Origin of the sequence: Enterobacter sp. R-25, from assembly GCF_049913205.1 — a bacterium.
GTDB lineage: Bacteria > Pseudomonadota > Gammaproteobacteria > Enterobacterales > Enterobacteriaceae > Enterobacter > Enterobacter ludwigii.
This window is the reverse complement of record NZ_CP183982.1, coordinates 56,245-113,049: the sequence shown is the minus strand read 5'-3', so window position 1 is coordinate 113,049 and position 56,805 is coordinate 56,245. Positions and strand designations below refer to the sequence as shown.

Annotated in this window: 54 protein-coding genes, 1 tRNA gene and 2 pseudogenes (2 of these 57 cut by a window edge); 35 read left to right on the top strand and 22 right to left on the bottom strand. The window is 54.6% G+C overall.

Annotation, left to right across the window (positions count from 1 at the left end; translation table 11 throughout):
* From rfaQ to coaD, 7 genes are all read left to right on the top strand, one after another.
* A protein-coding gene (gene rfaQ, locus ACN9MQ_RS00565; protein WP_426021486.1) for a putative lipopolysaccharide heptosyltransferase III crosses the window boundary here: on the top strand, positions 1-840 show its 3' portion. Its footprint begins 228 nt before the window's first position; 840 of the gene's 1,068 nt are visible here — the last part of the coding sequence; the start codon falls outside the window, past its left edge; the stop codon is at positions 838-840.
* Positions 840-1,967, top strand: a complete 1,128-nt coding sequence (locus tag ACN9MQ_RS00560; protein ID WP_426021487.1) for a glycosyltransferase family 4 protein — start codon at positions 840-842, stop codon at positions 1,965-1,967. Before rfaQ ends, ACN9MQ_RS00560 begins: the two co-directional genes overlap by 1 nt.
* 2 nt (positions 1,968-1,969) lie before the next feature.
* Complete coding sequence (locus ACN9MQ_RS00555; protein ID WP_032679322.1) at positions 1,970-3,067, top strand: glycosyltransferase; 1,098 nt, start codon at positions 1,970-1,972, stop codon at positions 3,065-3,067.
* A gap of 14 nt (positions 3,068-3,081) precedes the next feature.
* A complete protein-coding gene (locus ACN9MQ_RS00550) occupies positions 3,082-4,071 on the top strand; it encodes a glycosyltransferase (protein WP_426021488.1) in 990 nt (329 codons plus the stop codon).
* A gap of 65 nt (positions 4,072-4,136) precedes the next feature.
* Positions 4,137-5,411: a lipid IV(A) 3-deoxy-D-manno-octulosonic acid transferase gene (gene waaA, locus ACN9MQ_RS00545; RefSeq protein ID WP_014168058.1), complete on the top strand. Its 1,275-nt coding sequence runs from the start codon at positions 4,137-4,139 to the stop codon at positions 5,409-5,411.
* On the top strand, positions 5,411-6,181 hold the full coding sequence (locus ACN9MQ_RS00540; protein ID WP_279260070.1) for a glycosyltransferase family 2 protein: 771 nt from the start codon (positions 5,411-5,413) through the stop codon (positions 6,179-6,181). The genes waaA and ACN9MQ_RS00540 overlap by 1 nt, the downstream gene beginning before the upstream one ends.
* A gap of 3 nt (positions 6,182-6,184) precedes the next feature.
* On the top strand, positions 6,185-6,664 hold the full coding sequence (coaD, locus tag ACN9MQ_RS00535; protein ID WP_014168056.1) for a pantetheine-phosphate adenylyltransferase: 480 nt from the start codon (positions 6,185-6,187) through the stop codon (positions 6,662-6,664).
* A 2-nt stretch (positions 6,665-6,666) separates the two neighbouring features.
* Here the strand turns inward: coaD and mutM are convergent, their stop codons facing one another.
* The 4 genes from mutM to radC form a co-directional block, all read right to left on the bottom strand.
* Complete coding sequence (mutM, locus tag ACN9MQ_RS00530; protein ID WP_426021489.1) at positions 6,667-7,476, bottom strand: bifunctional DNA-formamidopyrimidine glycosylase/DNA-(apurinic or apyrimidinic site) lyase; 810 nt, start codon at positions 7,474-7,476, stop codon at positions 6,667-6,669.
* 74 nt (positions 7,477-7,550) lie between these two features.
* Complete coding sequence (gene rpmG, locus ACN9MQ_RS00525) at positions 7,551-7,718, bottom strand: 50S ribosomal protein L33 (RefSeq protein WP_003024094.1); 168 nt, start codon at positions 7,716-7,718, stop codon at positions 7,551-7,553.
* Positions 7,719-7,740: 22 nt separating this feature from the next.
* Complete coding sequence (gene rpmB, locus ACN9MQ_RS00520) at positions 7,741-7,977, bottom strand: 50S ribosomal protein L28 (protein WP_002436699.1); 237 nt, start codon at positions 7,975-7,977, stop codon at positions 7,741-7,743.
* Between the two features lie 217 nt (positions 7,978-8,194).
* Positions 8,195-8,860 carry a RadC family protein gene (gene radC, locus ACN9MQ_RS00515; protein ID WP_020882690.1) on the bottom strand — a complete coding sequence of 222 codons (666 nt, stop codon included), beginning with the start codon at positions 8,858-8,860 and terminating at the stop codon, positions 8,195-8,197.
* Positions 8,861-9,032: 172 nt separating this feature from the next.
* Here radC and coaBC point away from each other — a divergent pair, with 172 nt between their 5' ends.
* From coaBC to slmA, 3 genes are all read left to right on the top strand, one after another.
* A complete protein-coding gene (gene coaBC, locus ACN9MQ_RS00510; protein WP_025206464.1) occupies positions 9,033-10,244 on the top strand; it encodes a bifunctional phosphopantothenoylcysteine decarboxylase/phosphopantothenate--cysteine ligase CoaBC in 1,212 nt (403 codons plus the stop codon).
* Positions 10,222-10,680 carry a dUTP diphosphatase gene (gene dut, locus ACN9MQ_RS00505; RefSeq protein WP_014168052.1) on the top strand — a complete coding sequence of 153 codons (459 nt, stop codon included), beginning with the start codon at positions 10,222-10,224 and terminating at the stop codon, positions 10,678-10,680. The genes coaBC and dut overlap by 23 nt, the downstream gene beginning before the upstream one ends.
* Before the next feature lie 120 nt (positions 10,681-10,800).
* Positions 10,801-11,397: a nucleoid occlusion factor SlmA gene (gene slmA, locus ACN9MQ_RS00500; protein WP_020882692.1), complete on the top strand. Its 597-nt coding sequence runs from the start codon at positions 10,801-10,803 to the stop codon at positions 11,395-11,397.
* A gap of 39 nt (positions 11,398-11,436) precedes the next feature.
* Here the strand turns inward: slmA and pyrE are convergent, their stop codons facing one another.
* Positions 11,437-12,078: an orotate phosphoribosyltransferase gene (gene pyrE, locus ACN9MQ_RS00495; RefSeq protein WP_014168048.1), complete on the bottom strand. Its 642-nt coding sequence runs from the start codon at positions 12,076-12,078 to the stop codon at positions 11,437-11,439.
* A 68-nt stretch (positions 12,079-12,146) separates the two neighbouring features.
* Positions 12,147-12,863: a ribonuclease PH gene (gene rph / locus ACN9MQ_RS00490; protein WP_013094888.1), complete on the bottom strand. Its 717-nt coding sequence runs from the start codon at positions 12,861-12,863 to the stop codon at positions 12,147-12,149.
* A 125-nt stretch (positions 12,864-12,988) separates the two neighbouring features.
* On the opposite strand from rph, the gene ACN9MQ_RS00485 reads away from it, so the two are divergent.
* Together ACN9MQ_RS00485 and ACN9MQ_RS00480 are read left to right on the top strand one after the other, a co-directional pair.
* A complete protein-coding gene (locus ACN9MQ_RS00485) occupies positions 12,989-13,852 on the top strand; it encodes a YicC/YloC family endoribonuclease (protein WP_020882693.1) in 864 nt (287 codons plus the stop codon).
* Between the two features lie 251 nt (positions 13,853-14,103).
* Positions 14,104-14,721, top strand: coding sequence for a trimeric intracellular cation channel family protein (locus ACN9MQ_RS00480; RefSeq protein ID WP_020882694.1), 618 nt, complete (start codon positions 14,104-14,106; stop codon positions 14,719-14,721).
* A gap of 68 nt (positions 14,722-14,789) precedes the next feature.
* Here the strand turns inward: ACN9MQ_RS00480 and ligB are convergent, their stop codons facing one another.
* Positions 14,790-16,460, bottom strand: a complete 1,671-nt coding sequence (ligB, locus tag ACN9MQ_RS00475) for an NAD-dependent DNA ligase LigB (protein ID WP_426021491.1) — start codon at positions 16,458-16,460, stop codon at positions 14,790-14,792.
* Between the two features lie 251 nt (positions 16,461-16,711).
* Here ligB and gmk point away from each other — a divergent pair, with 251 nt between their 5' ends.
* The 5 genes from gmk to recG are packed head-to-tail and all read left to right on the top strand — an operon-like array spanning position 16,712 to position 22,578.
* Complete coding sequence (gene gmk / locus ACN9MQ_RS00470; RefSeq protein ID WP_014168044.1) at positions 16,712-17,335, top strand: guanylate kinase; 624 nt, start codon at positions 16,712-16,714, stop codon at positions 17,333-17,335.
* Between the two features lie 54 nt (positions 17,336-17,389).
* Positions 17,390-17,665 (top strand): DNA-directed RNA polymerase subunit omega, encoded by a 276-nt coding sequence (gene rpoZ, locus ACN9MQ_RS00465; protein WP_000135058.1) that lies wholly within the window; start codon positions 17,390-17,392, stop codon positions 17,663-17,665.
* A gap of 19 nt (positions 17,666-17,684) precedes the next feature.
* On the top strand, positions 17,685-19,799 hold the full coding sequence (gene spoT / locus ACN9MQ_RS00460; protein WP_014168043.1) for a bifunctional GTP diphosphokinase/guanosine-3',5'-bis pyrophosphate 3'-pyrophosphohydrolase: 2,115 nt from the start codon (positions 17,685-17,687) through the stop codon (positions 19,797-19,799).
* 4 nt (positions 19,800-19,803) lie between these two features.
* The gene (trmH, locus tag ACN9MQ_RS00455) at positions 19,804-20,493 is read left to right on the top strand and encodes a tRNA (guanosine(18)-2'-O)-methyltransferase TrmH (RefSeq protein ID WP_014168042.1); all 690 of its coding nucleotides are present in this window, start codon (positions 19,804-19,806) and stop codon (positions 20,491-20,493) included.
* A gap of 3 nt (positions 20,494-20,496) precedes the next feature.
* Positions 20,497-22,578, top strand: coding sequence for an ATP-dependent DNA helicase RecG (gene recG / locus ACN9MQ_RS00450; RefSeq protein WP_426262673.1), 2,082 nt, complete (start codon positions 20,497-20,499; stop codon positions 22,576-22,578).
* A gap of 2 nt (positions 22,579-22,580) precedes the next feature.
* On the opposite strand, the gene gltS is transcribed toward recG, so the two are convergent.
* Complete coding sequence (gltS, locus tag ACN9MQ_RS00445) at positions 22,581-23,783, bottom strand: sodium/glutamate symporter (RefSeq protein WP_014168040.1); 1,203 nt, start codon at positions 23,781-23,783, stop codon at positions 22,581-22,583.
* 225 nt (positions 23,784-24,008) lie between these two features.
* On the opposite strand from gltS, the gene xanP reads away from it, so the two are divergent.
* Positions 24,009-25,400, top strand: a complete 1,392-nt coding sequence (gene xanP, locus ACN9MQ_RS00440) for a xanthine/proton symporter XanP (RefSeq protein WP_032679316.1) — start codon at positions 24,009-24,011, stop codon at positions 25,398-25,400.
* Positions 25,401-25,519: 119 nt separating this feature from the next.
* Positions 25,520-27,223 carry an AsmA family protein gene (locus tag ACN9MQ_RS00435; RefSeq protein WP_047355968.1) on the top strand — a complete coding sequence of 568 codons (1,704 nt, stop codon included), beginning with the start codon at positions 25,520-25,522 and terminating at the stop codon, positions 27,221-27,223.
* A 60-nt stretch (positions 27,224-27,283) separates the two neighbouring features.
* Here ACN9MQ_RS00435 and yicI read toward each other — a convergent pair whose 3' ends face one another.
* Complete coding sequence (gene yicI, locus ACN9MQ_RS00430; protein WP_426021493.1) at positions 27,284-29,602, bottom strand: alpha-xylosidase; 2,319 nt, start codon at positions 29,600-29,602, stop codon at positions 27,284-27,286.
* Positions 29,603-29,614: 12 nt separating this feature from the next.
* Complete coding sequence (locus ACN9MQ_RS00425) at positions 29,615-31,006, bottom strand: glycoside-pentoside-hexuronide family transporter (RefSeq protein WP_426021494.1); 1,392 nt, start codon at positions 31,004-31,006, stop codon at positions 29,615-29,617.
* Positions 31,007-31,293: 287 nt separating this feature from the next.
* Here ACN9MQ_RS00425 and ACN9MQ_RS00420 point away from each other — a divergent pair.
* Both ACN9MQ_RS00420 and ACN9MQ_RS00415 read left to right on the top strand, forming a co-directional pair.
* A tRNA-Sec gene (locus tag ACN9MQ_RS00420) sits at positions 31,294-31,388 on the top strand.
* A gap of 93 nt (positions 31,389-31,481) precedes the next feature.
* The gene (locus tag ACN9MQ_RS00415) at positions 31,482-33,281 is read left to right on the top strand and encodes a hypothetical protein (protein WP_426021495.1); all 1,800 of its coding nucleotides are present in this window, start codon (positions 31,482-31,484) and stop codon (positions 33,279-33,281) included.
* 17 nt (positions 33,282-33,298) lie between these two features.
* Here the strand turns inward: ACN9MQ_RS00415 and ACN9MQ_RS00410 are convergent, their stop codons facing one another.
* A complete protein-coding gene (locus ACN9MQ_RS00410; protein WP_040019068.1) occupies positions 33,299-33,490 on the bottom strand; it encodes a toxin-antitoxin system HicB family antitoxin in 192 nt (63 codons plus the stop codon).
* A gap of 125 nt (positions 33,491-33,615) precedes the next feature.
* Here ACN9MQ_RS00410 and ACN9MQ_RS00405 point away from each other — a divergent pair, with 125 nt between their 5' ends.
* Entirely contained in the window at positions 33,616-33,957 is a 342-nt protein-coding gene (locus ACN9MQ_RS00405; RefSeq protein WP_040018371.1) for a SymE family type I addiction module toxin, read from the top strand.
* 59 nt (positions 33,958-34,016) lie between these two features.
* Entirely contained in the window at positions 34,017-35,054 is a 1,038-nt protein-coding gene (locus ACN9MQ_RS00400) for a virulence RhuM family protein (RefSeq protein ID WP_333169827.1), read from the top strand.
* Here the strand turns inward: ACN9MQ_RS00400 and ACN9MQ_RS00395 are convergent.
* Positions 35,051-35,488, bottom strand: coding sequence for a GNAT family N-acetyltransferase (locus ACN9MQ_RS00395; RefSeq protein ID WP_426021496.1), 438 nt, complete (start codon positions 35,486-35,488; stop codon positions 35,051-35,053). The genes ACN9MQ_RS00400 and ACN9MQ_RS00395 overlap by 4 nt on opposite strands.
* Before the next feature lie 62 nt (positions 35,489-35,550).
* Between ACN9MQ_RS00395 and ACN9MQ_RS00390 the strand changes: the two genes are divergently transcribed.
* The gene (locus ACN9MQ_RS00390; RefSeq protein WP_154815906.1) at positions 35,551-35,706 is read left to right on the top strand and encodes a hypothetical protein; all 156 of its coding nucleotides are present in this window, start codon (positions 35,551-35,553) and stop codon (positions 35,704-35,706) included.
* Positions 35,707-35,781: 75 nt separating this feature from the next.
* Here ACN9MQ_RS00390 and ACN9MQ_RS00385 read toward each other — a convergent pair whose 3' ends face one another.
* Together ACN9MQ_RS00385 and ACN9MQ_RS00380 are read right to left on the bottom strand one after the other, a co-directional pair.
* Entirely contained in the window at positions 35,782-36,828 is a 1,047-nt protein-coding gene (locus tag ACN9MQ_RS00385) for a class I SAM-dependent methyltransferase (protein WP_040018368.1), read from the bottom strand.
* Positions 36,829-36,905: 77 nt separating this feature from the next.
* Positions 36,906-37,430 carry a lipocalin family protein gene (locus ACN9MQ_RS00380; protein ID WP_020882704.1) on the bottom strand — a complete coding sequence of 175 codons (525 nt, stop codon included), beginning with the start codon at positions 37,428-37,430 and terminating at the stop codon, positions 36,906-36,908.
* A 117-nt stretch (positions 37,431-37,547) separates the two neighbouring features.
* Between ACN9MQ_RS00380 and ACN9MQ_RS00375 the strand changes: the two genes are divergently transcribed.
* The 4 genes from ACN9MQ_RS00375 to ACN9MQ_RS00360 all read left to right on the top strand — a co-directional run bounded on the left by ACN9MQ_RS00375 (position 37,548) and on the right by ACN9MQ_RS00360 (position 41,085).
* The gene (locus tag ACN9MQ_RS00375; protein WP_014168030.1) at positions 37,548-38,273 is read left to right on the top strand and encodes a MerR family transcriptional regulator; all 726 of its coding nucleotides are present in this window, start codon (positions 37,548-37,550) and stop codon (positions 38,271-38,273) included.
* Between the two features lie 99 nt (positions 38,274-38,372).
* Complete coding sequence (uraH, locus tag ACN9MQ_RS00370) at positions 38,373-38,786, top strand: hydroxyisourate hydrolase (protein WP_121340342.1); 414 nt, start codon at positions 38,373-38,375, stop codon at positions 38,784-38,786.
* A 102-nt stretch (positions 38,787-38,888) separates the two neighbouring features.
* The gene (locus ACN9MQ_RS00365) at positions 38,889-39,848 is read left to right on the top strand and encodes a YbgA family protein (RefSeq protein ID WP_020882705.1); all 960 of its coding nucleotides are present in this window, start codon (positions 38,889-38,891) and stop codon (positions 39,846-39,848) included.
* 148 nt (positions 39,849-39,996) lie between these two features.
* Complete coding sequence (locus tag ACN9MQ_RS00360; RefSeq protein WP_426021497.1) at positions 39,997-41,085, top strand: AAA family ATPase; 1,089 nt, start codon at positions 39,997-39,999, stop codon at positions 41,083-41,085.
* A gap of 528 nt (positions 41,086-41,613) precedes the next feature.
* Here ACN9MQ_RS00360 and ACN9MQ_RS00355 read toward each other — a convergent pair.
* The 5 genes and pseudogenes from ACN9MQ_RS00355 to ACN9MQ_RS00335 all read right to left on the bottom strand — a co-directional run.
* Positions 41,614-42,481: pseudogene (locus ACN9MQ_RS00355) on the bottom strand (VENN motif pre-toxin domain-containing protein); the annotation flags it as partial.
* Positions 42,480-42,844, bottom strand: a pseudogene (locus ACN9MQ_RS00350) (hypothetical protein); the annotation flags it as partial. The pseudogenes ACN9MQ_RS00355 and ACN9MQ_RS00350, both read right to left, overlap by 2 nt.
* Positions 42,845-42,849: 5 nt before the next feature.
* The gene (locus ACN9MQ_RS00345; protein WP_426021498.1) at positions 42,850-43,803 is read right to left on the bottom strand and encodes a GlxA family transcriptional regulator; all 954 of its coding nucleotides are present in this window, start codon (positions 43,801-43,803) and stop codon (positions 42,850-42,852) included.
* Positions 43,804-43,829: 26 nt separating this feature from the next.
* Positions 43,830-44,609 carry an MBL fold metallo-hydrolase gene (locus tag ACN9MQ_RS00340; RefSeq protein ID WP_032679308.1) on the bottom strand — a complete coding sequence of 260 codons (780 nt, stop codon included), beginning with the start codon at positions 44,607-44,609 and terminating at the stop codon, positions 43,830-43,832.
* A gap of 94 nt (positions 44,610-44,703) precedes the next feature.
* Positions 44,704-45,591 carry a LysR family transcriptional regulator gene (locus ACN9MQ_RS00335; protein ID WP_020882709.1) on the bottom strand — a complete coding sequence of 296 codons (888 nt, stop codon included), beginning with the start codon at positions 45,589-45,591 and terminating at the stop codon, positions 44,704-44,706.
* A gap of 198 nt (positions 45,592-45,789) precedes the next feature.
* Between ACN9MQ_RS00335 and ACN9MQ_RS00330 the strand changes: the two genes are divergently transcribed.
* Together ACN9MQ_RS00330 and ACN9MQ_RS00325 are read left to right on the top strand one after the other, a co-directional pair.
* On the top strand, positions 45,790-46,986 hold the full coding sequence (locus tag ACN9MQ_RS00330) for an MFS transporter (protein WP_426021499.1): 1,197 nt from the start codon (positions 45,790-45,792) through the stop codon (positions 46,984-46,986).
* A 2-nt stretch (positions 46,987-46,988) separates the two neighbouring features.
* On the top strand, positions 46,989-48,017 hold the full coding sequence (locus ACN9MQ_RS00325; RefSeq protein WP_025206508.1) for an alpha/beta hydrolase: 1,029 nt from the start codon (positions 46,989-46,991) through the stop codon (positions 48,015-48,017).
* 43 nt (positions 48,018-48,060) lie between these two features.
* Here ACN9MQ_RS00325 and nlpA read toward each other — a convergent pair whose 3' ends face one another.
* Together nlpA and ACN9MQ_RS00315 are read right to left on the bottom strand one after the other, a co-directional pair.
* Positions 48,061-48,861: a lipoprotein NlpA gene (gene nlpA / locus ACN9MQ_RS00320; protein WP_020882712.1), complete on the bottom strand. Its 801-nt coding sequence runs from the start codon at positions 48,859-48,861 to the stop codon at positions 48,061-48,063.
* A 108-nt stretch (positions 48,862-48,969) separates the two neighbouring features.
* A complete protein-coding gene (locus tag ACN9MQ_RS00315) occupies positions 48,970-50,487 on the bottom strand; it encodes an MDR family MFS transporter (protein ID WP_032679305.1) in 1,518 nt (505 codons plus the stop codon).
* A gap of 78 nt (positions 50,488-50,565) precedes the next feature.
* On the opposite strand from ACN9MQ_RS00315, the gene ACN9MQ_RS00310 reads away from it, so the two are divergent.
* Positions 50,566-51,213, top strand: coding sequence for a TetR/AcrR family transcriptional regulator (locus ACN9MQ_RS00310; protein WP_025206509.1), 648 nt, complete (start codon positions 50,566-50,568; stop codon positions 51,211-51,213).
* Here the strand turns inward: ACN9MQ_RS00310 and ACN9MQ_RS00305 are convergent.
* Complete coding sequence (locus ACN9MQ_RS00305) at positions 51,210-51,629, bottom strand: GNAT family N-acetyltransferase (protein ID WP_426021500.1); 420 nt, start codon at positions 51,627-51,629, stop codon at positions 51,210-51,212. The two genes, ACN9MQ_RS00310 and ACN9MQ_RS00305, sit on opposite strands and share 4 nt — an antisense overlap.
* A gap of 186 nt (positions 51,630-51,815) precedes the next feature.
* On the opposite strand from ACN9MQ_RS00305, the gene ACN9MQ_RS00300 reads away from it, so the two are divergent.
* The 4 genes from ACN9MQ_RS00300 to ACN9MQ_RS00285 form a co-directional block, all read left to right on the top strand.
* Positions 51,816-52,385, top strand: a complete 570-nt coding sequence (locus ACN9MQ_RS00300) for a TetR/AcrR family transcriptional regulator (protein ID WP_014168015.1) — start codon at positions 51,816-51,818, stop codon at positions 52,383-52,385.
* A gap of 146 nt (positions 52,386-52,531) precedes the next feature.
* A complete protein-coding gene (locus ACN9MQ_RS00295) occupies positions 52,532-53,653 on the top strand; it encodes an efflux RND transporter periplasmic adaptor subunit (RefSeq protein ID WP_032679304.1) in 1,122 nt (373 codons plus the stop codon).
* Positions 53,653-56,763: an efflux RND transporter permease subunit gene (locus ACN9MQ_RS00290; protein ID WP_047954863.1), complete on the top strand. Its 3,111-nt coding sequence runs from the start codon at positions 53,653-53,655 to the stop codon at positions 56,761-56,763. The genes ACN9MQ_RS00295 and ACN9MQ_RS00290 overlap by 1 nt, the downstream gene beginning before the upstream one ends.
* Positions 56,763-56,805: the 5' portion of an efflux transporter outer membrane subunit gene (locus ACN9MQ_RS00285; protein WP_426021501.1), read on the top strand. Its footprint extends 1,322 nt past the window's final position; only the first 43 of its 1,365 coding nucleotides appear in the window; its start codon is at positions 56,763-56,765; the stop codon falls past the right edge of the window. Before ACN9MQ_RS00290 ends, ACN9MQ_RS00285 begins: the two co-directional genes overlap by 1 nt.

The following is a 56,805-nucleotide window of genomic DNA, read 5'->3' as shown; positions in this document are numbered from 1 at the left end:
ACCCTGAAACATCTGCAAAAAGAGTGGCAGTTACTCTGTGCCTTAAGAGCGCAGCGTTATCATCTGGTGATTAACCTTGCCGATCAGTGGCGCAGCGCCATTGTCACCCGTTTCACCGGCGCGCCAGTACGCCTCGGGTTCGCGTTTAACAAGCGAAAAAACGCGTTCTGGCGTTTTTGTCATACCGATTTGGTTTCCGTCGCCAATCACCCGTCTCTCCATACCGTTGAGCAAAATCTTTCTATTCTTTCACCGTTGCCCGTCCCGGCTCAGCCAGACGTCACTATGGCCTATCGCGCAGAGGACTGGGATCGCGCGCGCCAGCTACTGACACAACAGGGTGTGGCTGATAACTACGTGGTGATCCAGCCCACGTCACGCTGGTTCTTTAAATGCTGGGACGAAGGCAAAATGGCGCAAACCATCACGGCACTCCAGCAGGATGGCCACACTGTAGTTCTCACCGCAGGCCCGGATAAAAAAGAGCTGGCGATGATAGACCGCATTCTCGCCGCGGCGCCAAAAACGGGCGTAGTCTCACTGGCCGGTCAACTCACGTTGCGCCAGCTGGCATCACTTATCGATCATGCGCGCCTCTTTATTGGCGTCGATTCCGTTCCGATGCACATGGCCGCCGCGCTTCAGACGCCGTGCATTGCTCTCTTCGGCCCGTCAAAACGGGTATTCTGGTCGCCATGGCAGGTCAACGGTGAAGTCATCTGGGCTGGCGATTTTGGCCCACTTCCCGACCCGGACGCCATTGATACCAAAACAACTGAACGCTATCTCGACGCCATTCCCGTTAATGTCGTGGTCTCCGCCGCCAGGAGATACCTGTAATGAAACACCATCGTCTGGCGATTGTTCGCCAAAAATACCGTCCTGATGGCGGGGCGGAACGCTTCGTTTCCCGGGCACTTACTGCACTGAGCAACCAAAACCTGGAGCTCAACGTCATCACGCGTGAGTGGCAGGGGGAGAAGCAGGACGACTGGCATATCCATATTTGCGACCCACGTAAATGGGGCCGAATCAGTCGCGAACGTGGGTTTGCACATGCTGCGCGTGCACTGTGGGAACAGCAGCAGTTTGACATTGTGCAGAGCCACGAGCGTATTCCTGGCTGCGATATTTACCGCGCAGGGGATGGCGTGCACCGGCGTTGGCTGCTGCAGCGTGCGCGCATTCTGCCTGCCTGGCGTGCACAACTTCTGATGCACGATCGCTACCATCGCTACGTCATGCACGCCGAACGTGAAATGTATCAGGCTCCTGAATTGAAAGCCGTTATCTGCAATGCGGAGATGATCAAACGCGAAATCATCGAAGACTTTGATATTGACGCAAAAAAGATACATGTGATTTATAATTCAATTGATTCCAGCCGCTTCGTTCCGGCAACCGAAGGACAGCGCGCTGCACTGCGTCAGCAGCTCGGATTGCCTGTCGATGCCGTGGTGTTGTGTTTCGTCGGGTCAGGTTTTGAACGTAAGGGACTGGCCAGCGCTATCCGCGCTATTACGGGCACACCCGCGTGGCTGATTGTGGTTGGACAGGATAAAGCAGAAAGTCGTTACCGTGACCTCGCCCGTTCATTGGGCTGTGAGGGGCAAATTCGCTTCCTGGGGATGCAAAAAGAGACACTACCATTTTACCAGGTATCCGATGGATTACTGCTGCCAACGCTGTATGATCCTTTTCCAAACGTCATTCTTGAAGCGATGGCCTGCGGTTTGCCCGTCATTACTTCAGTGAGTTGCGGTGGTGCAGAGTTTATTGAGCAAGGTCAGAATGGCTTTTACTGTGATGCACTTGATATCAGCAGATTGAAGGAGGCAGTCATGACCCTTCCATCTTTGGATAAGAATAACGATATGGGGCGGGCAGCGCGTGAGCGCGTAAAAGAAGCGACCCCAGAAAAATTATCAAGTCAGCTTATTTCGCTTTATCAAAAATTACTGGATTAAAAATGCGCATCCTAATGATTATTGATGGTTTGCCCGGTGGAGGAGCCGAAAAAACGGTTCTCACCCTCTCCAGCGGATTGATAGAAATGGGGCATCAGGTCTCCCTTTTCTCCCTGCGAAAGGTGTGCGACTACGCCATCCCGGCAGGCATTGATTATCAGGTCATTCAGGATACGTGTAAAAAGCCCTGGAGAAAGCTCACCGAGATCCCGCGCCGGGCGCAACTGCTGGACAATGCCATTGAGCAGGCTGAGCGCAGCGGGAAGTTCGACGTCATATTCTCGCACCTGCATAAAACCGATCGTATTGTGGCGCACAGTCGTGCGCTGGATCGCGATAAGGTCTGGTTCTGCGTGCATGGCATGTTCTCATTCTCCTACCTGCGTCATCGCCACGGCCTTTCACGCTGGTTTAAGCATTACAAAATTCGTCATACCTACGAAAACCGAAACGTTGTCGCCGTCTCCGCCGCCGTGCTGAAAGATCTCTCAGAGACGCTGTCCATCGACCTTCGTCGCAAAGCGGTTATCCATAATCCCTTTGATATTCCTGAAATCCAGCGTCTGGCGGATGCGCCTTTTGAGATGCAGGGGCAGGATTACATTATTCACGTGGGTCGTTTTCATGAACATAAACGCCACGACCGCCTTCTGCGTGCCTATGCGCAGAGCAAAATAGACGCATCGCTGGTGATGATGGGCAACGGTTCTGACACCAAAATTCAACAGCTTAAACAGTTAGCGAAAGAACTCGGGATCGAAGACAAGGTTATTTTCCGCCCCTTCGAGTCCAACCCTTATCCGTGGATTAAAGGCGCACGGCTTTTAGTGTTAAGTTCTGACTGTGAAGGTTTTGGTAACGTACTGGTAGAATCCATCATCTGCCAGACGCCGCCTGTCAGTACGAACTGTCCTGGCGGGCCTGCTGAAATCCTCACGGGTACGCTGGCGCGCGGGCTGTCGGAGATGAATGATGAATCACTGGCGAAAACACTGGCCGATCTCTATACCTCCCCGCCTGTCGTTGATAGCGCAACGATCGCGTCGTTCGGGATAAATGCCATTTGCCAGCAATATGTTGCGTTGGTAGACAATCAATAATAATCAGGTTTCTTATGCAAAATTCAGCGCCATTATTAAGCGTAGTGGTTGCCGTTTATAACGGCGAAGCTTTCCTGGATCAGTTCTTTACCTGCCTTGCGAATCAACAGATCGACAGTATGGAAGTCATCATCGTCAATGATGGCTCCACGGACAGTTCGATGCAGATAGTCGAAACCTGGCGTGAAAAACTGCCACAAATGCAGGTTATCGAACAGGAAAATCAGGGTGTATCCATTGCGCGCAATACCGGTCTGGCCGTCGCTACCGGCCAATATCTCTCTTTCCCGGATATTGATGATGTCTTTAAGCCCGGCATGTATCAGCGCTTGCTTGATATGGCCGTCACACAGAATCTGGATGTCGCCACCTGCAACGGAAACTACGTCTGGGAAAACAATAAGAAGCCTTCACGGCCGATTTTCCCGGAAGACAAGCTGGCCTCGACAGGCGTCATGACCGGTGCGGCCTGGTTAAAAAAAGCGCTCAACTCACGCAAGTTTCTGCATGTGACCTGGCTGAATATCTATCGCCACGACTTTATTCGTCAGAACGGTTTTCGTTTTGAGCCCGGCCTGCGCCATCAGGATATCCCGTGGACTACCGAAGTCTTGCTCGCGGCTGACCGCGTGCAGTACACCAGTGAACGTTTTTACGACTATTACATTCACTCCGCATCGGTTTCCCATATGCCGGACAATGATGACACGCTGATTCGCTCGGCGCGCCATTACATGAAAATTCTGCAGATGCTGGATGCCATCAACCAGCGTTACCCGGAAAAAGTGAAAGATATCCCCGCCTGCCACTGGCAAATCGCCAAAGAGGGGCTTGGGATCATTCATACCTTCGACAATATGAAGGATGTGCAGAAGAAGTCGATGATAATAAAAGAGTTCTTCGACACGGGTATCTGGAGGCTTATCTGGAAAAGTGCCAAAAGCCCCCGTTTGCGCTGGCGCCTGGGCCGACGCTACTTCCGTTTAAAACGGTATCTGGCATAAGAGATAGCTTTACCCGGCTTAAATGCTTAGAATTTCCCCGCCGAAACTAAAAAACGGATAATCGCTTGGAATTGTTGTATACCGCCCTGCTCTACATCATCCAGCCACTGGTGTGGCTGCGACTGTTGCTTCGTAGCCGTAAAGCGCCTGCGTATCGTAAACGCTGGGCTGAACGCTATGGTTACTGCCGCAATAAAGTCGTGCCGGACGGTATTTTGCTGCATTCCGTTTCTGTGGGCGAAACGCTGGCGGCGATCCCGCTGGTTCGCGCCCTTCGTCACCGCTATCCATCACTGCCGATCACGGTCACGACCATGACGCCGACGGGATCTGAACGCGCATTATCGGCGTTCGGTAAAGACGTTCAACACGTCTATTTGCCTTACGACCTGCCTTGCGCCATGAACCGCTTCCTGAATACCGTTCGCCCGAAACTGGTGATCGTCATGGAAACCGAACTGTGGCCAAATATGATTTCCGCCCTGCATGCCCGTAAAATTCCGCTGGTGATTGCCAACGCGCGCCTTTCAGAGCGCTCGGCGAAAGGTTACGGCAAGTTAGGTAAATTTATGCGCCGCCTGCTCAGCCGAATTACGCTGATTGCCGCGCAGAATGAAGAAGACGCGGCGCGCTTTCTCGCTCTGGGCCTGAAACGCAACCAGCTTGCGGTGACGGGTAGCCTGAAGTTCGATATCTCCGTCACGCCTGAACTCGCCGCCCGTGCGATTACGCTACGTCGCCAGTGGGCACCGCGTCGTCAGGTGTGGATTGCAACCAGCACCCATGACGGCGAAGAAGCCATTATCCTGCAGGCCCATCGAAAACTGCTGGAAAAATTCCCCGATTTGCTGCTGATTCTGGTCCCTCGTCACCCCGAACGTTTTAAAGATGCGCGTGAGATGGTGCAGAAAGGCGGCTTCAGCTTTACCCTACGCAGCAGCGGTGAGATCCCCTCCGGCAGCACTCAGGTGGTGATTGGCGATACTATGGGCGAGCTGATGCTGCTTTACGGCATTGCCGATCTGGCTTTTGTCGGCGGCAGCCTTGTGGAGCGTGGCGGCCATAATCCGCTTGAGCCGGCCGCACACGCCATTCCGGTGCTGATGGGCCCACACACGTTTAACTTCAAAGATATCTGCGCTAAATTGCAGCAAGCCGACGGGTTAATTACCGTGACCGACGCGGACTCGGTGGTCAAAGAGGTCTCAACCCTTCTGACCGACGAAGACTACCGCCTCTGGTATGGTCGCCATGCTGTCGAAGTGCTGCATCAGAACCAGGGCGCACTCACTCGTCTGCTGCAACTTCTGCAACCTTATCTGCCTCAGCGGAGCCACTAATGTCAACGCGTCTGTCGGTCGTGATGATCGCCAAAAACGCCGCCGACCTGCTTCCGGACTGCCTGGCCTCCGTCGCCTGGGCTGACGAAATTGTCCTTCTCGACTCCGGCAGCGAGGACAACACGGTGGATGTCGCCCGTGCCGCGGGTGCAAAGGTCTTTATCGATACCGACTGGCAAGGCTACGGCATCCAGCGCCAGCGCGCGCAGCGCTATGCTACTGGCGATTACGTGCTGATGCTGGACACTGACGAGCGCATCACACCAGAGCTCCGCCAGACCATTCAGGCGGTGCTGGCAGCACCTCAGCCTGGCGCGGTATACAGCATTGCACGTCGCAACTATTTCCTTGGCCGTTTTATGCGCCACAGCGGCTGGTATCCAGACCGCGTAATGCGCCTCTACGAGCGTGAGCGATATCAGTACAACGATAATCTGGTCCATGAATCCCTGGCATGCGACAGTGCCCCCGTCATTCCTCTGACGGGCGATCTGCTGCATCTGACCTGCCGGGATTTCGCCAGCTTCCAGCGCAAACAGCTTAACTATGCCACCGCATGGGCACAGGAGCGCCACCTGCGCGGCAAGAAGGCCACGCTGACCGGAATTTTTACCCACACGCTGGGGGCATTTCTGAAAACACTGCTGCTGCGAGGCGGCGTGCTGGACGGTAAACAGGGGTGGTTACTGGCGGTGGTGAATGCCCAGTATACTTTCAACAAATACACCGAGCTGTGGGCGCTCTGCCGCGGCTACTCAGAGAAAACGTGAGCCATGAGCACAAAAGCGATTTATCCGGGTACCTTTGATCCCATCACCAACGGTCATCTTGACATCATCACCCGTGCGGCATGCATGTTTGATAAGGTGATTCTGGCGATCGCCGCCAGCCCCAGTAAGAAACCCATGTTCGATCTCAATGAGCGCGTTGCACTTGCCACTGACGCTATCTCACATCTGCCAAACGTCGAGGTGGTGGGATTCAGCGATCTGATGGCCAACTTCGCCCGTGCCCGGCAGGCTAACATTTTGATCCGCGGGTTACGCGCGGTGGCTGACTTCGAATACGAAATGCAGCTGGCGCACATGAACCGCCACCTGATGCCAGAGCTGGAGAGCGTGTTCCTGATGCCCTCAAAAGAGTGGTCGTTTATCTCTTCTTCGCTGGTCAAAGAGGTGGCGCGTCATCACGGTGACGTGACCCATTTCCTGCCGGCTAACGTCCATCAGGCGTTGATGGAAAAATTAAAGTAGCCCTATTTCTGGCACTGACGGCAATAGAACGTGGCGCGCTGGGCGTGCTTCGTTGCTATTATCGGTGTCCCACAGACCCTGCACGGCTCACCCTTACGGCCATATACCTGCAGCTCCTGAGCAAAATAGCCGGGTTTACCGTCGCTCTGCAGGAAGTCCTTCAGGGTGGTCCCCCCTTGCTCAATAGAACGCAACAGCACCGCTTTAATCACCCGGACCAGCAGTTCACACTCCTGGGATGACAGCGACGAGGCCAGCCGATCGGGATGGATCCCGGCGGCAAACAGCGATTCGCTGGCATAAATATTCCCTACTCCCACCACCAGCTTATTGTCCATCAGCCACGGTTTGATCGGGGTTTTCTTCTTTGCACACTTCGCTTTCAGGTATTCCGCGTTAAATGCCTCTGAGAGCGGCTCTGGCCCCAGATGCGCCAGAACGCTGTGTCCTTCAAGCTCTTTGGTCCACAGCCATGCGCCAAAGCGTCGTGGGTCGGTGTAACGCAGCACTTTACCGTTGCTCATCACCAGATCGATATGGTCATGCTTTTCCGCGGGCAGTTCTTCGGTAAGGATGCGCAGACTACCAGACATACCGAGATGGATGATAATCCAGCCGTCGGGCAGCTCCAGCAGCAGATATTTGGCGCGACGCTGGACGCTGAGAATCGGTTTATCGCTTAACGCATGGATTTCATCGGATACCGGCCAACGCAGGCGACCGTTGCGAACGATAGCATGAAGAATAGTCGCGCCGACCAGATGCGGCTCAATACCGCGGCGGCTGGTCTCTACCTCAGGTAATTCAGGCATGGTTCCTCCGGAGTAAGATGCAGAATGCAAAAAACCCCGCAGTTGCGGGGTTTTTCAATACAAGGAGGCTAAAATTATTTGATTTTAGCTTCTTTGTACAGTACGTGCTGGCGTACAACTGGATCGAATTTTTTCAGTTCCAGTTTTTCCGGCTTAGTACGTTTGTTCTTCGTGGTGGTGTAGAAGTGACCTGTACCAGCAGAAGAAACCAGCTTGATTTTCTCGCGAATACCTTTAGCCATGATTTATTTCCTCTTTAAGTACTTAGTACTTTTCGCCACGGGCACGCAGTTCGGACAGAACTGTATCAATGCCTTTCTTATCGATTACACGCATACCTTTAGCAGATACGCGCAGGGTGACAAAACGCTTCTCGCTCTCAACCCAGAAACGGTGAGAGTGCAGGTTCGGCAGGAAACGGCGTTTAGTCGCGTTCAGTGCGTGGGAACGGTTGTTACCGGTCACCGGACGCTTGCCAGTAACTTGGCAGACTCGGGACATGTCTATTCTCCAAAAATCAAATTAGCTCGAGCTTCGTATGGGGTATCGGCGCCTCGTCAGGCTTTACAGCCCGGTCATCGCATAGTTCTATTGAACTCTCGATTGCCAGGCCCAAATGCCAAACCCGAGATTCTCAAAGGTGGCGTAGTATACGCTGACTCGGCGGTGTGCTCAAGTCCCGAACAGACAAAGATCCCGATGGATCGCGAGAAATAGCCTAAATCCAGCCATGTTCTGCAAAAGAAATGTACTCGCCGCGACCAATTATCAGATGGTCGAGCACACGAATGTCCATGAATTGACAGCATTTGATAATGCGTTCGGTCATCTCTTTGTCAGCTCTGCTTGGTTCTGCACAGCCAGAGGGGTGATTATGCGCGAGTATCACGCCGGCTGCATTCACTTTTATCGCTTCCCGCACAATTTCTCGCGGATGAACCTCAACGTGGCTCAGTGTTCCGGAAAAAAGACGGCTATGTTTTAGTACCCGGTTCCTGTTATCAAGAAAGATCACCATAAAGATCTCGCGCTCCAAATCAGATAGCTGGCTCTGGAGAAATACGCGTGTCATATCCGGGGTGAGTATGGGATCTTCCTCTTCCATACGGACGTCGTAAAAACGGCGGGCCAGTTCAGCAATCCCCCTCAGTTGGGCGAACTTCGCCACGCCAATTCCTTCGACGTGCCTGAATTCCGTCAGATCCGCCGTCAATAAGCCATACAGCGAACCAAAATGGTCGATGAGCTCTTTTGCCAGCGTAAATACCGTTTTGCCGGGCGTTCCGGTGCGTAAAAAGAGTGCCAGCAACTCGTCGTCCTTTAACAACGTGACGCCATAGCGCAGCATTTTTTCACGCGGTAGCAGCAGTTCAGTCTCTTCCATGCCTGTCTCCTTCGATTTGCCATCATGCTGCCACAGCCACCCCCGGCGCTCGACGCCCACTTTTCATTCCTGCGTAACGCCTCGCAAACTGGCCGAAGGACAAAATCACCCCCTTTTTGGGATTGTGATAAAATGCCCGCTCTCTGGTGAAACCCAACAGGAAAGAATCATGATGAGCCTGGCCGGTAAAAAAATCGTTCTTGGCGTGAGCGGCGGTATTGCTGCCTATAAAGCGCCGGAGCTGGTGCGTCGTTTGCGCGAGCGCGGGGCGGATGTGCGGGTCGCGATAACGGAAGGCGGCAAAGCCTTTATCACGCCTCTGAGCCTGCAGGCCGTTTCAGGGTACCCCGTCTCTGACAGCCTCCTTGATCCGGCCGCCGAAGCCGCGATGGGCCATATTGAGCTGGGAAAATGGGCAGACCTGGTTATCCTTGCCCCCGCCACAGCAGATTTAATTGCCCGCGTAGCAGCCGGCATGGCAAACGATCTGGTCTCGACCATTTGCCTGGCCACGCCCGCTCCTGTTGCCGTCGTCCCCGCGATGAACCAGCAGATGTACCGCAACGCCGCCACCCAGCATAATCTGACGACGCTGGCCTCACGCGGCCTGCTCATCTGGGGGCCGGACAGCGGTAGCCAGGCGTGTGGTGATGTGGGTCCTGGTCGTATGCTTGACCCGCTGACCATCGTTGAGCTGGCCGCCGGCCATTTTTCGCCTGTCAACGATCTGCAACATCTCAACATCATGATTACCGCGGGCCCAACGCGCGAGCCGCTGGACCCGGTGCGTTACATTACCAACCATAGCTCCGGTAAAATGGGCTTTGCGATTGCTGCCGCAGCGGCAAAACGCGGTGCAAAGGTCACGCTGGTGAGCGGCCCGGTCTCGTTACCGACACCGCCGTTCGTGCAGCGTATTGATGTCACCACCGCCCTGGAGATGGACGCCGCCGTACAGGCGCATGCGCAGAACCAGCAGATTTTTATCGGCTGCGCGGCTGTTGCAGATTACCGTGCCGAAACCATTTCCGGGTCAAAAATTAAAAAGCAAGGCGATGAATTAACACTAAAAATGGTGAAAAATCCGGACATTGTTGCGGGTGTCGCCGCACTGAAAAGCCATCGTCCTTACGTTGTTGGGTTTGCCGCAGAAACAAATAATGTGGAAGAATATGCCCGGCAAAAACGTACCCGCAAAAACCTCGATTTGATTTGCGCGAACGACGTATCGCTGGCCACGCAAGGATTTAACAGCGACAGCAACGCACTGCACCTTTTCTGGCAGGATGGAGATAAAGTCTTACCGCTTGAGCGCAAGGAACTCCTGGGCCAACAATTACTGGACGAGATCGTTACCCGTTATGATGAAAAAAATCGACGTTAAGATTCTGGACCCGCGTGTTGGTAAGCAATTTGCGCTGCCAACCTATGCCACCTCCGGCTCTGCCGGTCTTGACCTGCGCGCCTGTCTCGATGACGCCGTAGAGCTGGCTCCGGGTGCAACCACCCTGATCCCAACCGGCCTGGCAATCCACATTGCTGACCCGTCGCTGGCAGCGGTGATCCTGCCGCGTTCTGGTCTGGGTCATAAGCATGGAGTGGTACTGGGTAACCTGGTCGGCCTGATCGACTCTGACTACCAGGGTCAACTGATGGTTTCCGTCTGGAACCGTGGTCAGGACAGCTTCACCATTGAACCGGGCGAGCGTATCGCACAGATGGTCTTTGTACCGGTGGTTCAGGCAGAATTTAACCTGGTGGAAGACTTTGACGCCACCGACCGTGGCGAAGGCGGCTTCGGCCATTCCGGGCGCAAATAACCGCCCGACCGACACGTATCTCACAGCGCCATAATGCAATAACAAACCGCAAACGTCAGTTTGCGGTCGCTGTGTGGATGCCAGCCTGGCAAGTGCTTATTTTCAGGGGTATTTTGTAACATGGCAGAAAAACAAACCGCGAAAAGGAACCGTCGCGAAGAAATACTTCAATCTCTGGCGCTGATGCTTGAATCCAGCGATGGTAGTCAACGCATCACCACCGCAAAACTGGCCGCCTCCGTGGGCGTGTCTGAAGCGGCGTTGTATCGTCATTTTCCGAGCAAAACCCGGATGTTTGACAGTCTGATCGAATTTATCGAAGACAGTCTGATCACTCGCATCAACCTGATTCTGAAAGACGAAAAAGACACGACTGCGCGTTTGCGTCTGATTGTGCAGCTCATTCTGGGCTTTGGTGAACGCAATCCGGGCTTAACCCGTATCCTGACTGGCCACGCGCTGATGTTCGAGCAGGACCGATTGCAGGGCCGTATTAACCAGCTCTTCGAGCGTATTGAAGCACAACTGCGCCAGGTACTGCGCGAGAAAAAAATGCGTGAGGGTGAAGGTTACAGCACCGATGAAACGCTGCTGGCAAGTCAGATCCTGTCGTTTTGCGAAGGCATGCTCTCCCGCTTTGTACGCAGCGAGTTTAAATACCGTCCAACGGACGATTTTGACGCCCGTTGGCCGTTAGTGGCGGCACAGCTGCAATAATCTTCAGGCCCGGTAAGCAGAACGCCACCGGGCTTGATATTACACGCCGAAAGCTTCGCGATACCCACGTACCGCAGCCAGATGATCCGCCATCTCAGGCTTCTCTTCCAGATACGCAATCAGGTCTTTCAGGGTGATGATCGACGTCACTTTACAGCCGTAATCGCGCTCAACTTCCTGGATAGCAGAGATTTCGCCACGCCCGCGTTCCTGACGATCCAAAGAGATCAGCACGCCAGCAAGCGTAGCGCCGTTAGCCTGAATAATCTCCATCGATTCGCGAATAGCGGTACCAGCGGTGATCACATCGTCCACCAGCATAACGCGACCCTGCAGCGCGCTGCCTACCAGATTACCGCCTTCACCGTGGGTTTTAGCCTCTTTACGGTTAAAGCAGTACGGTACGTCGCGGTCGTGGTGTTCCGCCAGCGCAACCGCAGTGGTAGTGGCAATCGGAATGCCTTTATAGGCCGGGCCAAACAGCAGGTCAAAATCAATGCCGGAGTCCACCAGCGCTTCGGCATAGAAACGGCCTAACAATGCCAGATCGCGCCCGGTATTAAACAGTCCGGCGTTGAAGAAATAGGGGCTCTTACGCCCGGATTTCAGCGTAAACTCGCCAAATTTCAGGACCTGCTTGTTAAGCGCAAACTCAATAAACTCACGCTGCCAGGATTTCATGGGCTTACTCCTCCGACTTTTGCTTTTGTACGAACAAAAAAAAGGCGACTCATCAGTCGCCTTTAAAATCAATTTTCTAACGCCGCCTTCTGCGTCGTTACGATAGATTCAATTCCCCCTCGGGCCAACGCCAGCAAGGTAAGAAGTTCTTCATGGGTGAACGGCTCACCTTCTGCCGTGCCCTGCACCTCAATGATGCGACCGTCTTCAGTCATCACCACGTTCATGTCAGTCTCGGCAGCGGAATCTTCGACGTATTCCAGATCGCAAAGCGCTTCACCGTTAACGATACCCACGGAAACAGCCGCGACCATCCCTTTCATCGGATTCGTTTTCAGCTTACCGGCTGCAACCAGCTTATTCAGGGCATCAGCCAGCGCTACACATGCACCGGTAATCGACGCCGTACGCGTACCACCGTCTGCCTGAATGACGTCGCAGTCCAGAGTAATGGTAAATTCACCCAGTGTTTTCAGATCAACGGCGGCGCGCAGCGCACGTGCGATCAGACGCTGGATTTCCATGGTACGGCCGCCCTGCTTGCCTTTTGCCGCTTCGCGGGCGTTACGGGTATGGGTTGCACGCGGCAACATGCCATATTCCGCAGTGATCCAGCCCTGGCCCTGACCTTTCAGGAAGCGTGGAACGCCCTCTTCGATGGACGCGGTACACAGCACTTTGGTGTCACCAAACTCAACCAGTACGGAGCCTTCTGCGTGTTTTGTATAGTTACGGGTCAGGGTGACGGGACGCACCTGATTGGCGCTACGACCTGCTGGACGCATGATGAAATCTCCGGCTTGAAACGAATGTGGCTGCGCATTATACGGATAAAGGACGCTTATTCCTATCCTGAGAAGCCCCCGAAAGCTATAATCCCCCCATCTCTCCTTTAAAAACGGGAATGTCTATGATCCGCAGTATGACCGCCTACGCCCGGCGTGAAATCAAGGGTAGCTGGGGTAGCGCTACATGGGAAATGCGCTCGGTAAACCAGCGCTACCTGGAAACGTATTTCCGTATGCCGGAGCAGTTCCGCAGCCTTGAACCTGTTGTACGCGAGCGTATCCGTGCTCGTCTGACGCGCGGTAAAGTGGAATGTAACCTGCGTTTTGAGCCTGATGCCAGCGCCCAGGGTGAGCTGATCCTCAACGAAAAACTGGCGAAACAGCTCGTCACTGCAGCGAACTGGGTCAAGATGCAAAGCGATGAAGGGGAAATCAACCCGGTCGATATTCTGCGCTGGCCTGGCGTCATGGCCGCCGGTGAGCAGGATCTGGACACGATTGCCGCTGAAATTCTCAGTGCCCTCGACAGCACGCTGGATGACTTTATCATTGCCCGCGAAACTGAAGGCCAGGCCCTCAAAGCGATGATTGAGCAGCGTCTGGAAGGCGTGACCACCGAAGTGGCTAAAGTCCGTACCCATATGCCTGCGGTCCTGCAATGGCAGCGTGAGCGCCTGGTGGCCAAACTGGAAGAAGCGGAAGTTCAGCTGGAAAATACCCGTCTGGAACAAGAGCTGGTGCTGATGGCACAGCGCATTGACGTCGCCGAAGAGCTGGATCGTCTGGAAGCGCACGTTAAAGAGACTTACAACATCCTGAAGAAGAAAGAAGCCGTAGGGCGTCGTCTCGACTTTATGATGCAGGAGTTCAACCGCGAGTCGAACACCCTGGCCTCGAAATCGATCAATGCTGAAGTGACCAACTCCGCCATTGAACTGAAAGTGCTGATTGAGCAGATGCGCGAGCAGATCCAGAATATCGAGTAACGCTTTATTCAAGCCGCTTTCTCATCATGGCCCCGTTCAGGGGCCATTTTTTTATCGGAACAGGCTATCGGCGGCAAACGCCTATAACATGAATAATTGTAATGTGAAAATTACCGTTTAACGCCATTACACCCAGCCAAACAACGTTCAGTCATTATCAAAAATAAGGCTAACGCCCTCACACAAGAAAAACTAAATCGTGACAGACCGCACAAAACGCTACCCTGTTGCCCTCACTATCGGGGGAACACATGCTGCTACATATCCTTTATCTCGTCGGGATCACTGCCGAAGCCATGACCGGTGCACTCGCTGCCGGACGCCGTCGTATGGATACGTTTGGGGTCATCATTATTGCTACCGCCACCGCGCTGGGAGGCGGATCGGTACGCGATATCCTGCTGGGGCATTACCCTCTCGGCTGGGTTAAGCACCCCGAGTACATTATCATTGTGGCTGTCGCCGCAGTGCTGACCACTATCCTTGCTCCTGTAATGCCCCATCTTCGACGTCTGTTTTTAGTGCTTGATGCTCTGGGCCTGGTCGTGTTCTCCATCATCGGGGCACAAATTGCGCTGGATATGGGCGAAAGCCCGGTGATTGCAACTATTGCCGCAGTCGTGACGGGCGTATTTGGCGGCGTACTGCGCGATATGTTCTGCAAACGCATTCCCCTGGTCTTTCAAAAGGAGCTCTACGCCGGGATATCCTTTGCATCAGCCGTTCTGTATATCGCTTTACAGCATTATGTTTCCAGCCATGACGTCGTGGTCATCGCCACCTTGTTATTTGGCTTCACGGCTCGCTTGCTTGCGCTGCGCTTGAAACTGGGACTGCCCGTGTTTCATTACACTCAGGACACCCACTGACTGGCCGCTATCTATTCTCCCCGATAAGATAGCGGCATTTATCCGCGATAAGCGACAGCAAGCTCACGTCAGAATCCTTGCACTCCCTGCTTGCCGAGCCAGGCAACCAGGCCGGCAATGCCAGGATCATGAATAAACGCAACAAGCTGCCGGGCTTTCTCCTTTCCTGTGCCGGGAAGCACCTGCCAGTCTGCTGCGTTACGCTCACGCATTTTCTGCCACGTCAGGTCTCCCATAGCATTTAGCGAGGCCTGCGTCAGCGGAACACCCAATGCCATGATCCAACGAATAAAGGGTCGCTCACGTACCAGATTAAAGCGATGCCAGAGCGCCAGCCCGCGTGCTGCGGAAAACCCCGGGGTAGACTCCAGCTGCGCCTGCGTTAATGTCAGCCAAGAGAAGATATGTTCAAAATGATGCGCCTGATGCAGCGCCCGCCAGCCTGACTCACCGACTCCTTCAATATTCAGCACGTGCTTTGAACTGAGCCACTTCAGGCGGGCAAAGAACTGCTCCATACACGCCGGCGAGGCGTAAAAACAGCTCTGCGCATGATAATGCGAGGCCGGGGGTGTGAGCTTTTGTCTCTCTTCCCCCCGCCAGACCACCTTATCGAACCGCGGGATACCCTGCCCGGCCAGACTGACCTGTATCTGATCACCCGTCGCAATATCCAGCCTTTGCCAGCGTTCAACGGACCCAAGACTGACCCGTTGTACCTGCTTATCATCCAGCAGGACAGGGACCAGCGCCGCCACGACCGAGATTTTTCCCGTGCGCCCCACGGCAAAATAAATATCTCTTACTTCGGCAATCTGTGCGACCGGGGGGTATTTCCATGCGACGACCCAGCTGCCTTCTCCGGGCAACCAGTTTTCGCCGGGAGGAGCATCCGCGGACCGCACCACAATGCCGTCCGTGGCAAAGGGTAATGCCGTGTTGTGCCACGTCGAGCGCTGTTTCTCGACTGCATCAACAGACTGTACAGGCAGGGTATAACGGGCCGTCAGGGAAAAGCCGGCTTTAGATAACTCAGACAGCGCACTCGACATCACTTTCGGCCCATCCGGCCAGGCCCAGATAAATATCCCTGTCTGGCTCAGAAGCGGACTGTCCTTTTGCCGCATCATCGCGCCCGCCACTTTTGCCCGTGCGTTCATTCCCCCCATCTGTCGCTGAAGATGGTTGTCGCGTAACCAAAAAAGCTCTCCCTGTAAGACGCTGTTGGCCAGCGCACCGGTCACTTTTTTGGGCACTGCGGGAATTAAATACACTTGTGCAGTCCAGTCTTCACCTTTAAGCCCATCACCACGACTGATAGCCTGGGTTAACTTTCCGTCGCGATACACCAGCGTCACTGCCACCCCGTCGACTTTTGGCTGCATCCAGAGAGTGTCACGACCACGCATCCACTGGCGTAGCTCTTCTTTACTGGCCGCTTTATGCACTCCAGTATGGGCAACAGGATGTCTTACGCTCCCCGTTAGAACCGGTAAGGCCTCCTCAGAAGGTATATCGCCGAAGCAGCGCTGCCACTGCTTTAAACGGCCATTGAGCTGGTCATAGACGTCGTCATTCACCTCGCTCACGCCCTGCTTCCAGTAGGCATCATCCCAGCGTTTGACTTGCGCACTCAACGTCGCAATCTCTTTCTCTGCTTTTGCCTGAGACCACACGGGACACACCGCCGCACCATAGCCGCACCACAACAGCATTAATCCGCTCATCCATCGCCACATCGCCACCCCTCCTTTGCGTTGGTGGAGGTATAACCCGACGCGGAAAACCGTGCTAATGGCCATCTTTCACTCTGCGAGGCGTTGTCAGACGTTTATTTTTATTGCTGCAAAACAGCTGTAAAACCTGAAAACGGCGCGCAAAATTCAATAATGCAGGGGAAAAAGTGTGACAAAGGCTACGTCACACAGCGGCGACGTGTATAATAAGCCCGTATGTAGGACTTCTTCGTTAACACATACAAAAGACTCTCATGGCTCAAGGCACGCTTTATATTGTTTCTGCCCCTAGTGGCGCGGGTAAATCCAGCCTTATTCAGGCACTGTTAAAAACCCAACCGCTGTACGACACACAGGTTTCTGTTTCTCACACCACGCGTAAACCGCGTCCGGGTGAAGTGCACGGTGAACACTATTTCTTTGTTGATCACGATGAATTCAGAGCGATGATTGGCAGAGACGCGTTTCTTGAACACGCAGAAGTTTTCGGTAACTACTACGGCACTTCGCGTGAAACCATTGAGCAGGTTCTGGCCACGGGCGTAAATGTGTTCCTGGATATCGACTGGCAGGGCGCACAGCAGATTCGCAAGAAAATGCCTGATTCACGTAGTATCTTTATTTTACCGCCATCGAAAGATGAGCTGGATCGCCGACTGCGTGGCCGCGGTCAGGACAGCGAGGAAGTGATCGCCCGGCGTATGGAGCAGGCAGTTGCAGAAATGAGCCATTACGCGGAATATGATTACCTTATTGTGAATGATGATTTTGATGCCGCGCTGAGCGATCTCAAAACCATTCTTCGCGCAGAACGCTTGCGTATGAGCCGCCAGAAGCAGCGACATGACGCATTAATCACCAAACTGTTGGCAGACTGAACCCACTTTCAGTATCATGCCCAGTCATTTCTTCACCTGTGGAGCATTTTAAGTATGGCACGCGTAACTGTTCAGGACGCTGTAGAGAAAATTGGTAACCGTTTTGACCTGGTGCTGGTCGCCGCGCGTCGCGCTCGTCAGATGCAGGTAGGCGGTAAAGATCCGCTGGTACCGGAAGAAAACGATAAAACTACCGTTATTGCACTTCGCGAAATCGAAGAAGGTCTGATCAACAATCAGATCCTCGACGTACGTGAGCGCCAGGAGCAGCAAGAGCAGGAAGCCGCAGAACTGCAGGCCGTAACCGCCATTGCTGAAGGTCGTCGTTAATTAAACCTGCGGGTCGCCCTTGTATCTGTTTGAAAGCCTGAATCAACTGATTCAAACTTACCTGCCTGAAGACCAGATTAAGCGTCTTCAGCAGGCGTATCTCGTTGCACGTGACGCTCACGAGGGCCAGGCACGTTCAAGCGGTGAACCCTATATCACGCACCCGGTAGCGGTGGCCTGTATTCTGGCCGAGATGAAACTCGACTACGAAACGCTGATGGCTGCCCTGCTGCATGATGTGATCGAAGATACCCCTGCCACCTACCAGGATATGGAACAGCTGTTTGGCAAAAGCGTTGCCGAGCTGGTGGAAGGGGTCTCTAAGCTTGATAAGCTGAAATTCCGCGACAAGAAAGAGGCGCAAGCCGAAAACTTTCGCAAGATGATTATGGCGATGGTGCAGGATATCCGCGTCATTCTTATCAAACTTGCTGACCGTACCCACAATATGCGCACGCTGGGCTCACTTCGCCCGGACAAACGTCGCCGCATTGCCCGTGAAACCCTCGAAATCTACAGTCCGCTGGCGCACCGTTTAGGTATCCACCACATTAAAACCGAGCTGGAAGAGCTGGGTTTTGAAGCGTTATACCCGAACCGCTATCGCGTGATTAAAGAGGTGGTGAAAGCCGCACGCGGCAACCGTAAAGAGATGATTCAAAAGATCCTCTCTGAAATTGAAGGACGTTTACAGGAAGCGGGAATTCCGTGCCGCGTCAGCGGTCGCGAAAAACATCTGTACTCCATCTACTGCAAAATGGTGCTCAAAGAGCAGCGTTTTCATTCGATCATGGATATCTACGCGTTCCGCGTGATCGTCCACGACTCTGATACCTGCTACCGCGTGCTGGGCCAGATGCACAGCCTGTACAAACCGCGTCCAGGGCGCATGAAAGATTACATCGCCATTCCAAAAGCGAACGGCTATCAATCTTTGCACACCTCGATGATCGGTCCACACGGCGTGCCTGTTGAAGTGCAGATCCGCACCGAAGACATGGACCAGATGGCGGAGATGGGTGTGGCTGCACACTGGGCTTATAAAGAGCACGGTGGCGAAAGCAGTACAACCGCACAAATCCGCGCCCAGCGCTGGATGCAAAGCCTGCTGGAACTGCAGCAGAGTGCGGGTAGCTCGTTTGAATTTATCGAGAGCGTTAAATCCGATCTCTTCCCGGATGAGATTTACGTTTTCACCCCAGAAGGCCGCATTGTCGAACTGCCTGCAGGCGCTACGCCGGTCGACTTTGCTTACGCCGTGCATACCGATATCGGCCACGCCTGCGTGGGCGCGCGTGTCGACAGGCAGCCTTATCCGCTCTCTCAGCCGCTTTCCAGCGGCCAGACGGTGGAAATTATTACCGCACCGGGCGCACGTCCGAACGCGGCCTGGCTGAACTTTGTCGTGAGTTCCAAAGCACGCGCCAAAATCCGCCAGTTGCTGAAAAACCTCAAGCGCGATGATTCCGTCAGCCTGGGGCGTCGTCTGCTCAACCATGCGTTGGGTGGTAGCCGTAAGCTGGCTGAAATCCCGAAAGAGAACATTCAGCGTGAGCTGGAGCGCATGAAGCTCGCCTCGCTTGATGATCTGCTGGCAGAAATCGGCCTCGGCAACGCCATGAGCGTGGTCGTGGCGAAGAACCTGCAGCAGGGTGATACCACGGCGATCCCGACGACGACGCAAAGCCACGGTCATCTGCCGATCAAAGGCGCGGACGGCGTACTTATCACCTTCGCGAAATGTTGCCGTCCTATCCCGGGTGACCCGATTATTGCGCACGTCAGTCCGGGTAAAGGGCTGGTTATCCACCACGAATCCTGTCGTAACATCCGCGGCTATCAAAAAGAGGCGGAGAAGTTCATGGCAGTCGAGTGGGATAAAGAGACGGCACAGGAATTTATCACCGAAATTAAGGTGGATATGTTCAACCACCAGGGCGCCCTGGCGAACCTGACGGCAGCAATCAATACGGCCTCTTCCAACATTCAGAGCCTGAACACGGAAGAGAAAGATGGCCGCGTCTACAGCGCCTTTATTCGTCTGACCGCCCGTGACCGCGTGCATCTGGCGAACATTATGCGCAAGATCCGCGTGATGCCGGACGTGATTAAAGTCACCCGTAACCGAAACTAGACTTATGAATTCAAAACGTTACGAGCGTATCTGCGAAATGCTCGCCAGGCGTCAGCCTGACCTGACGGTCTGCATGGAGCAGGTCCACAAACCTCATAACGTCTCTGCAATTGTCCGTACCGCAGACGCCGTAGGCGTGCATGAAGTGCACGCCGTCTGGCCGGGTGCCCGCATGCGAACCATGGCTTCAACTGCCGCAGGCAGTAACAGCTGGGTGTCTGTCAAAACCCACCAGACTATTGGCGAAGCCGTATCGCACCTGAAAGGTCGCGGTATGCAGGTCCTGGCCACTAACCTGTCCGCAAAAGCCGTCGATTTTCGTGAGATCGACTACACCCGCCCGACCTGTATTTTGATGGGTCAGGAGAAAACCGGGATCACCCAGGAAGCGCTGGATCTGGCGGATCAGGATATCATCATCCCCATGATCGGCATGGTGCAGTCTCTCAATGTCTCCGTGGCCTCTGCGCTCATTCTCTATGAAGCGCAGCGCCAGCGTCAGAACGCGGGTATGTACAAGCGCAGCAACAGCATGCTGCCGGAAGAGGAGCAGCAGCGCCTGCTGTTCGAAGGTGGTTACCCGGTGCTGGCTCGCGTCGCGAAACAGAAAAAACTGCCGTACCCCCACGTCAACGCGCAGGGCGAAATTGAAGCCGATGCCGAGTGGTGGGCCACCATGCAGTACGCAGGATAACCGATGAAAGGCCGTCTGCTGGATGCCATACCGCTCAATAGCCTGACGGGCGTAGGTGCGGCGCAAAGCAGTAAACTGGCAAAAATTGGCCTGCACACCGTGCAGGATCTCCTGCTCCATCTCCCCCTGCGTTATGAAGACCGCACCCAACTCTATAAGATTGGCGATCTGCTGCCTGCCATTTACGCCACCGTTGAAGGCGAAGTACTGAACTGCAATATCACCTTTGGCGGACGCCGGATGATGACCTGTCAGATCAGCGACGGCACCGGCATTCTCACCCTGCGCTTTTTCAACTTCAATGCGGCCATGAAAAACAGCCTTGCGACCGGTCGCAGGGTGCTGGCCTATGGTGAAGCCAAACGCGGGAAATACGGCGCAGAGATGATCCACCCGGAGTATCGCGTTCAGGGAGATCTGAGCACGCCGGAGCTGCAGGAGACTCTGACCCCGGTTTATCCGACGACCGAAGGCATCAAGCAGGCAACGCTGCGTAAGCTCACTGACCAGGCGCTGGAACGGCTGGATACCTGCGCCATTACCGAGCTACTGCCGCCTGAGCTGGCTCAGGGCATGATGAGTCTGCCCGAGGCGCTGCGCACCCTGCACCGCCCGCCGCCAACCCTGCAGCTTAGCGACCTGGAAAGCGGCAAACACCCCGCTCAACGGCGTCTTATCCTTGAGGAATTACTGGCTCATAACCTGAGCATGCTGGCGGTACGGGCGGGCGCGCAGCGTTTTCATGCCCAGCCCTTAAGCTCACGAGATGAACTCAAAGATAAGCTGCTGGCCTCACTGCCGTTTAAACCCACCGGTGCACAGGCACGCGTCACGGCCGAGATCGAACGCGATATGGCGCTTGATGTGCCCATGATGCGCCTGGTTCAGGGGGATGTGGGGTCCGGTAAAACGCTGGTTGCAGCCCTGGCTGCCCTGCGCGCAATTGCCCACGGCAGGCAGGTGGCGCTAATGGCCCCCACCGAACTGCTGGCTGAACAGCACGCTAATAACTTCCGCGCGTGGTTTGCCCCGCTTGGGATTGAAGTGGGCTGGCTTGCCGGGAAGCAAAAAGGTAAAGCGCGTCAGGCACAACAGGACGCCATTGCCAGCGGTCAGGTACAGATGATTGTCGGCACGCACGCGATTTTCCAGGAGCAGGTACAGTTTAATGGTCTTGCCCTGGTGATTATCGACGAACAACACCGCTTCGGTGTACACCAGCGTCTGGCGCTGTGGGAGAAAGGGCTGCAGCAGGGCTTCCACCCGCATCAGCTGATCATGACTGCCACACCTATCCCGCGCACCCTGGCAATGACCGCCTACGCCGATCTCGATACATCGACCATCGACGAACTGCCGCCGGGCCGTACACCGGTCACCACGGTCGCCATTCCGGACACACGCCGGAGCGATATCATCGACCGCGTGCGCAACGCCTGCACTCACGAAGGCCGTCAGGCCTACTGGGTCTGCACGTTAATTGAAGAGTCTGAACTGCTTGAAGCGCAGGCCGCGGAAGCGACATGGGAAGAGCTGAAGCTGGCGCTGCCCGAGCTGAACGTGGGTCTGGTTCACGGGCGGATGAAGCCTACTGAGAAACAGGCGGTGATGCAGTCGTTCAAACAGGGTGAACTGCATTTGCTGGTTGCCACAACGGTGATTGAAGTCGGCGTAGACGTGCCCAATTCCAGCCTGATGATCATCGAAAACCCGGAGCGTCTTGGCCTTGCGCAACTCCATCAGCTGCGCGGCCGCGTTGGCCGCGGTGCTGTCGCCTCTCACTGCGTGCTGCTCTACAAAGCACCGCTCTCGAAAACCGCACAGATGCGTTTGCAGGTGCTGCGCGACAGTAACGACGGTTTTGTGATTGCACAAAAAGACCTGGAGATCCGCGGCCCAGGCGAACTGCTGGGCACGCGTCAGACGGGTAACGCCGAATTCAAAGTGGCGGATTTACTGCGCGATCAGGCCATGATCCCCGAAGTTCAGCGCCTCGCACGCCATATTCATGAGCGCTACCCCGAACAGGCGGCAGCGTTAATTGAGCGCTGGATGCCGGAAACTGAACGCTATTCCAACGCCTGATCTCAGGCAAACATCGGCAGCATCAGGTAAAGCTTGATCACCAGCGCGTTGACGATATCAATGAAGAACGCCCCGACCATCGGGACCACCAGAAACGCCATATGCGAAGGCCCAAAACGTTCGGTGATCGCCTGCATGTTGGCGATAGCCGTCGGCGTTGCCCCCAGACCAAACCCACAATGCCCGGCCGCCAGCACTGCTGCATCGTAGTTTTTACCCATCATGCGCCAGGTTACAAACATGGCGTAGAACGCCATAAACAGTGCCTGAACGGCCAGAATAGCCACCATCGGCAGTGCCAGTGAGGCCAGCTCCCAGAGCTTGAGGCTCATCAGGGCCATCGCCAGGAACAGCGACAGGCAGACGTTGCCAAGCACCGATACGGCACGTTCAAATACGCGGTAGAAGCCCATCAGCGCCAGACCGTTACTCAGCAGCACCCCAACAAACAGCACGCACACAAACGTCGGGAGCTCGAACGCTGAACCTGCCAGCCATTGCGCAACCACTTTGCCCACCGTCAGGCAGATGGCAATCATCGCGATAGTTTCAATCAACACCAGCGAAGTGATGGTGCGCCCGACGTCGGGTTTTTCAAAGGCAGTGGGCACCAGCTCATCGTCCGGTCTTCCGTCTGGCGTACCAGAGTGCTTCACCAGATACCGCGCCACCGGCCCGCCGATCAGGCCGCCCAGCACCAGACCGAAGGTGGCGCAGGCCATCGCCACTTCGGTGGCGTTTTCAAAGCCGTAGCGCTCAGTAAACAGCTTGCTCCACGCCGCCCCGGTACCGTGGCCACCAGAGAGGGTGATTGATCCGGCCAGCAGCCCCATCAGCGGATCCAGCCCCAGCAGCGTGGCCATCCCGATACCAATGGCGTTTTGCATCACTAGCAGCCCTACCACCACGATCAGAAATACGCCGAGCACTTTGCCACCCGTCCGCAGGCTCGCCAGGTTGGCATTCAGGCCAATGGTGGCAAAGAAGGCCAGCATCAGCGGATCTTTCAGGGACATATCAAAATCAATTTCCCAGCCCATGCTTTTCTTCAGCACCAGCAGGGCCAGCGCCACCAGCAGTCCGCCGGCAACAGGTTCAGGAATGGTGTATTTCTTCAGAAGGGAAACGCTGTGTACGAGCTTACGGCCAAGCAGTAAGACCAGCGTTGCGGCAACAAGGGTCGACAACGTATCGAGATGAATCATAAAAGGCTCCTGTTATGCGCGTGTTCCATACACACGCGGCGTTATCCTGGGCCGGCTTGCGCTCGTCATGAGCCGCCGGCGCAAAAAGTGTAATTTTTTTTCCCCATGGGTTGTAGAAAACCTGCTCACAGCGGCAGATTTTCTTGTCTTTTTTTGTTGGCAATCGTTTGCTTTTACCAGGTGGTCAGATAAAATGCCCGCTTTTCCACCGTGGGATTGTCGCCGATGTCCGTTAACACCCTTGAGTCTCCCGATGCGCAACCGATTGCGCAGAAGCAAAATAGCGAACTGATTTACCGCCTTGAAGACCGTCCGCCTCTTCCTCAGACGCTCTTTGCCGCCTGCCAACACCTGCTGGCTATGTTCGTTGCGGTGATCACCCCGGCGCTGCTGATCTGCCAGGCGCTTGGTTTACCGGCTCAGGATACACAGCACATCATCAGTATGTCCCTCTTTGCCTCCGGCGTGGCGTCCATTATTCAAATTAAAGCGTGGGGCCCGGTGGGGTCTGGATTGTTGTCGATCCAGGGCACCAGTTTTAACTTTGTCGCACCGCTGATCATGGGCGGTACAGCCCTCAAAACCGGCGGCGCGGATGTTCCGACCATGATGGCGGCGCTGTTTGGCACGCTGATGCTGGCCAGCTGCACCGAGATGGTGATCTCCCGGGTACTGCACCTGGCGCGTCGCGTGATCACGCCGCTGGTATCTGGCGTGGTGGTGATGATCATTGGCCTGTCGCTGATTCAGGTTGGCCTGACCTCCATCGGTGGCGGTTATGCGGCAATGAGCGACCACACTTTTGGTGCACCGAAAAACCTGCTGCTGGCCGGCGTGGTGCTGGCAATCATTATTCTGCTTAACCGTCAGCGTAACCCGTATCTGCGTGTGGCATCGCTGGTGATCGCCATGGCGGCCGGTTATCTGCTGGCCTGGGCGCTGGGTATGCTGCCGGAGAACACCCCGCAGACCAACAGTGCGCTGATCACCATTCCAACGCCGCTGTACTACGGCCTGGGCATTGACTGGGGTCTGCTGTTGCCGCTGATGCTGGTCTTTATGATCACCTCGCTGGAGACGATTGGCGATATCACCGCCACGTCTGATGTCTCCGAGCAGCCGGTCTCCGGCCCGCTGTATATGAAACGCCTGAAAGGCGGCGTACTGGCGAATGGCCTGAACTCGTTTGTCTCTGCGGTCTTCAACACCTTCCCGAACTCCTGCTTCGGCCAGAACAACGGCGTGATCCAGCTGACTGGCGTTGCCAGCCGCTACGTCGGTTTTGTGGTGGCGCTGATGCTGATCGTCCTCGGCCTGTTCCCGGCGGTAAGCGGTTTTGTGCAGCATATACCTGAACCGGTGCTGGGCGGCGCAACGCTGGTGATGTTCGGGACCATCGCGGCTTCCGGTGTACGTATCGTCTCCCGCGAACCGCTGAACCGCCGCGCCATCATGATCATTGCCCTGTCGCTGGCCGTGGGTCTGGGTGTTTCACAGCAACCGCTGATCCTGCAGTTTGCCCCGGACTGGGTGAAAAACCTGCTCTCTTCCGGCATTGCGGCAGGCGGTATCACCGCGATTGTTCTGAACCTCGTTTTCCCGCCTGAGAAAAATTGATCGCCCTCACGGCAGGCTGTCAACGCCTGCCGTGACATCTCTTTACACCATTCCCGCCTTGAGCATTGCGCATAAATCGTGCATAACTCCCTTATGTGCGTTTCGCGGGATGGAAGACCATGAAATTTATTGGAAAGGTACTCGTCTATCTTCTGGTGGCCCTGCTCATTGTGGTGCTGGCGCTCTATATTCTGCTCCAGACCCGCTGGGGAGCATCTCAGGCCAGCAACTGGATAACGGTGAATACCGATTACGAACTCAATTTCGACCTGATGGATCACCGCTTTTCGTCACCTTCCCACATCATTCTGGAAAACGTCACGTTTGGCCGCGACGGTAAACCCGCCACGCTGGTGGCCAGGAAAGTCGATATTGGTCTGAGTAGCCGACAGGTCACCGATCCGCTGCACATGGACACCATTACCCTGTTCGATGGCACGCTTAATCTTTCTCCTCAGACGGCACCGCTCCCGTTCCAGGCGGACCGTTTGCAGTTGAACAACATGGCCTTTAACAGCCCCAATACGGAATGGGATCTCAGCGCACAGAAAGTAACGGGCGGCGTCAGCCCGTGGCAGCCAGAAGCAGGCAATGTGTTGGGTAAAAACGCACAGATCCAGGTGAGCGCAGGCTCGCTTACCCTGAACGGCGTGCCGGCCACCAACGTGCTGATTCAGGGACAACTCAACGGCAAAGAGGTGGTGCTGAACACCATTGGTGCCGATATGGCGCGCGGTTCGCTCACCGGGTCCGCCCTGCGCAACGCTGACGGCAGCTGGATTATCGACACCATGCGTCTGAATGAGATCCGCCTGCAAAGCGATAAGTCACTGGTGGATTTCTTCGCGCCCCTAACCACCATTCCCTCGCTGCAGATTGGCCGTCTGGAAGTGACTGACGCACGCCTGCAGGGGCCGGACTGGGCGGTGACCGATCTCGATTTAAGCCTGCGCAACCTGACACTCAGCAAAGGCGACTGGCAAAGTCAGGAGGGGCGTTTGTCCATGAACGCCAGCGAGTTTATTTATGGCTCTCTGCATCTGTTCGACCCGATCATGAATGCGGAGTTCTCCCCGCAAGGCGTGGCGCTGCGCCAGTTTACCTCCCGTTGGGAGGGCGGCATGGTACGCGCTTCCGGCAACTGGCTGCGCGAGGGTAACGCGCTGGTACTGGACGATGTCGCCATCGCCGGGCTGGAATACACCCTGCCGCAGAACTGGAAAACGCTGTGGATGGAGCCGTTACCGGAATGGCTGAACAGCCTGACGCTGAAAAAATTCGGCTTGAGCCGCAACCTGGTTATTGATATCGACCCGGCTTTCCCGTGGCAAATCACCTCTCTTGATGGCTATGGTGCGAACCTGCAGCTGGCGAAAGATCGCCAGTGGGGCGTATGGGGTGGCAGCGCAACGCTGAACGGCGCGGCGGCGACCTTTAACCGCGTGGACGTGCGTCGTCCGTCGCTGGCGCTGAACGCTAACGCCTCAACGGTAAACATTACCGACCTGAGCGCTTTCACCGAAAAAGGCATTCTGGAAGCCACGGCGACGGTTTCACAGCTTCCGCCACGGCAGACCACAATCAGCCTGAACGGACGCGGCGTGCCGCTCAACGTGCTGCAGGCGTGGGGCTGGCCGGCGCTGCCCATTGGCGGTGATGGCAATATCCAGCTAACCGCCAGCGGCAGCGTGCAGGCCAACGCACCGCTGAAGCCGACGGTTAACGGGAAACTGAATGCGGTAAATATGGATAAACAGCAGGTGCAACAGACGATGACGGGGGGAGAGGTGTCGACACTATCCTCACCCCTGCCCTCTCCCTGAAAGGAAGAAGAAGCAAACCCTTCCCTCCCCCCGTTGGGGAGAGGGTCAGGGTGAGGAAAATTAAAGGTGTACCACCACCTCATTACCCTCCGCTTTCACCACCACGCCCCACTCGCTCCCGGCCTCTGAGCCGCCTTTTACGCCACTCAGTTTCTGCACGTTGCGCAAGCAGACCGACCAGTTTCGTGCGTCACCTGTGCCGGTAATGGTCACGGTGTCGCCGCTGCGTGTGGCTTTCAGCGTAAATACTACAGAACCGTCCGCCGCGGGCACTTCGCTCACCGCCATCGCGCCATCGCCCAGGTTAAACAGCTGGAAAGCTGTCCCTTCGTTCCAGGCGTAGTCCGGTTTCTGTTGATTGTTGCCCAACGCCAGCAGGGTGTTATCGCGCACATAGACCGGCAGGCTGCGGAAATCATGCTGCTGTTTATGCCAGCGGCTGCCCTTGATTTCATCGTTATGCCAGAGATGGGTCCAGCGCCCTTCCGGTAGATAAAACTGCACGTCACCGGCCTCAGAAAATACCGGGGCTACCATCACCGACTCCCCCAGCATGTACTGACGGTCGAGGTAATCGCATGCCGGATCGTCCGGGAACTCCAGCATCATCGCCCGCAGCATCGGTGTGCCATACTCGCGAGCCAGGGCAGCCTGGCGATAGAGATACGGCATCATCTGACATTTCAGCTGAGTGAAGTGACGCACCACATCACAGGACTCATCATCGTACGCCCACGGTACGCGGTAAGATTTGCTGCCATGCAGGCGGCTGTGGCTGGATAACAGCCCAAACGCGCACCAGCGTTTGTAGACGTGTGCCGGCGCGGTGTTCTCAAACCCACCGATGTCATGGCTCCAGAAGCCAAAGCCGGACAGACCAATCGACAGCCCGCCGCGCAGGCTTTCCGCCATCGACTCGTAGTTGGCGTAACAGTCGCCACCCCAGTGCACCGGGAATTGTTGCGCACCTACCGACGCCGAGCGGGCAAACAGCACCGCCTCATCCGCGCCCACCGTTTCTTTCAGTACGTTCCACACCAGTTCGTTATATAGGTATGCGTAGTGGTTGTGCATCTTCTGCGGATCGGAACCGTCAAACCACTGGACGTCCGTCGGGATGCGCTCGCCAAAGTCGGTCTTAAAGCAGTCGACGCCAATATCCACCAGGCCTTTCAGCTTGTCGGCATACCACCGGCACGCGTCCGGGTTAGTGAAGTCATAAATCGCCAGGCCCGGCTGCCATTTGTCCCACTGCCACAGGGAACCGTCCGGACGCCGGAGCAGATACCCTTTTTCCTTCAGCGCCTGGAATACCGGCGACTTCTGGCCGATATACGGGTTAATCCACACGCAAACCTTCAGCCCTTTCTCCTTCAGGCGGCGGATCATCCCTTCCGGATCCGGGAAAGTCACCGGGTCCCATTCAAAATCACACCACTGGAAGGCTTTCATCCAGAAGCAGTCGAAGTGGAAGACGTGCAGCGGCAGGTCGCGCTCCGCCATGCCATCAATAAAGCTGTTCACCGTGGCTTCATCGTAGTTAGTGGTAAACGACGTGGTCAGCCACAGGCCGAATGACCACGCGGGCGGCAGCGCCGGGCGTCCGGTGAATCGCGTATAACGGTTGAGCACCTCTTTTGGCGTCGGGCCGTCGATCACAAAGTACTCGAGATATTCACCTTCTACGCTGAACTGCACTTTGGAGACCTTCTCGGAGCCAATTTCAAACGACACGTTTTCCGGGTGGTTCACCAGCACCCCGTAGCCGCGGTTGGTCAGATAGAACGGGATATTTTTGTATGACTGCTCGGTACTGGTGCCGCCGTCGCGGTTCCAGGTCTCGACCGTCTGGCCGTTACGCACCAGCGCGGTAAAGCGCTCGCCGAGGCCGTAGACCGTTTCACCTACGCCCAGATCCAGACGCTCAAAAACATAATGACGATCGGTACGGGTATCCTGCACGTAACCGTTGTTTTTCAGCTGACTGCCGGTAATACGCTGTCCGTTGCGCAGAAAATCCAGCGCCCAGCACTCGCCTTTGGTGACGCGCACGCTGAGGTGACCGCTTTTCAGCTCAGCAAATTCGGCATTGTTTTCAATCTCAACGTTCATCTCTTTGATGACATTCAGAGGATAGTGCGGACCGTTGTTCAGCGCGCCCTGGAAGTGCTCGATACGCACGCCGACAATCCCTTCCTGCGGGGAGAAAAGACGGACAGTGAACATCAGGGTATCAAGCTGCCAGGTACGTTCTCGTACATCACGCGGCGCCACGTACACCACAAGGTCATTGCCCTGCTGCTCTACATCGAACACCTGAACCGGGCAGGTGACGTTCAGGCCCGGTTGAATGAGCCAGTTTCCATCACTGATTTTCATACTATCGTCCTCTTAGTTCTGTAATTCTTTACTCACCGGCAGGTTGTCAAACTCCTGCTGATTGCGGCGCGCGCCGTGTGCCAGCTCGCTCATGATTTTGGTCAGGAAAGGCGTTTTCAGGGTGTAGTAGCGTTTGGCGATGATGGCGCTCAGCACATAGCAGACCGCCGGGGCCAGGGTGAACAGGCCGATAATGATGCTGATGGTCGCGCTGTTCTGGGTTTTAGCTGCGGCGTCATAACCACCTCCTGCCAGCATCCAGCCGATCATCGCACCGCCCAGCGCCAGGCCGAGTTTCAACACAAACAGCGTGCCCGCGAAGCTGATGCCGGTAAGACGCTTGCCGTTGGTCCATTCGCCGTAGTCGACGGTATCGGACATCATGACCCACTGGATCGGCGTCACCAGCTGATGCAACACCCCAATCACAAAGATGAAGGTGAACATCACCACCGTGGCATGCATGGGAACGAAAAACATCGCCACGCTGACCGCTGCCAGGGCGGCGTTGGTCCACCAGAAGATGCTGACCTTGCATTTCCAGTCGGTGAGCGGTTTCGCCAGCGCAGAGCCAATCAGGTTGCCGACACAGTAGGTGGTGAGGAACGCGACAAAGATTTCCGGCGAGCCCATGATCCAGGTGCAGTAGTACATCATCGCGCCGCCACGCACGCAGACGGCGAGGATATTAAGAATGGTCAGCACGCCAACAATACGCCACTGGTCGTTGTGCCAAATATCTCGCAGGTCTTCGCGCATGGAGGTGGTGCTCGGCGGCACCTGGATGCGCTCTTTGGTGGTGAAGAAGCAGAACGCCAGCATCAGGAACGCGACCACCGACAGCACGGCGATCCCGCCCTGGAAACCGAACGCTTTGTCATCGCCACCAATCAGGTTAACCAGCGGCATCATCAGTACCGTCGAGAGCATGCCGCCCGCGGTCGCCAGCACAAAGCGCCAGGACTGCAGGGAGATACGCTGCGTCGGGTCGTTGGTGATCACACCGCCCAGGGCGCAATAAGGGATGTTAACCACGGTATAGAGCAGCGTCAGCAGCGTGTAGGTAATGGCGGCATAGATCATTTTGCCGTTGAGGCTAAGGTCCGGCGTGGTGTAGGCCAGCACGCAGACAATGCCGAACGGGATGGCACCGAACAGTATCCATGGCCGGAATTTACCCCAGCGGCTGCGGGTACGGTCGGCGATCAGGCCCATGCACGGGTCCGAAATCGCATCCAGCGCACGTGCCAGCAGGAACATCGTGCCGACAAACCCGGCAGGAATGCCGAAGATATCGGTATAGAAAAACATCATGTACAACATAACGTTATCGAAAATGATGTGGCTGGCGGCGTCACCCATGCCGTAACCAATCTTCTCTTTTACTGACAATACGTCGCTCATTTTTTTATCCTTCACGCTGTAGGGGGCGCTGAGACCGGTTACAGATTTTTAAACCATTGTTTCAGGAGCGGGTATTGCGTTTTCTGGTTAGCTGGTTACGTTTCTTGTTTTTTGTGATCGCGGTAAATATTGACGAGCACGAAATGCTAACCTGAGGATTTTCTTAGGAATTAACTGAAACAGGGGTGTTAAGGTCAAAAGAGAGGTGAAAAAAGTGTGCCGGGGTATGTGGTAAATGCCTGAAAGTAGCTATAATGCGCCCCGCCTCCATGTAGCAATGCAGGCGCGGAAGATCGTCATCTCCGGTGAGGTGGCTGGACTTCAAATCCAGTTGGGGACGCCAGCGTTCCCGGGCAGGTTCGACTCCTGTGATCTTCCGCCAAAATTCTTTTCATATGTGATGGACATCACTAGATCATTCTAAAAATTCATATATACATCTCATTTCCCACTTCCTATAATTAATGAGATCGTTATGAACGATATTCAAAAGGAACATCTTTCGCCTTTTTTCTCTGTTTTAGTTGGTTTTAATAAATCAAACTACACGCCTAAATTTATACATGAATCTATAATGCAAATTATAGATACTAAAATTTATAATGAAGGAGATATATTAAAATATCCATTATCAACTGAACTAATTAAGGATTCCACACTATTTATCTCTCCTTACTCTATAAAAAAAATCCCAAGCTGGACCAGCAGAAATGATATTCATGATACAGAAAATCATGTTGCTTTGACTTTTAACCTTGGTAGTTATGTGGCATTTTATTTTTCAGAAAAAGGAATGAAAGACTCGATAAGGGAGTATTTTAAAAGCACGTCACTGCCATACTTACATCCTGTTGAAATATCTAAATTAAATCACTTATTTATTAATGAAGATAATATCAAGATGTTATGGTTGTTAGGTATACATGGAAAGAATACTTTTAAGGCTGATTCAAAAGTATTGGGCGGCAATAGTGTAGCAGAATCTTTAGATCCTTTAGAGGATCAATCTTACATGATGTCTGCTGTGCGAACCGAAATTGGTATCAATAATAAAACAATAGGGCTAAATCCCTTTAAGTCATCTATTTGGAAAGGTCCATGTAAAGATTGGGAAACTTTTGAAAAAAATGTTATCGAAATATTGGACATGCTAAACTCTAACGACCAAAACAACCTTTCGCCAATAGGCATTTTAGCTAGCCCAATAAATGAGTTAACAGGCGTAAAAGATGCTTATGATTTTTCCGTGCTTGATCCCGATTTCGTTCCTTACGAAATGAGCATTACAAAATCTGAATTACTAAGAAAGATTTCCAAGAAATATAAGACTGAAATCTCGCCTAACATAGGCTCATCCTTTTCACTAAAAGTTTTTTATGAAAATGTTCATTGCGGCGATATTAGCGTAAAGTTAATAATAAAAGAATATGAAGTTTCTTTTGAGATTTGTAGCCTCCATCCAATTCCACAAAAAAAAGATATACTCAATAATTACGCTAAGATTCTTAAATACCCTGAATTAATTAAGTGTTGGTATGAGTCCGGTCATGCGATAGTAAATACATGGATTTTTAAAACCGATTATAAAGATGTTGAATATAATAGGTTCATTTGGGCTGACTTCGAGAAATTTGATATCTGTAAAGAGAAACCTTTAGTGTCAGAAAAACTCGATTTAAGCATGATAGGAATGCAGGATTCTCTTTTTTGCTGGGTAAGGAATAGATGGAATAGTCGTTGGAATACTTACGAAAATTTCAATACTACTGAAAAACCTACAGGTTGGTTATATTGCGACGATGGCGCGGGAGAAAAAGCAGATTTTATTCATATCGATGAGTATCTTGGAACGACTATAGTATCTCTGATTCATATAAAAGCAGCCAATAGTATTAGCAGTGGTAGAAGAATATCTGTTGGTGCTCATGATATTGTTTTGAGTCAAGCAGTAAAAAACCTTAGATACTCAAATCGTAAAAACCTCATTCAGGATCTAACTGAAAGGGCTGCTAATTCTAAAAATAAAATGTGTTGGCATGAAAATAAATTAATACAATCTTCTGATTTTTTAAATAAACTTACAACTTTAAACGCCAACCCTAATAAAATAAAAACCCGTGTGATAGTTATACAGCCCCATACAACTAAGAGCTATTATTTGAAATCACATAATAATAATATCAAAAGACAATTAGACGTACTGTTAGTTAGTTCCGACAATGCAATAAAATCTTCAGGCGCAGAGTTTCACATTATAGGCTTTAATGATGATTGAATTTTTGAATATTATCTCTAACCGTTAGGTTCAATTCCTTTAGATCTCAATGCATCCCTCGCCAGCTCCTTCAGCCAGCTGGCGAGACTCACTCCTTCCTCAGCCGCTACAGCATCCAACTGTTCCTTCAATGCCGGATCAATACGCATCTTAAATTGCGGAGACTGTCCGCCGCCTTTTGGTTTTTTTTCGCGCGATATGATTGACATGACGCCACCTATCCATTTAATCTCACACACATAGGAGGCCACCTATACCTCCTGTCTTTGCAACGCCCCGATGTGCGGGAACACAACCGGAGCGTCTAACCTCACCAACTATCAAGGAGTTGATTATGGCTGATTCGCATTCTAACCCAGACACCGACCAGTCCGGAACCGAGCGTTCGTTAATTGTGGGATACCGCCCGAATGTTTTCGACAAATCCACGCCGAAAATTATCCTTTCCGGCAAATGGCTACGTGCCGCGGGTTTTGATACCGGAAAGCAGGTCACGGTAAAGGTCATGAAAGGGTGCATCGTTCTGATGGCTTATAACGAGCAGGAGCAAAGGTTGCAGGATGATTACAAACGGACGAAGGCAAAGCTTATTCAGATAGAGGAAGCGCTTGCCGCGATTAAAACTCAATTTCCTGGAAAGCTCCTCGCAAAATCAAATACAAACCACCTGGCTTAGCAGTTGTTTCTGGCATACTACGTGCTTATAGCGTTAGACGTTGAAGGTGTGGAGGCGACATGGTAGATAAAGACGTAATTCAATCTCCGGTAGGCGAATTTATTATGTTTGCCAGCGGTGACGGAAGAGTACGTGTCGAATGTCGCTTCGAATCAGACACAATCTGGTTATCCCAGGCAGCAATGGCCGATCTGTACGGTAAAGATGTTCGAACCATCAATGAGCATCTTATGAATATATTTTCCGAGGGTGAAATTGATCAACATTCAACTATCCGGAAATTCCGGATAGTTCGCCAGGAAGGAAAACGTAATGTGTCCAGAGAGATAGATCACTACACCCTCGAAGCAATACTTGCTGTGGGGTACCGTGTTCGTTCGCCTCGCGGCATCCAATTCCGCCAGTGGGCTACCCAAACGCTCCAGGAATATCTGGTAAAAGGTTTCGTTATGGACGACGAGCGCCTGAAGAATCCGCCTGTCGGATCATCCGCCGTACCTGACTATTTCGATGAAATGCTGGAACGCATTCGCGACATTCGAGCCAGCGAACGCCGGGTGTATCTCCGCGTGAAGGAGATTTTTGCGTTAGCCGCTGATTACCAACCATCGCTTAAAGAAACCACACAGTTCTTCCAGACCATCCAGAATAAACTGCATTTTGCCTGCACGGGTCATACCGCTGCTGAGTTGATTCACCAACGTGCAGACGCCACTCAACCGCATATGGGACTGACCAGCTATAAAGGCGAAGAGGTCAGCAAAAGCGATGTCACCACCGCTAAAAATTATCTGTCGCAAGATGAAGTAAGCGAACTAAATCGCGTCGTGAATATGTGGCTCGATTTTGCTGAAGATCAGGCCAAACGCCGCAAGCAGATATTTTTACGAGACTGGCAAACCAAACTCGATCAGTTCCTGCAATTTAACGACCGGGACGTTTTAGAAGGGGCAGGTAAAATCAGCAAGAAAGCGGCTGATGAAAAGGCATGCTCAGAATACATTGAGTTTGAAAAAAAGCAGCGCCTGCTGAAAGAAGCCGAAGGAGAGAAAGATATCATCGGCTTAGTAAAATGGGATAAGCAGGCTAAGCGCTAATCCCGGAGCTTCATATGCAACAACGGAAACGCATTCCCCTGTCCGTCGCGTTCTGAGCGCCCGACCTGCACAAACCCCATATGCTGATAAAACGCAACGCCCTGCGGGTTTTGCTCGTTTACATCCACTTCATTCGCACCGAAATGCGCAATGGCATAGTTCAGCAGCAATTTCCCTACGCCTTTTCCCCGGCTCGCATCATCCACAAACAGCATTTCAATGCGGTTTTCATCGACGCCTAAAAAGCCATGAATAACACCCGCTTCATCGCGGGCAATCATAACCTTGAGATTGGGCAGATACGCGTTGAGCAATAACGGGCGCAGCGCCGCAATATCACTTTCCTGCAAAAAGTGGTGGGTGGCACGAACGGAAGACTCCCAGACTGTGACGAGGCGTTCGAAGTGTGAGGGGTGTGCGGTTTCGATTTTCATGAGGGGGATCATTATAGAGCGCAGCGATTAAATCAAGTATCCAGAAGCATAGAGGCAATAAAATGAAGACTTTAAATGAAGTAATAAACTCTCGAAACTGTGAAAGTCGAGAGCGTATCAAGGAAATGGCCCGGAAGTTGGTGCAGGAGACTGGTCAGCAGATAGAGCATGAAAAGCAAGAATCCCCAACAGACATTGAGAATAAAGAAACCAGCTAATCCTTCATGGTAGTTGTTCGGGTAAACCGAACAACTGAGGAACGGTAAATATTCTAGCGCCCTGTCCCCCCTCACCTAGCCCTCTCCTTCAGGGAGGGGGAACTGACCGTGCGGTTTGTCATCCCCCACCTTAATCTCCATCACCGCATATACCCCGTCTTTCGGGACCACCACGGTGACATTTTCCACCGGCACGCCTGCCGCGATATGAATATCCTGCAGCTGCCGGAGCGTCCGCGGGTAAATATCCTCCCAGCCGATACAGCGCAAAATAAAATCGATTTGTGGGCTGCTGGCCAGCATATTCGAGACAATCACCGCCCCGCCGGGCTTTATCAGCCGCAGCGCACGCTGGAGGAAAATCACCGCATCGGCATCGTTGAAATAGTCGAAAATCCCGAGTGCATCCACCAGTTCGGCCTGATGCTCGCCCAGCTCATGCAATAAATCTTCGTTACGCACCAGCGTATGGAGCAAGTTGCGCCTGAGCAGGGTCAGCTGTTCACCCACGATAATGCCTTCCTGCGCCGCCATGGTTTCGGCCCAACTGAGCGCCACAGGGTCTTTATCCACCAGCGTCAGATACACCTGCTGGCCGTCGAGCTTCGCCTCGCGCAGCGCCTCCAGCACGGGGATTGCAGCCCCGCTTGCCAGGCTCACCCAATTGTTATCGTTCCCGTTGCGGATGTATTTATCCACCATCGCAGCCAGTACTTTTGCACGGGAGCGCACACCAATGGCATCGTTCGCATGGATAAACCACTGGCGGCTGTCGCTGTCCATTCGGGTTCCGTCTGGCAGGCGCTCCTCCAGCGGGTTTTGCACCACAAAAAGCGCCAGCGCAGAGGGAACCAGCCGGGTACGCCACGCGGTGAGCGCCGGACGATTGCGGTAGGCTTGCCCGGAATAACGGTTCTGTGGGACAAGCACGGCCTGTCCCCCCTCTTCGTATTCAATCAACGGAGGACGAAGCGCCGGGTCGGCTTTCAGCGCCCGGTTAATCGAATTGATCTCACGGGCAGTGTCGTCCTTCATCGGCCACTGGTCGCTAATATCCGGAAATGACGCACTGAAAATGGTCATATTTTCCGGTGCGTCGCCGCGAAAAGGCTGCCAGTTCATGTCGTCGTCCCCCGTTGAGCTTTTAACGGAAGTCTATCCAGGCGAGCCAGTAAAACCCTACGAAGAAAGCACGATCTTCACTGCTTAACCCACACCAGCTGATCAACCTTGAAGCCCAGACTGCGTGCGGTATTCAGGTAGTCCTGTTTCACGGCATCCGGAATCGTCGGCGTACGAGACAGGATCCACAGATAGTCGCGGTTCGGCCCGCTCACCAGCGCATACTGGTACTTATCGTCCAGCTTGATCACGTTATAGCCGCCGTAGAAGGGGCCGAAGAACGACACCTTCAGCGCTGCCGTCGTCGGTTCGCCGGTAAAGTACGCTTTGCCTTCACTCTCATTCCACTTGTTTTTGACCGGGTCGAAACCCCGGTTAAGCACGCTGATGCCACCGTCGCTGCGCTCGCCGTAGGTGGCGGTCACCTGCTCCAGCCCGCGTTCGAAGCGGTTTTCCAGGCGGGCGACTTCATACCACTTGCCGAGATAGCGGCTGGCTTCAAAATTTGAAATGGGCTTTACGCCTTTCGGTGGCGTAGGGGATTTGCAGGCCACCAGAGTCAGGGCAATGGCGACACCAGTCACAACAGGCCATAGTTTCATGAGAATTCCTTTCATTTGCACGGTTGGAAGTAAAGTGTAGTGCACCGTTACGGCGCTTCATCCCGTGAGGGAAAATTCGTAGTATATTGAGAGTATTCCTCCACTCTGGACACGGACATGGCTTACTCCATCGGCGAATTCGCCAGACTCAGCGGGATCACCGCCACGACGCTGCGGGCATGGCAGCGTCGCTATGGCTTACTCAAGCCACAGCGCACGGAGGGCGGCCATCGCCAGTACAGTGATGAGGACGTCCAGCAGGCACTGAAAATCCTCGACTGGGTGAAAAAAGGCGTGCCCATTGGCCAGGTCAAACCGCTACTGGAACGCCCCGTCCCGCGCCGGACCAACAACTGGCAAACGTTGCTTGAGACCATGCTGCAACGCCTGCAGGACGGGAAAATTGAGTCCCTGCGCCAGATGATTTACGACGCTGGCCGCGAATACCCCAGGCCAGAGCTGGTTGCAAATGTGCTGCGTCCGTTGCGCAGCCAGATGTCAGCCAACATCCCTGCCGCCATGACCCTGCGCGAGATCCTCGACGGTATTATCATCGCCTACGCCTCGTTCTGCCTTGAAGGCGACAAAAAAGCGCCGGGTGATAACATCCTGCTTAGTGGCTGGTACCTGAATGACCCATGTGAAATCTGGCTCGAGGCGCTGACGCGTACCGGACAAGGACACCGTATCGATATTTTGCCTACCCCCTCCACGTCACTGGCGCCTGAAATTTTCCCCGAGCGCAAATGGCTTCTGGTGACCAGCGGTAAACTGACCGCCGCACGGAAAAAGCAGGTGGCGCAGTGGCAGCAGCAGGTATCCCTTGAAGTGATTATCCTCTGATTATTTTCTCCTGCGGTAAACTTCACGAAAAGTTGAATATTTTTCCGTCCCGCAAATGCTAACGTTTTCCTGTGACTGACAACCCCACAGGAAAACACAATGAAAAAAACAACCCCTCTGCTGATGCTGGCCGCCATGGCCTTTACCCCTGCCGCGTTTAGCGCCCCTGCCGGCACCCTGAGCGTACATATTCTCGACCAGCAAACCGGGATGCCACCATCTGACGTTACCGTCACGCTGGAGAAGCAGCAGCAGCAGAACACATGGACCCAGATTGCCAGCGGCAAAACCGACCACGACGGACGTATCAAATCACTCTATCCGCAGGATCAGGACATGCAGCCAGGCGTGTATAAAGTGACCTTTAAAACCGCTGATTACTTCCACGGCAAAAAGCTGGACACCTTCTTCCCGGAGATCCCAGTGCTATTTACCGTGACCCGAACCAACGAGAAACTTCACATCCCGCTTCTGCTGAGCCAGTACGGCTACTCGACCTACAAGGGCAGTTAAGCCGCATTGATTTTAAAGGATAATAAAAAATAACTCCGCCAATACTTGGACAAATTACTCATGTTGTGTAAGTTTTAGATATACGAACTGGAGACACACACCATGACAATGAAACCTGTAATCGGTATTAGCGGATGTTTGACCGGTTCCGCCGTTCGCTTCGACGGCGGACATAAGCGTATGGGCTTTGTCATGGACGAACTGGCCCAGTGGGTGAATTTCAGGCCCGTCTGCCCTGAGATGGCCATCGGCTTGCCGACGCCACGCCCTGCACTGCGTCTTATCGTGACGGACAGCGGTGAAACCCAGATGCGTTTTAGCCACGCCCCGCACGAAGACGTTACGCAAAAGATGGCTGACTTTACGGCAGATTATCTGCCTAAAATCGGCGATCTGGCGGGATTTATCGTCTGTGCAAAATCCCCCAGCTGCGGCATGGAACGCGTGCGGCTGTATGATGAAAACGGCAACCGGGGCCGCAAGGAGGGTGTCGGGCTGTTCACTGCCACCCTCCTTGAAACCCTGCCGTGGTTACCCGTGGAAGAAGATGGCCGCCTGCACGATCCGGTGTTGCGGGAAAACTTTGTTGAGCGTGTTTTCGCGCTTCATGAACTGAACACACTGCGCGCCCAGGGTCTGACGCGCCGTGCGCTATTGGACTTCCACAGCCGCTACAAACTTCAGCTGCTGGCGCACCATCAGGCGGGTTATCGTGAAATCGGCCCGTTCGTTGCCACGCTGCACGAGTGGGAAGATTTGGACGCCTTCTTTGTGGCGTACCGCGAAAAGCTGATGACCATCCTGAAGAAACCTGCCTCGCGGAAAAATCACACCAACGTGCTGATGCATATTCAGGGGTATTTCCGTAACCAGCTAAACAGCCGCCAGCGCGGCGAACTTCGCGACGTGATCCTGCACTACCGTAACGGGCAGTTGCCCATCCTCGCGCCGATCACGCTGCTGAAGCACTACCTGGCCGAATACCCTGACCGGTATCTGATGACGCAAAACTACTTTGATCCCTATCCTGATGATTTGGGTCTGCGTCTGGCAGTCAAGTGATCATAAAAATGCGAAGGCCCCATTGACCCTCAGAGGCCCAAAGCAGTACCCCGTTTAGACGACACCCTCACTGTCGTCTCTTTTTTTGCATTTAACCTTAAAGACTGTAATTATATACAGGCCTACAGTGCAAAAAAGGAGCCTGCCTGTGATCAAAAGCCTGCACATCCAAAACTACCGCTCGATTCGCGACATGTCGCTGGAGCTGGAAGCGCTCAATATCGTCTTCGGCCCCAACGGTACCGGGAAATCGAATATCTACAAGGCGATACACCTGATGCACAGCGCGGCGCAGGGGCAGTTCTCCCAGGCGCTGGCAAATGAAGGCGGTATTCTGAAGGTGTTCTGGGCAGGTAAGACCCGTAGCGACCAGCTCCGGCGGATGAGCCTCGCGGTGGAAACGGACACTTACGAGTACGAGCTGCAGGTGGGCTTTGTCGAGCAACTGCCCTATCCCTCCCAGTTTCAGCTCGATCCGGTCATTAAAGAAGAGTCCATCTGGCTTACCGGTCAGCGCCGTCGCCCTTCATCACAGCTGATGAAGCGCAGGAATCAGGCGGTGTTTCTCAACAACGTGCACCACGAAAAAGTGACTCACAGCGGCACGCTGTATGAAAACGAATCGGTGTTCGGGCAGCTCGGCGAACCGCATCTCTACCCGGAAGTGTCGCAGATGCGCGAGTCCCTGCGTAACTGGCGCTTTTATCATGAATTTTCCGTCTCGTCCGGCTCGGCGATGCGTGCCCCGCAGGTCGGTTTCCGCTCCCCGGTACTGGCCAGCGACGGCGCCAACCTGGCGGCCGCATTTCAGACCATTGTCGAGATTGGCGATGAAATGTTGCTGATGCGCATTCTTGATCAGGCCTTCCCCGGCTGCGAATTTTACAGCGACAACACCGGCGGCCGCTTTCGCATGATGATGCAGCGCGAGGGGCTGAGCAGGCCGCTGGAACCGGCGGAGTTTTCCGACGGCACGCTGCGCTTCCTGTGCCTGGCGGTAGCGCTGTTAAGCCCGCGCCCACCGGCCTTTATCGCGTTGAACGAACCGGAAAATAGCCTGCACCCGCAGATGCTGCCCGCGCTGGCGAGCTTAATCGCCGAGGCCAGCCGCTACTCGCAGATCTGGCTCACCAGCCACTCGCCGGAACTGGCGAAGTTGATTGAGAAGCAGCGGTCGTTTTCGCTGTATCAGCTGTCGATGGTGGAGGGGGAGACGAGGGTGGAGAGGCTGGGGTAGTTTTTTGTCTTCTTGCTTCATTAAATTGAGTGATTAATAAGTGACAACGCCTTCGACCAACCACCAGTGAACTGCGGGGATGCGCTGAAGGGCTGAGCGTCGTCAGTATTGACCAGCCAAAGATATGTGAATGACTAAGATCCCGGTTCAGTAAGCGAGATCTTAGTTTTACTCTTTTCTCAGATATACCATATGTATTTTTATTTTTTATGGGTAATCAAGACACTGGAATGTTGTATCACAGTAATTATGCCTCAGATCCAGCCCATTATTTTTTGCTACAACTTGCCGAATTTTATCATTTTTTTAGCACGTTAGCGATCAATAACATTACTCCAGCAAAACTACCAATGTACATACTTATTTTACCTAAAAACAAAATAATACTCGGTGAAAAAGATATTGGTATTCCTTTATAAACTAAGAAAAAAACCTCTCCGCATGCATATAAAACGATCCCTGTCAGAAAAATTGAAACCATACTAAATACTATAAAAAAAACCAGAGGAAGAGTATATTTTAGTATTTTCATCTACCATCTCCTACTTGCTTCATTTTATACTCTGTATACTTACCTCCAACTTCTGAAGAAATACTACCACCAATGTCACCAATTGAGCTTGGCACATTGCTTGGTTTCATTTCTTTTGAAAGACCATAATCCCCTTTTACTTCAGTAAACTGTCTTAGGTCAGTGTTAAACTTGGGATCCCAACCACCTTTCCACCAGTTCGCACCAGCGTTAACTCCCCATTTAAGGCCATTGCCAATGCCATAACCCACAACGGAACCTGCACCATTTACTAAATATTGGATCTTTACCTTCAAGCCAGTTTCCTAATGCACCTCCGGCCGCATTCCAGCCAACTGTTCCTCCAATACCATTTCCGGCACTGATCACATTAACCCAGCCACCAATAATAGCTGTTGTTGGGTCTATAGTTCCATCAGCTAGATAGTTGATACCAGCATTAGCACCTGCGCCTAATCCCCATAAGACCTGAGCGCTACCGGGTAAGAGAGCTACACTGCCTGTTGCAAGCGCCACCCCTACGGCATCACGTTCATTCATTGCTTTCTGACATGCGGCCCCACTCGGATTATCGGAACAGGTCGCCATATCGACGCCGTGCTGGCGTATCCACGCTGCCTGAGCCTCTTCACTACCGCCGAATAAATTATTCTCAACACTATTCTTCCCTGTACTGGCCCCGGCCGCCGCACCAGCCGTATTTCCCCCGGCAAGCCCGCCAGCTATGCCCGCTGAAACAGATGCCAGCGTACTCACGGTCTGCTTCTGCTCTTCCGTCAGCGTCGACGGATCTGTGTCCGGATAGAGCTGTCTGGCAATCGCTGTCGCAATCAGTTCGCCGGATGCCGCCCCCACAGCGCCTGCTGTTGGTGATGCTTCCCCCCTTCAGGGTGACGTTGTTGCCCGCAATCACGCTGCCGTTATTGACGGTAACGTCCTTCGGCGACAGGTAAAGCTTCGGCACCATCACCGTTTCGCCGTTTCGCCGTTGACAGCGTCCTTCTCCCACCACAGTAAGCTGTGGTCGAGCGCAGCAATCTGATCCGCAGTCAGCGAGACGCCAAACTGCAGGCCCAGCGACTGCTGCGCCGCCGCGGCGTTATCCATCAGATAGCGCATCCGATCCAGATCGGAGCCGATACCGTTCAGGTAGCGGTTATCAGTCTGGTCGAGCACTACGTTGGAAACATAGCGGGTATCGAACGCCGCATCGCCGAGGAAGCAGTAATAAATTAATGACGAAGCCGAAAAGTCTTACGCCATTCTGCCGGACTCACGCCAAAACGCGCCTTAAATTGCTGGCGCCAGGTCACCGCAGAGTTAAACCCTACCAGCTCTGCCACGCTTTCAATGGGCATATTCCCGGCTTCTAACAATATCTGGCTGCGCCGCATGCGCTCGGTGGTCAGCCAGTCGGCCACGCTCATCCCGGTGGCTTTTATAAAATGGCGGGTAAGCGTGCGGCGGCTCATCGATACCACCTCTGCCAGCGAGTCCAGATTATGCGGTTCGGCAATGTGCTGCTGGAGATAGTCAATCAAATAGTTAATTCGTCCGTCACGGGTATCTTTCGGTACCGGCTGGGCAATAAACTGTGCCTGCCCCCCCTCGCGGTGTGGCGGTACGATCATACGGCGGGCAATCTGGTTAGCGACCACGCTGCCAAAGCGCTGGCGGATGATGTACAGGCAGCAGTCAAGCGCGGCAGCAGTACCCGCAGAGGTGATGATATTGCCATCATCGACGTAGAGCGCATTGATATCCAGCTTTACGTCCGGGAAAAGCGTCTGAAACTGATGTTCAAACTCCCAGTGCGTGGCCGCGCGTTTACCGTCGAGAATGCCCGCATAACCCAGCACAAACGACCCCAGACAAAGCCCGACGATCTCCGCCCCGTTGTCTCTGGCCTGGACCAGGCTGTCGAGAAGCGTCTGGGGCGGGCGTTGCTGGACATGCTGCCAGTAAGGCACCACGACGATATCTGCCTGGCCGATGGCGGAGAAATCGTGAGTCGCGTTAAGCGCAAACCTGTCTTTGGATGTCAGTAATCCGGGTTTTTCGGCGCAGATCAACACACTAAAGCGCTTTTCGCCGGATACCGTATCACCAAACAAAATGCAGGGAACGGAGTAGTGGAACGGGCTGAACCCGTCTACCGCAACAATCGCGACATTGATTAGCGCCATGTATCTCTCCTTTCCCCTGGTGATGCTCAGAATATAACGGTTTCACCATCCTCGGGAATGCTCACCGCATCTCCAATCAGGTTCGCGTCAACGTACTCACGCAGCGCATGGCGGGTCAACAGGCAGTGGTTGATGGCCTCCATATGGGTCGCCACAATTTTCGCCTGCGGCAGCAGGAAGTGGACGTTGAGCACATCTTCCTGGCCCATGATAATCGGCCCAAACCCGATGACGTGCGCATAGCCCGCGTTAAGCACCACCACATCCGGCTGATGCTTTTGCAGATCGGCTGCCACTTCATCACGCCAGATGGTATCCCCGACAATGTAGAGCGTCTTCTCATCAGGATGACGTAAAACCACGCCACAGGCTTCACCCAGCCGTTCCGCCAGCTCCGGCACGGCGTAAGCACGATCGGTACCGTGCTGGCCGCCGCGGGTTTTCGCGATCCGGATATCGCCAAACGCCGTCTCCTCGGTCATCACCGTCAGGTGGGTAAATCCCTGGCTGCGTAGCAGCGCGGCGTCGCTGTCGTTCTGCACAAAGACAGGTTTATCTTTGCCGATCAGTTCGACAGCGGCGCGATCCCAGTGATCGTCATGGGTATGGGTGACGATCACCGCATCCGCCTCCAGCAACGTGTTGACGTCAACGGGTAGCTCGACCATCGGGTTGCGGATCTCCGCATGCGCCGTGCCGGGGAAGCCCGGATAAGCGCCCTTCGGGGCCAGCATTGGGTCGATTAAAAAGCGTTTCCCGGCGTAGGTAATCAGCTGAGTGGCATTACGAATCTGGGTGATGTTCATGGGTATTCTCCTCATAGTGTGAAGAGGAGAATAGCCCGATGCCGCGCGTAACGATGTGGGCCACAGGGCGATGATCGATGAAATCGGGTCAACGTTATCGCATCCGCAACGCATCCACCACCAGCGAAAAGGCCGGCGACGGCTGCTTTCGGCTCGGGTAGTAGAGATAATACCCCGGGAAGGGCAGACACCAGGGTTCCAGCACGCGAATTAACCGGCCTTCAGCAATATGATCGCCAAACTCGTCTTCGGGCAGGAAAGCAATCCCGAATCCCGCCAGGGCAGCTTCGACAATATGCCAGGAAGTATTGAAGGTCAGCTGGCCATTCACGCGCACGTTCAGATCGCCACCGTCCTGATCAAAATCCCAGACGTAAATCCCGCCGGATTTAATCATCCTCTGGTTAATACACTGGTGCTGCGTCAGCTCATGCGGCGTTTGCGGAACAGGATGACGGGCGAAGTAGTCCGGCGAGGCGACCGCGGCCATACGCAACTGCGGGCCTATCGGCAACGCGATCATGTCTTTATCGATGGTATCTCCCATACGAACGCCCGCATCGAAGCGGTCGGCAACGATATCGCGAAAACCGTGATTGGCGTCGAACTCAATGTGAATATCGGGGTATTGCCGCAAAAGCGGCGTCAACTTAGGCAACAGGGTGCGCGATAACACATCGGGTCCACAGGTGATCCTCACCGTGCCGGCAGGCTTGTCGCGAAGCTCCGTCAACATGTCCAGCTCCGCTTCGATTTCATCGAAACGGTTGCCAATGGCGTTAAGCAAGCGTTCGCCGGCTGCGGTGGGGGAAACACTGCGGGTGGTGCGGGTCAGCAGGCGGATCTGCATCCGGTTCTCCAGCCCGGTTATGGCCTGGCTTAACGCGGGCTGGGTCACGCCCAACTGTGCCGCGGCACGGGTAAAACTGCCCTCACGCGCCACGGTGACAAAAGCAAAAAGATCGTTCAGGTTACGCTTCATCACACCCTCATTTATAAGCCACACTTATAAGCTCATTAAGCATTGATTAGCTAGTCAGAATACACCCGCCGTGTAAAATTTTCACTGTGACCTGACGTCAACCACATTCCAACCCTTCATCTGCATGCGTTATTCCCGTGAATAGCGCCCGGCCCCGGCTTGTCCGAATCTGGCCGAACGAATAACAAGGTAAACACGATGTCCGCTATGGTGAACGAAACATCAGCGCGCCAGTCCCGTGCCTGCTGGAGCGGCGTGCTGGCAATGACCCTCTGCGCTTTTACGCTGGTCGGCTCAGAATTTATGCCTGTAAGTCTGCTGACGCCCGTTTCGCGGGATCTCGCCGTCAGTGAAGGCCTGGCGGGCCTCGGGATCGCGATATCCGGCGCGCTGGCCGTATTGACCAGCCTGTTTCTCTCTTCTCTTGCGGGAGGCATTAACCGCAAATCGCTGCTGCTGGGCCTGACGGCGTTGATGGCCGTCTCCGGTCTGATTATCGCCGTGGCTGAGAGCTATCCCCTTTATATGCTGGGACGCGCACTGCTTGGCGTGGCCATTGGCGGCTTCTGGTCGCTCTCCGCGGCGACCGCAATTCGCCTTGTGCCACCGCATCAGGTTCAACGTGCGCTCGCCATTTTTAACGGTGGCAACGCCCTGGCGACCGTCGTTGCGGCTCCGCTCGGCAGCTGGCTGGGGGTGACAATCGGCTGGCGCGGTGCCTTTTACTGCCTGGTGCCCGTGAGCCTGCTCGCGTTTATCTGGCAGTGGTTCAGCCTGCCTTCCATGTCCGTGGAAAAGCGCACCGCGTCGTCCACCAGCGCCTTCGGCCTGCTGAAAAACCCTCTGGTGGCAAAAGGAATGGTCGCGTGCGGCGTCTTTTTCATGGGGCAGTTCGCGCTGTTTACCTACGTGCGTCCGTTCCTGGAAACCGTGACTTTCGCCAGCGCGACGCAGTTATCGTTAATCCTGCTGGTCATTGGCGTGGCGGGTTTTATCGGCACCCTGCTGATCGGCACGTTTCTGCGCCGCGGATTTTACACCACGCTGGTCGCCATTCCCGTGGTGATGGCGCTGATTGCCGCGGCACTGATGGCCTTCGGCCATCACCTTGCCGCCGTCACCGCCCTGCTCGGCCTCTGGGGACTGGTCGCGACGGCCGCCCCCGTCGGCTGGTGGACCTGGGTTGCCAGAACGCTTCCTGAAAATGCCGAAGCGGGTGGCGGACTGATGGTGGCAATGGTGCAGCTCTCCATTGCGCTCGGCTCCACGCTCGGTGGCCTGGCCTTTGACCACAGCGGCTGGCAAAGCACCTTTGCACTCAGCGGTGTACTGCTTATCGCCGCTGCCATGTTCACGTTTTACACCTCACACAACGACACACTTCACAGGAGTTAATCATGAGAAGATTCACCATGGCGCTCGGGCTGTTAGTCAGCGCCTTCGCCGCCAGCGCTGCCGATATGTCCCGGGGCGCAGATAATTTCTACAAAAGCGATAAGGTTACGCAGCAGAAGGTGACCTTTAAAAACCAGTATCAGATGAACGTCGTCGGCAATCTGTATAGGCCAAAAGAGGCGGATAAAAACGCCAGACTGCCGGCGATCGTGGTCGGCCATCCGATGGGCGCGGTGAAAGAGCAAAGCGCCAGTCTCTATGCGCAAAAGCTCGCGGAACAGGGCTTTGTCACCCTGGCGATTGATCTCTCATTCTGGGGGGAAAGCGAAGGTAAACCGGGGCATCTGATCTCACCAGAAATCTATTCCGATGATTTCAGCGCGGCCGTGGATTATCTGAGCACTCAGTCTTTTGTCGATCCACAGCGCATCGGTGCGCTGGGCATTTGCGGCAGCGGCAGCTTCGTTATTAGCGCGGCGAAAATTGACCCGCGCATGAAAGCGATCGCCACCGTCAGCATGTATGACATGGGCTCCGCCTTCCGCAACGGCCTCAACCATTCCGTGACGGTTGAACAGCGTAAAGCGATGATTGCCTCTGCCGCTGAGCAGCGTCTGAAAGAGTATCAGGGTGCAGAGACAGCCTACATTCCCGGGACGGTAAATAAGCTGGATGATTCTACGCCGGCTATCCAGCGTGAGTTCTTCGATTTTTATCGCACCGAACGCGGCGGGTACACGCCACAGGGCGAGAAAGAGGCGCTGACGACGAAACCGATGATGAGCAGCATCGGTAAGTTTATGAACTTCTATCCGTTCAACGATATCGAAACCATTTCACCGCGTCCGATGCTGTTTATCACGGGTGATAAAGCGCATTCGAAAGAGTTTAGCGAAGATGCCTATAAACGCGCCGGTGAACCGAAAGAGCTGTATATCGTGCCGAATGCAGGCCACGTTGACCTGTATGACCGCACGGATCTGATCCCGTTTGCAAAACTGGCCTCGTTCTTTAAAGCCAACCTGAAATAACCCGGTAAGGCGTATAACACCCTGTTATACGCCTTTGTCCTGACTACCAGCCCGGCACCGCGCCACCGTTAAAGAGGGTCTCTGCGGCCTTCGCCACTTCCGGCGACTGATACGACTGGATAAATTCCTTCACGTTTTCCGCGTCTTTGTTGTCTTCCCGCGTCACCACGATGTTCACATACGGCGAGTTTTTATCTTCAATAAACACGCTGTCATGCACCGGCGACAGCCCGGTTTGCTGGAGATAGGTGGTGCTGATAATGGCAACATCCACTTTCGGATCATCCAGCACGCGCGGCAGTTGCGCCCCTTCCAGCTCCATAATGTTCAAATGCTTCGGATTGGCGGTGATATCCAGCGCCGTCGGCAGCAGGCCAACGTCCGGCTTCAGGGTAATCAGCTTCTCTTTTTGCAACAGCAGCAGTGCGCGGCCAAGGTTGGTCGGATCGTTTGGAATGGCGATGGTCGCGCCGTCCTTCAGCTCAGACACGGATTTGATCTTGCGGGAGTAGCCGGCCATCGGGAAAACAAAGGTGTTCGCCACAGCAACCAGCTTGTAGTGATGCGCCTTGTTATCTTCTGCCAGGAACGGGCGATGCTGGAAGACATTGGCATCAAGATCGCCCTGACTGGTGGCATCATTGGGCAACAGCGAGCCGCTGAACCCCACCAGTTCCACATCCAGACCGTATTTCTCTTTCGCCACTTTTTTAGCGACTTCCGCGACATCCTGCTCAGCGCCGTTAATCACGCCGACTTTGATGTGTTTGGCATCGCTGCCGCCTTGATCGCAACCTGCCAGCAGCAGGCCCGCGAGAACCAGAGCACCCAATCGAAGTTTCACGAGACATATCCTTTTGATAAACGTTTCAGTGACTATATCGACAACGGTACGGCTGGCTAAAAAACGAAAAAGCATCAATAAGACGGATAAGTTATATGTGCGGGGGCGCTATTGATCCGACCTGAGCATGCCCGCACGGCGTAACGGCGTTTCACGTAAAAACCACGACAGTACAAACGCCAGCACCATAATGCTTGCCGCCAGCAGGAACACCGCGTGAATGGCTGAGCCAAACGCGTCCAGGTAATCGAGCCGCAGTGCCTCTGGCAGCCGGTGAATGGCCGCAGGATTGAGCTCATGCGGTAACTCCGCCCCTTGCGGTAAACGGTCCATCAGACCCGATTGCAAAACGTGGGTGAAGACCGCGCCAAAGAGCGCGACGCCGATGGCCCCGCCAATGGAACGAAACAGCGTGACCCCGGAAGTCGCTACCCCGTATTGATCGGCAGAGACGCTGTTCTGCACGGCCAGCACCAGTACCTGCATGACCAGCCCCAGACCCATCCCCAGCACGCCGGTAAAAATGTACAGCTGCCAGGTCGGCGAGTGGATCGAGATGCGCGTCAGCAGCACCATGCCCACCACGCCAAGCAGCGTACCGGCGATCGGGAACAGACGGTATTTTCCGGTACGGCTGATAACCCGCCCGCTGATGATCGAGGTCAGCAGCAGTCCGCCCATCAGCGGGATCAGCTGCAGACCGGCCTGAGTCGGCGTGGCGTCTTTCACTACCTGCAGATAGAGCGGCAGGAAGGTGACCGAGCCAAAGAGCGACATCCCGATAATAAAGCCAATCAGGCTGCAGAGCAGAAAGCTGCGATCGCGGAACAGCGAGAGCGGAATGATTGGCTCCCAGGCCAGACGCTCCTCATAGATAAACCCGGCGATACCCGTCAGGCCAAAGGCCAGAATGCACCACAGCTGCGGGTCGTTCCACTGGCGTATCGTCCCGCCTTCAGTGGTAAACAGGATGATACACAGCAGCGCCATACTGAGGTAAATCGCCCCCAGATAATCAATTTCGTGCTTGTTGCGCCGTGCGCTGCCGTGGAACACCGCGCCTATCACCATCAGGGCAAAGAGACCGAGCGGCAGATTGATATAAAAAATCCAGCGCCAGGAGGCATGCTGCACGATAAACCCGCCGATAAGCGGCCCGATCACCGTCGCCAGACCAAACACGCCGCCAAACAGCCCCTGATAGCGGCCACGCTCCGCAGGCGGAATAACGTCCGCCACGGCGGCCATACTGATGACCATCAGACCGCCACCGCCCAGCCCCTGCAGGCCGCGCATCAGCACCAGTTGGGTCATGTTTTGCGCCAGACCGCAGAGCACCGACCCCGCCAGAAACAGCACAATAGCGATTTGAAGGACGATTTTACGCCCAAACAGATCGCCGAATTTTCCGTACAGCGGCACCACAATGGTCGAGCTGAGGATATAGGCCGTCACCACCCAGGAGAGCTTATCCAGGCCACCCAGTTCCCCAACGATGGTGGGCAACGCCGTGGAAACAATCGTCTGGTCCAGCGCCGAAAGCAGCATCACCAGCAGCAGCGCGCTGAACAGCAGCTTTATCGACGGCGCGTTTTGCGCAGGTTGAGTCATTACGTCGGACTCCATAAGAGATCGCTTGAAATTAATTAACTGGATAATTAATATTTAAGTAAGTGATGAATAAGATCAAGAGATCCTGCGACTATGCCAGCACATAAGGACAATTCTGAACCGCGCCGCCCCGGTCGACCACGCGGCGGAAAGCGGGCAACCGCCAGCCGCGAACAGCTGCTGGATATTGCGTTGAGCCTCTTTTCTCGCCAGGGGATCGCTCAAACCTCGCTGAACGCCATCGCCAAAGAAGCGGGCGTAACGCCAGCGATGCTGCATTACTACTTCAATTCACGAGAACAATTGCTCGACGCGATGATTGAGGAGCGCTTCCTGCCCTTACGTAATCGGATCGGCGCAATTTTCGCCGAAAACCCCGACTCGCCGGTCAACGCATTAACGCAAATGGTGAAGGTACTGGCCGAGCTGGCGGAGCAGCACCGCTGGTTTGCCCCGCTGTGGATGCAGGAGGTCATCGGGGAGATGCCTGTACTGCGCACGCATCTGCACGCGCGGTTCGGTGACGACAAATACCAGGCAACGCTCGCCACCCTTAAACGCTGGCAGCAGGAAGGGCAACTGAACCGGGCACTCGCGCCAGAACTGCTGTTCACCACGCTGCTAAGCCTGGTGCTGGTGCCGTTCTCAAGAATGCGCAACGACGAGAGGCTACACGCCCTCTCGCCAGAGATCATTGTGCGTCATGCGCTGGCCGTGATGGGCAACGGCATCGGCGGTTAAAGGGATTTGGTCAGATAATGCCTTTGCATACCCGGGTAAGGGTAATCCGGCAACGACATCTGCATCTGATAGCCCTGCTTTTCATAGAATGGACGTGCCTGGAAGCTGACCGTATCCACCAGCGCGTGGGTGCAACCTTTGCGTCGGGCTTCGTCTTCTGCCGTTTTGATAAGCTGGCTACCGACGCCCGATCCCCGCACGGTGTCGCTGACCCACAGAAAATCGATGTTTAGCCAGTCGCCTTTGCGCACGCCAATTAACCCGCCCAGCATCACGCCCTTATCGTCTCGCACATAAACGCCAATGTCGCCGCTAAAGTTTGAGAGATCTAAAAATTGTCCGTTGTAGGCGCGAAGCCCTGTTAATAATTCTTCTTTTTCATCGTGTGTGACGTTATCCGTCGTGCTCAGATGCATATTTTTCTCCTTATTTTCTGTGCAATCTTAATATTGCACAGCCTTTCCTTCATCAAAACTCCTTTTTTTCTCCATTCTTTAAACATTGAAATATTCATTCAATAAGTACTTAAAAAAAGTCTTTCCAATACGCACCTGAAACGTATAATGAGAACGATCATTCTCAATTTTATAGGGTAACCGACGATGAGCACAAAACTGGAAGAACGCCAAAAACAGCGTCAGGACGACATCATCGCTGCCGCGCGTCAGTGCTTTCGCGCCAGCGGTTTTCATGCGGCCAGCATGTCGCAGATCGCCAGTGAGGCAAAGCTCAGCGTCGGGCAAATCTACCGTTATTTCAGTAACAAAGATGCGATTATTGAAGAGATGATTCGCCGTATCATCGACTCACGCATCGAAGAGATTCAGGGTAAAACGCTGGTCGAGGGGATGCCTCAGGCGCTCGCCTGGCGACAGACCCTGAATGAAGATGACGATGCGCTGATGCTTGAGATGTCGGCTGAAGCCACGCGTAATCCCCAGGTGGCGGCCATGCTGGTCGAAGCGGAAAAGCGGATGTTTGCTAATGCCTGCGCACACCTGAAAAAACAGTTTCCCCACCTGAGTGATGATCATATTCGCTGCTGCGTGGAGATTACTGCGGTAATGATTGAGGGGTCTATTTACCGCCGACTCACCCCCTTAAACGTACCCTCTGAACAATTAGAGCCTCTTTATCAAAATATTTTAAATATGCTTTTCTCTGCGAAGTAATCGCATGTGAATAATTAGCGGGAAGACGTTATTCCCTTATTAACATTTCCGGCTCTGCCGGAGATGCGGTATCGCTGTGCCTTTAAATAGCCCCCTTCCTTGTTAAGCCATTAACAGGGCAGGCATCGTTCACCCTGGAAAAAATTATGAAAGCCATAACAACCTCCATCGCAGCATTATTCCTCCTGACGGGGTGCGATAATGCACAAACATCTGCTCCTCAACATCCCCTCCCGCAAGTGGGGATTGTTACGCTCCTGAGCCAACCCGTTTCCGTGGTCAGTGAACTGACCGGACGCACCACGGCCGCCATGAGCGCGGAAGTGCGTCCTCAGGTGGGCGGCATTATTCAGAAACGGCTCTTTACCGAAGGCGATACCGTGCAAGCCGGACAGGCGCTGTATCAAATTGACCCCTCCAGCTACCGCGCCGCCTACGATGAAGCCGCCGCGGCCCTGAAACAGGCGCAGGCGCTGGTGCAGGCCGATTGCCAGAAAGCTCAACGCTATACACAACTGGTGAAAGACGACGGCGTATCGCGTCAGGATGCCGAAGATGCAAAGTCCACCTGCGCGCAGGACAAGGCCAGCGTGGAGTCGAAAAAAGCAGCCCAGGAAAGCGCGCGCATTAACCTCAACTGGACCACGGTGACCGCCCCGATTGCCGGACGTATTGGCATCTCTTCGGTCACCCCCGGCGCACTGGTCACTGCCCAGCAAGAGACCGCGCTCGCCACCATTCGCGGTCTGGACAATATGTACGTCGATTTAACCCGCTCCAGCGCCGATCTTCTGCGATTACGCAAACAAACGCTTGCCAGCAACAGCGAGACATTGAGCGTATCGTTGATCCTTGAAGATGGCAGCACCTATCAGGAAAAAGGCCGTCTGGCCCTGACTGAAGTGGCAGTGGACGAATCCACCGGGTCGGTCACACTGCGCGCCGTCTTCCCCAACCCGCAGCATCAGCTTCTGCCCGGGATGTTTGTTCGCGCCAGAGTGGATGAAGGGGTAATGAGCGAGGCCATCCTCGCCCCGCAGCAGGGAATTACCCGTGATGCCAAAGGCAACGCCACCGCGCTGGTGGTGGGGGCCGGCAATAAGGTGGAACAACGTCAGCTGGAAACGGGTGACACCTACGGCGACAAATGGCTGGTGCTGAGTGGACTGAAGGCTGGCGATAAGCTGATTGTGGAAGGCACCGATAAAGTGACCGCCGGTCAGCAAGTTAACGCCGAAGAGATGAAAACCGCGGGAGGAAACGCCTGATGTTTTCCCGCTTCTTCGTGCGTCGCCCGGTTTTTGCCTGGGTGATTGCTATTCTGATTATGCTCGCCGGGGTGCTGGCGATCCGTACCCTGCCCGTCGCGCAGTATCCCGACGTCGCTCCGCCGTCGATAAAAATCTCTGCCACCTATACTGGCGCGTCGGCACAGACTCTGGAAAACAGCGTCACCCAGGTCATTGAGCAACAGCTGACCGGGCTGGATAACCTGCTCTATTTTACCTCCACCAGCAGTTCGGACGGCTCGGTAAGCATCACCGTCACGTTCGAACAGGGAACCGACCCGGATACCGCGCAGGTTCAGGTGCAGAACAAGGTTCAGCAGGCCGAGTCGCGCTTGCCGACCGAGGTACAGCAGGCCGGCATTACGGTGCAAAAATCGCAGAGTAACTTCCTGCTGATCATGGGCGTGTACGATAAAACCGACCATGCCAGCAGTTCGGATATCGCCGACTGGCTGGTGAGTAATATGCAGGATCCGCTGGCACGCGTAGAAGGCGTCGGCAGCCTGCAGGTGTTTGGTGCGGAATACGCCATGCGCATCTGGCTTGACCCGGCAAAGCTGGCGTCGTACTCGCTGATGCCATCCGACGTTCAGAGCGCCATTGAAGCGCAGAACGTGCAAGTTTCCGCCGGTAAAATCGGCGCGTTACCCGCGTCCGGTACCCAGCAGTTGACCGCCACCGTGCGTGCCCAGTCGCGCCTGCAGACGGTCGATCAGTTTAAAAATATCATCGTTAAGAGCCAGTCCAGCGGCGCAGTGGTGCGTATCGGCGACGTGGCGCGCGTGGAGATGGGCAGCGAGGATTACACGGCTACCGCCAGGCTGAATGGCCACCCGGCAGCCGGTATGGCGGTGATGCTCTCGCCGGGCGCAAATGCGCTCAATACCGCCACCGCGGTGAAAGATAAAATTGCCGAATTCAAACGGGCAATGCCGGAAGGCTATGATGTTGCCTATCCGAAAGACAGCACCGAGTTCATTAAGATCTCGGTGGAAGATGTGATTCAGACGCTGTTTGAGGCCATTATCCTCGTGGTGGTGGTGATGTATCTGTTTCTGCAGAACATTCGCGCCACGCTCATCCCCGCGCTGGCGGTGCCGGTAGTTCTGTTGGGCACCTTTGGCGTGCTGGCGCTGTTCGGTTATTCCATTAATACCCTGACGCTGTTTGCGATGGTGCTGGCGATAGGTCTGCTGGTCGATGACGCCATCGTGGTAGTGGAAAACGTCGAGCGCATTATGCGCGATGAAGGTCTGCCCGCCCGCGAAGCCACCGAAAAATCGATGGGCGAAATTTCCGGTGCGCTGGTCGCCATTGCGCTGGTGCTTTCCGCCGTGTTTCTGCCGATGGCCTTCTTCGGCGGCTCAACCGGCGTCATCTACCGCCAGTTTTCGGTCACCATTATCTCAGCGATGATCCTCTCGGTGGTGGTGGCGCTGACCCTGACACCCGCGCTCTGCGGCTCGGTACTGCGCCATACGCCTCCTCACAAAAAAGGGTTTTTCGGCGCATTTAACCGCTTCTACAGTAAGACCGAGCATGGCTACCAGAATAAAGTCCTGCGCGCGCTGCGCCGCTCCGCGGGCATGCTGGTGGTCTACGCCCTGCTCTGTGGCGCGATGGCCGTGGCAATGCTGAAGCTGCCCGGCAGCTTCCTGCCCACGGAGGACCAGGGTGAAATCATGGTGCAGTACACCCTGCCTGCCGGTGCGACAGCGGTACGTACCGCGGAGATCAGTCGTCAGGTTCGCGAGTGGTTCCTCACTAAAGAGAAAGCCAACACCGATGTGATTTTTACGGTCGAGGGCTTTAGCTTTAGCGGCAGCGGCCAGAATGCCGGGATGGCGTTTGTCTCCCTGAAAAACTGGTCCGAGCGTAAAGGCGACGAGAACACCGCTCAGGCGATTGCCCTGCGCGCCACTCAGGAACTCGGCTCCCTTCGCGATGCCACCGTTTTTGCCATGACGCCCCCGGCCGTAGACGGCCTCGGCCAGAGCAACGGTTTTACCTTCGAGCTCATGGCCAGCGGCAGCACCGATCGCGACACGTTGCTGAAGATGCGTAATCAGCTCATCGGCCAGGCGAATCAGGACACCTCCCTGCATGCCGTTCGCGCCAATGATTTGCCGCAGATGCCGCAGCTGCAGGTGGATATCGACAACAACAAAGCCGTATCGCTGGGGCTTTCCCTGAGCGACGTCACCGATACCCTCTCCAGCGCCTGGGGCGGAACCTACGTGAATGACTTTATCGATCGGGGCCGCGTGAAAAAGGTCTACATCCAGGGAGACAGCGATTACCGCGCCGTGCCTTCCGATCTCAACAAATGGTACGTACGCGGCAGCGACAGCACCATGACGCCGTTCTCCGCTTTCGCCACCACGCGCTGGGAATATGGCCCGGAGAGTCTGGTGCGCTACAACGGCTCGGCGGCCTATGAAATTCAGGGCGAGAACGCCAGTGGTGCCAGCTCCGGTACGGCGATGACCCGGATGGAACAGCTGGCGAACAACCTGCCGGCCGGCACAACCTGGGCGTGGAGCGGGTTGTCGTTACAGGAGAAACTGGCGAGCGGTCAGGCGATGAGCTTGTATGCCCTCTCCATCCTGGTGGTATTCCTGTGCCTGGCCGCGCTGTATGAGAGCTGGTCGGTGCCGATTTCAGTCATTCTGGTGATCCCGCTTGGGGTGCTGGGTGCGGCGCTGGCCGCCTCGCTGCGCGGGCTGAGCAACGACGTCTATTTCCAGGTGGCGCTGCTGACCACCATCGGCCTGTCGTCGAAAAACGCCATTTTGATCGTTGAGTTTGCGGAGGCGAAAGTCGCGGAAGGTTACTCCCTGACGCGTGCCGCGCTGCGTGCGGCTCAGACGCGACTGCGTCCGATCATCATGACGTCGCTGGCGTTTATCGCCGGGGTAACACCGCTGGCTGTCGCCACCGGTGCAGGTGCCAACAGCCGCGTGGCGATTGGGACCGGCATCATCGGCGGGACGCTCGCGGCAACGCTGCTGGCCATCTTCTTTGTTCCATTATTCTTCGTACTGGTGAAACGTCTCTTCTCCGGTAAGCACGCAAACCGGAGGTCATAATGTTTCGTGTATCTGTTTTAGTGTTAGCGCTGCTGAGCGCAG

Coding starts and splice junctions, on each gene's coding strand:
- ACN9MQ_RS00310 (WP_025206509.1), top strand. CDS start 50,566: ATGCCAGCACATAAGGACAATTCTGAACCGCGCCGCCCCGGTCGACCA.
- ACN9MQ_RS00485 (WP_020882693.1), top strand. CDS start 12,989: ATGATCCGCAGTATGACCGCCTACGCCCGGCGTGAAATCAAGGGTAGC.
- rph (WP_013094888.1), bottom strand. CDS start 12,863: ATGCGTCCAGCAGGTCGTAGCGCCAATCAGGTGCGTCCCGTCACCCTG.
- ACN9MQ_RS00315 (WP_032679305.1), bottom strand. CDS start 50,487: ATGGAGTCCGACGTAATGACTCAACCTGCGCAAAACGCGCCGTCGATA.
- dut (WP_014168052.1), top strand. CDS start 10,222: ATGATGAAAAAAATCGACGTTAAGATTCTGGACCCGCGTGTTGGTAAG.
- ACN9MQ_RS00375 (WP_014168030.1), top strand. CDS start 37,548: ATGGCTTACTCCATCGGCGAATTCGCCAGACTCAGCGGGATCACCGCC.
- ACN9MQ_RS00415 (WP_426021495.1), top strand. CDS start 31,482: ATGAACGATATTCAAAAGGAACATCTTTCGCCTTTTTTCTCTGTTTTA.
- ACN9MQ_RS00405 (WP_040018371.1), top strand. CDS start 33,616: ATGGCTGATTCGCATTCTAACCCAGACACCGACCAGTCCGGAACCGAG.
- ACN9MQ_RS00540 (WP_279260070.1), top strand. CDS start 5,411: ATGTCAACGCGTCTGTCGGTCGTGATGATCGCCAAAAACGCCGCCGAC.
- ACN9MQ_RS00330 (WP_426021499.1), top strand. CDS start 45,790: ATGTCCGCTATGGTGAACGAAACATCAGCGCGCCAGTCCCGTGCCTGC.
- uraH (WP_121340342.1), top strand. CDS start 38,373: ATGAAAAAAACAACCCCTCTGCTGATGCTGGCCGCCATGGCCTTTACC.
- gmk (WP_014168044.1), top strand. CDS start 16,712: ATGGCTCAAGGCACGCTTTATATTGTTTCTGCCCCTAGTGGCGCGGGT.
- ACN9MQ_RS00425 (WP_426021494.1), bottom strand. CDS start 31,006: ATGAGCGACGTATTGTCAGTAAAAGAGAAGATTGGTTACGGCATGGGT.
- ligB (WP_426021491.1), bottom strand. CDS start 16,460: ATGTGGCGATGGATGAGCGGATTAATGCTGTTGTGGTGCGGCTATGGT.
- pyrE (WP_014168048.1), bottom strand. CDS start 12,078: ATGAAATCCTGGCAGCGTGAGTTTATTGAGTTTGCGCTTAACAAGCAG.
- coaD (WP_014168056.1), top strand. CDS start 6,185: ATGAGCACAAAAGCGATTTATCCGGGTACCTTTGATCCCATCACCAAC.
- gltS (WP_014168040.1), bottom strand. CDS start 23,783: ATGATTCATCTCGATACGTTGTCGACCCTTGTTGCCGCAACGCTGGTC.
- ACN9MQ_RS00560 (WP_426021487.1), top strand. CDS start 840: ATGAAACACCATCGTCTGGCGATTGTTCGCCAAAAATACCGTCCTGAT.
- ACN9MQ_RS00555 (WP_032679322.1), top strand. CDS start 1,970: ATGCGCATCCTAATGATTATTGATGGTTTGCCCGGTGGAGGAGCCGAA.
- ACN9MQ_RS00410 (WP_040019068.1), bottom strand. CDS start 33,490: ATGTCAATCATATCGCGCGAAAAAAAACCAAAAGGCGGCGGACAGTCT.
- ACN9MQ_RS00305 (WP_426021500.1), bottom strand. CDS start 51,629: ATGCATCTGAGCACGACGGATAACGTCACACACGATGAAAAAGAAGAA.
- rpmB (WP_002436699.1), bottom strand. CDS start 7,977: ATGTCCCGAGTCTGCCAAGTTACTGGCAAGCGTCCGGTGACCGGTAAC.
- xanP (WP_032679316.1), top strand. CDS start 24,009: ATGTCCGTTAACACCCTTGAGTCTCCCGATGCGCAACCGATTGCGCAG.
- ACN9MQ_RS00290 (WP_047954863.1), top strand. CDS start 53,653: ATGTTTTCCCGCTTCTTCGTGCGTCGCCCGGTTTTTGCCTGGGTGATT.
- ACN9MQ_RS00325 (WP_025206508.1), top strand. CDS start 46,989: ATGAGAAGATTCACCATGGCGCTCGGGCTGTTAGTCAGCGCCTTCGCC.
- ACN9MQ_RS00380 (WP_020882704.1), bottom strand. CDS start 37,430: ATGAAACTATGGCCTGTTGTGACTGGTGTCGCCATTGCCCTGACTCTG.
- radC (WP_020882690.1), bottom strand. CDS start 8,860: ATGGAAGAGACTGAACTGCTGCTACCGCGTGAAAAAATGCTGCGCTAT.
- ACN9MQ_RS00480 (WP_020882694.1), top strand. CDS start 14,104: ATGCTGCTACATATCCTTTATCTCGTCGGGATCACTGCCGAAGCCATG.
- ACN9MQ_RS00295 (WP_032679304.1), top strand. CDS start 52,532: ATGAAAGCCATAACAACCTCCATCGCAGCATTATTCCTCCTGACGGGG.
- ACN9MQ_RS00365 (WP_020882705.1), top strand. CDS start 38,889: ATGACAATGAAACCTGTAATCGGTATTAGCGGATGTTTGACCGGTTCC.
- mutM (WP_426021489.1), bottom strand. CDS start 7,476: ATGCCTGAATTACCTGAGGTAGAGACCAGCCGCCGCGGTATTGAGCCG.
- ACN9MQ_RS00550 (WP_426021488.1), top strand. CDS start 3,082: ATGCAAAATTCAGCGCCATTATTAAGCGTAGTGGTTGCCGTTTATAAC.
- ACN9MQ_RS00335 (WP_020882709.1), bottom strand. CDS start 45,591: ATGAAGCGTAACCTGAACGATCTTTTTGCTTTTGTCACCGTGGCGCGT.
- rpoZ (WP_000135058.1), top strand. CDS start 17,390: ATGGCACGCGTAACTGTTCAGGACGCTGTAGAGAAAATTGGTAACCGT.
- yicI (WP_426021493.1), bottom strand. CDS start 29,602: ATGAAAATCAGTGATGGAAACTGGCTCATTCAACCGGGCCTGAACGTC.
- rpmG (WP_003024094.1), bottom strand. CDS start 7,718: ATGGCTAAAGGTATTCGCGAGAAAATCAAGCTGGTTTCTTCTGCTGGT.
- ACN9MQ_RS00400 (WP_333169827.1), top strand. CDS start 34,017: ATGGTAGATAAAGACGTAATTCAATCTCCGGTAGGCGAATTTATTATG.
- ACN9MQ_RS00345 (WP_426021498.1), bottom strand. CDS start 43,803: ATGGCGCTAATCAATGTCGCGATTGTTGCGGTAGACGGGTTCAGCCCG.
- ACN9MQ_RS00300 (WP_014168015.1), top strand. CDS start 51,816: ATGAGCACAAAACTGGAAGAACGCCAAAAACAGCGTCAGGACGACATC.
- coaBC (WP_025206464.1), top strand. CDS start 9,033: ATGAGCCTGGCCGGTAAAAAAATCGTTCTTGGCGTGAGCGGCGGTATT.
- ACN9MQ_RS00385 (WP_040018368.1), bottom strand. CDS start 36,828: ATGAACTGGCAGCCTTTTCGCGGCGACGCACCGGAAAATATGACCATT.
- trmH (WP_014168042.1), top strand. CDS start 19,804: ATGAATTCAAAACGTTACGAGCGTATCTGCGAAATGCTCGCCAGGCGT.
- ACN9MQ_RS00390 (WP_154815906.1), top strand. CDS start 35,551: ATGAAGACTTTAAATGAAGTAATAAACTCTCGAAACTGTGAAAGTCGA.
- slmA (WP_020882692.1), top strand. CDS start 10,801: ATGGCAGAAAAACAAACCGCGAAAAGGAACCGTCGCGAAGAAATACTT.
- ACN9MQ_RS00340 (WP_032679308.1), bottom strand. CDS start 44,609: ATGAACATCACCCAGATTCGTAATGCCACTCAGCTGATTACCTACGCC.
- ACN9MQ_RS00435 (WP_047355968.1), top strand. CDS start 25,520: ATGAAATTTATTGGAAAGGTACTCGTCTATCTTCTGGTGGCCCTGCTC.
- recG (WP_426262673.1), top strand. CDS start 20,497: ATGAAAGGCCGTCTGCTGGATGCCATACCGCTCAATAGCCTGACGGGC.
- ACN9MQ_RS00395 (WP_426021496.1), bottom strand. CDS start 35,488: ATGAAAATCGAAACCGCACACCCCTCACACTTCGAACGCCTCGTCACA.